Origin of the sequence: Williamsia muralis (assembly GCF_051487485.1) — a bacterium.
In the GTDB taxonomy this organism is placed as follows: Bacteria; Actinomycetota; Actinomycetes; order Mycobacteriales; family Mycobacteriaceae; genus Williamsia; species Williamsia muralis_B.
The window spans coordinates 1-57671 of the sequence record NZ_JAHVCV010000008.1 but is presented as its reverse complement, the minus strand read 5'-3'; the positions used below and the strand labels follow the sequence as shown (position 1 = coordinate 57671).

51 protein-coding genes and 1 riboswitch (1 of these 52 running past the window's edge) are annotated in these 57671 nt (G+C 65.8%); of the genes, 24 read left to right on the top strand and 27 right to left on the bottom strand.

The annotated features are described in order from the left end of the window. A protein-coding gene (locus KXR83_RS20705; RefSeq protein ID WP_437426439.1) for a polyketide synthase crosses the window boundary here: on the bottom strand, positions 1-1311 show its 5' portion. The gene continues 24 nt to the left of window position 1, outside the view; only the first 1311 of its 1335 coding nucleotides appear in the window; its start codon is at positions 1309-1311; its stop codon lies off the left edge, out of view. A gap of 12 nt (positions 1312-1323) precedes the next feature. After that, the gene (locus tag KXR83_RS20700; RefSeq protein WP_437426438.1) at positions 1324-2094 is read right to left on the bottom strand and encodes a thioesterase II family protein; all 771 of its coding nucleotides are present in this window, start codon (positions 2092-2094) and stop codon (positions 1324-1326) included. A 166-nt stretch (positions 2095-2260) separates the two neighbouring features. On the opposite strand from KXR83_RS20700, the gene KXR83_RS20695 reads away from it, so the two are divergent. Further along, positions 2261-2887 carry a GNAT family N-acetyltransferase gene (locus KXR83_RS20695; RefSeq protein WP_437426437.1) on the top strand — a complete coding sequence of 209 codons (627 nt, stop codon included), beginning with the start codon at positions 2261-2263 and terminating at the stop codon, positions 2885-2887. Positions 2888-2914: 27 nt separating this feature from the next. On the opposite strand, the gene KXR83_RS20690 is transcribed toward KXR83_RS20695, so the two are convergent. Genes KXR83_RS20690 through KXR83_RS20680 form a run of 3 tightly spaced genes read right to left on the bottom strand, consistent with a single transcriptional unit; the run spans position 2915 to position 9044 of the window. Continuing rightward, on the bottom strand, positions 2915-4228 hold the full coding sequence (locus KXR83_RS20690; protein ID WP_437426436.1) for a SidA/IucD/PvdA family monooxygenase: 1314 nt from the start codon (positions 4226-4228) through the stop codon (positions 2915-2917). After that, positions 4225-7761 (bottom strand): amino acid adenylation domain-containing protein, encoded by a 3537-nt coding sequence (locus KXR83_RS20685; protein ID WP_437426435.1) that lies wholly within the window; start codon positions 7759-7761, stop codon positions 4225-4227. The genes KXR83_RS20690 and KXR83_RS20685 overlap by 4 nt, the downstream gene beginning before the upstream one ends. Before the next feature lie 8 nt (positions 7762-7769). Beyond that, entirely contained in the window at positions 7770-9044 is a 1275-nt protein-coding gene (locus KXR83_RS20680) for a salicylate synthase (RefSeq protein ID WP_437426605.1), read from the bottom strand. A gap of 312 nt (positions 9045-9356) precedes the next feature. Here KXR83_RS20680 and KXR83_RS20675 point away from each other — a divergent pair, with 312 nt between their 5' ends. From KXR83_RS20675 to thiD, 3 genes are all read left to right on the top strand, one after another. Continuing rightward, positions 9357-10979 carry a (2,3-dihydroxybenzoyl)adenylate synthase gene (locus KXR83_RS20675; protein WP_437426434.1) on the top strand — a complete coding sequence of 541 codons (1623 nt, stop codon included), beginning with the start codon at positions 9357-9359 and terminating at the stop codon, positions 10977-10979. 128 nt (positions 10980-11107) lie between these two features. Beyond that, entirely contained in the window at positions 11108-12796 is a 1689-nt protein-coding gene (gene thiC / locus KXR83_RS20670; protein WP_437426433.1) for a phosphomethylpyrimidine synthase ThiC, read from the top strand. Continuing rightward, positions 12793-13647 carry a bifunctional hydroxymethylpyrimidine kinase/phosphomethylpyrimidine kinase gene (gene thiD / locus KXR83_RS20665; protein WP_437426432.1) on the top strand — a complete coding sequence of 285 codons (855 nt, stop codon included), beginning with the start codon at positions 12793-12795 and terminating at the stop codon, positions 13645-13647. Before thiC ends, thiD begins: the two co-directional genes overlap by 4 nt. 21 nt (positions 13648-13668) lie before the next feature. Here the strand turns inward: thiD and KXR83_RS20660 are convergent, their stop codons facing one another. From KXR83_RS20660 to thiO, 5 genes are all read right to left on the bottom strand, one after another. Next, positions 13669-14418, bottom strand: a complete 750-nt coding sequence (locus tag KXR83_RS20660) for an ABC transporter permease (protein WP_437426431.1) — start codon at positions 14416-14418, stop codon at positions 13669-13671. Continuing rightward, positions 14418-15527: an ABC transporter ATP-binding protein gene (locus tag KXR83_RS20655; RefSeq protein ID WP_437426430.1), complete on the bottom strand. Its 1110-nt coding sequence runs from the start codon at positions 15525-15527 to the stop codon at positions 14418-14420. The genes KXR83_RS20660 and KXR83_RS20655 overlap by 1 nt, the downstream gene beginning before the upstream one ends. Before the next feature lie 67 nt (positions 15528-15594). Next, positions 15595-16407, bottom strand: coding sequence for a thiazole synthase (locus tag KXR83_RS20650; RefSeq protein ID WP_437426429.1), 813 nt, complete (start codon positions 16405-16407; stop codon positions 15595-15597). Beyond that, a complete protein-coding gene (gene thiS / locus KXR83_RS20645; RefSeq protein ID WP_023956287.1) occupies positions 16400-16603 on the bottom strand; it encodes a sulfur carrier protein ThiS in 204 nt (67 codons plus the stop codon). The genes KXR83_RS20650 and thiS overlap by 8 nt, the downstream gene beginning before the upstream one ends. Continuing rightward, on the bottom strand, positions 16588-17670 hold the full coding sequence (gene thiO / locus KXR83_RS20640) for a glycine oxidase ThiO (protein ID WP_437426428.1): 1083 nt from the start codon (positions 17668-17670) through the stop codon (positions 16588-16590). Before thiO ends, thiS begins: the two co-directional genes overlap by 16 nt. Beyond that, a riboswitch (TPP riboswitch) is annotated at positions 17661-17780 on the bottom strand. It overlaps the preceding gene by 10 nt. A 72-nt stretch (positions 17781-17852) precedes the next feature. Here thiO and thiE point away from each other — a divergent pair. Both thiE and KXR83_RS20630 read left to right on the top strand, forming a co-directional pair. Further along, a complete protein-coding gene (gene thiE / locus KXR83_RS20635) occupies positions 17853-18530 on the top strand; it encodes a thiamine phosphate synthase (protein WP_437426427.1) in 678 nt (225 codons plus the stop codon). Between the two features lie 129 nt (positions 18531-18659). Then, positions 18660-19148: a 2-isopropylmalate synthase gene (locus KXR83_RS20630; RefSeq protein ID WP_437426426.1), complete on the top strand. Its 489-nt coding sequence runs from the start codon at positions 18660-18662 to the stop codon at positions 19146-19148. A gap of 38 nt (positions 19149-19186) precedes the next feature. Here KXR83_RS20630 and KXR83_RS20625 read toward each other — a convergent pair whose 3' ends face one another. Next, positions 19187-19651: a VOC family protein gene (locus tag KXR83_RS20625; RefSeq protein WP_437426425.1), complete on the bottom strand. Its 465-nt coding sequence runs from the start codon at positions 19649-19651 to the stop codon at positions 19187-19189. Positions 19652-19751: 100 nt separating this feature from the next. On the opposite strand from KXR83_RS20625, the gene KXR83_RS20620 reads away from it, so the two are divergent. Then, a complete protein-coding gene (locus tag KXR83_RS20620; RefSeq protein WP_437426424.1) occupies positions 19752-20753 on the top strand; it encodes a helix-turn-helix transcriptional regulator in 1002 nt (333 codons plus the stop codon). A 10-nt stretch (positions 20754-20763) separates the two neighbouring features. Here the strand turns inward: KXR83_RS20620 and KXR83_RS20615 are convergent, their stop codons facing one another. Then, complete coding sequence (locus KXR83_RS20615) at positions 20764-21249, bottom strand: NUDIX hydrolase (RefSeq protein WP_437426423.1); 486 nt, start codon at positions 21247-21249, stop codon at positions 20764-20766. A gap of 217 nt (positions 21250-21466) precedes the next feature. On the opposite strand from KXR83_RS20615, the gene KXR83_RS20610 reads away from it, so the two are divergent. Genes KXR83_RS20610 through KXR83_RS20600 form a run of 3 tightly spaced genes read left to right on the top strand, consistent with a single transcriptional unit; the run spans position 21467 to position 26175 of the window. Next, a complete protein-coding gene (locus KXR83_RS20610; protein ID WP_437426604.1) occupies positions 21467-22849 on the top strand; it encodes a hypothetical protein in 1383 nt (460 codons plus the stop codon). After that, complete coding sequence (locus KXR83_RS20605) at positions 22846-23838, top strand: glutamate ABC transporter substrate-binding protein (protein WP_437426422.1); 993 nt, start codon at positions 22846-22848, stop codon at positions 23836-23838. Before KXR83_RS20610 ends, KXR83_RS20605 begins: the two co-directional genes overlap by 4 nt. Before the next feature lie 9 nt (positions 23839-23847). Continuing rightward, on the top strand, positions 23848-26175 hold the full coding sequence (locus KXR83_RS20600; protein WP_437426421.1) for a tetratricopeptide repeat protein: 2328 nt from the start codon (positions 23848-23850) through the stop codon (positions 26173-26175). 129 nt (positions 26176-26304) lie between these two features. Here KXR83_RS20600 and KXR83_RS20595 read toward each other — a convergent pair whose 3' ends face one another. The 4 genes from KXR83_RS20595 to KXR83_RS20580 all read right to left on the bottom strand — a co-directional run bounded on the left by KXR83_RS20595 (position 26305) and on the right by KXR83_RS20580 (position 31276). Further along, complete coding sequence (locus tag KXR83_RS20595) at positions 26305-27516, bottom strand: acetate kinase (RefSeq protein WP_437426420.1); 1212 nt, start codon at positions 27514-27516, stop codon at positions 26305-26307. A gap of 1 nt (position 27517) precedes the next feature. Next, positions 27518-29614 carry a phosphate acetyltransferase gene (gene pta, locus KXR83_RS20590; RefSeq protein WP_437426419.1) on the bottom strand — a complete coding sequence of 699 codons (2097 nt, stop codon included), beginning with the start codon at positions 29612-29614 and terminating at the stop codon, positions 27518-27520. A 174-nt stretch (positions 29615-29788) separates the two neighbouring features. Beyond that, positions 29789-30349: a TetR/AcrR family transcriptional regulator gene (locus KXR83_RS20585; RefSeq protein WP_437426418.1), complete on the bottom strand. Its 561-nt coding sequence runs from the start codon at positions 30347-30349 to the stop codon at positions 29789-29791. Positions 30350-30358: 9 nt separating this feature from the next. Further along, positions 30359-31276, bottom strand: coding sequence for a DMT family transporter (locus KXR83_RS20580; RefSeq protein ID WP_437426417.1), 918 nt, complete (start codon positions 31274-31276; stop codon positions 30359-30361). Positions 31277-31349: 73 nt separating this feature from the next. Between KXR83_RS20580 and KXR83_RS20575 the strand changes: the two genes are divergently transcribed. Together KXR83_RS20575 and KXR83_RS20570 are read left to right on the top strand one after the other, a co-directional pair. After that, on the top strand, positions 31350-32246 hold the full coding sequence (locus KXR83_RS20575; RefSeq protein WP_437426416.1) for a LysR family transcriptional regulator: 897 nt from the start codon (positions 31350-31352) through the stop codon (positions 32244-32246). 351 nt (positions 32247-32597) lie between these two features. Then, a complete protein-coding gene (locus KXR83_RS20570) occupies positions 32598-33431 on the top strand; it encodes a DUF1206 domain-containing protein (RefSeq protein ID WP_437426415.1) in 834 nt (277 codons plus the stop codon). Between the two features lie 81 nt (positions 33432-33512). Here the strand turns inward: KXR83_RS20570 and fgd are convergent, their stop codons facing one another. Further along, a complete protein-coding gene (fgd, locus tag KXR83_RS20565) occupies positions 33513-34520 on the bottom strand; it encodes a glucose-6-phosphate dehydrogenase (coenzyme-F420) (protein ID WP_437426603.1) in 1008 nt (335 codons plus the stop codon). A gap of 142 nt (positions 34521-34662) precedes the next feature. Here fgd and KXR83_RS20560 point away from each other — a divergent pair, with 142 nt between their 5' ends. Then, complete coding sequence (locus KXR83_RS20560) at positions 34663-36606, top strand: ABC transporter ATP-binding protein (RefSeq protein ID WP_437426414.1); 1944 nt, start codon at positions 34663-34665, stop codon at positions 36604-36606. Here KXR83_RS20560 and KXR83_RS20555 read toward each other — a convergent pair. The 5 genes from KXR83_RS20555 to KXR83_RS20535 form a co-directional block, all read right to left on the bottom strand. Continuing rightward, positions 36561-36920: a hypothetical protein gene (locus KXR83_RS20555; protein WP_437426413.1), complete on the bottom strand. Its 360-nt coding sequence runs from the start codon at positions 36918-36920 to the stop codon at positions 36561-36563. The two genes, KXR83_RS20560 and KXR83_RS20555, sit on opposite strands and share 46 nt — an antisense overlap. A gap of 24 nt (positions 36921-36944) precedes the next feature. Further along, on the bottom strand, positions 36945-37856 hold the full coding sequence (locus KXR83_RS20550; protein WP_437426412.1) for an oxygenase MpaB family protein: 912 nt from the start codon (positions 37854-37856) through the stop codon (positions 36945-36947). Positions 37857-37951: 95 nt separating this feature from the next. Continuing rightward, positions 37952-38881 (bottom strand): TauD/TfdA dioxygenase family protein, encoded by a 930-nt coding sequence (locus KXR83_RS20545; RefSeq protein ID WP_437426411.1) that lies wholly within the window; start codon positions 38879-38881, stop codon positions 37952-37954. 136 nt (positions 38882-39017) lie between these two features. Next, a complete protein-coding gene (locus KXR83_RS20540; protein WP_437426410.1) occupies positions 39018-40205 on the bottom strand; it encodes an acyl-CoA dehydrogenase family protein in 1188 nt (395 codons plus the stop codon). Positions 40206-40209: 4 nt separating this feature from the next. Beyond that, entirely contained in the window at positions 40210-41187 is a 978-nt protein-coding gene (locus KXR83_RS20535) for an alpha/beta hydrolase fold domain-containing protein (RefSeq protein WP_437426409.1), read from the bottom strand. 225 nt (positions 41188-41412) lie between these two features. Between KXR83_RS20535 and KXR83_RS20530 the strand changes: the two genes are divergently transcribed. Continuing rightward, positions 41413-45291, top strand: a complete 3879-nt coding sequence (locus tag KXR83_RS20530; protein ID WP_437426408.1) for a Pls/PosA family non-ribosomal peptide synthetase — start codon at positions 41413-41415, stop codon at positions 45289-45291. A 38-nt stretch (positions 45292-45329) separates the two neighbouring features. Here the strand turns inward: KXR83_RS20530 and KXR83_RS20525 are convergent, their stop codons facing one another. Further along, positions 45330-45776 (bottom strand): DoxX family protein, encoded by a 447-nt coding sequence (locus KXR83_RS20525; RefSeq protein ID WP_437426407.1) that lies wholly within the window; start codon positions 45774-45776, stop codon positions 45330-45332. A gap of 133 nt (positions 45777-45909) precedes the next feature. Between KXR83_RS20525 and KXR83_RS20520 the strand changes: the two genes are divergently transcribed. Further along, a complete protein-coding gene (locus KXR83_RS20520) occupies positions 45910-47274 on the top strand; it encodes a M1 family metallopeptidase (protein ID WP_437426406.1) in 1365 nt (454 codons plus the stop codon). Then, positions 47274-48560, top strand: coding sequence for a lipopolysaccharide biosynthesis protein (locus tag KXR83_RS20515; protein ID WP_437426405.1), 1287 nt, complete (start codon positions 47274-47276; stop codon positions 48558-48560). The genes KXR83_RS20520 and KXR83_RS20515 overlap by 1 nt, the downstream gene beginning before the upstream one ends. On the opposite strand, the gene KXR83_RS20510 is transcribed toward KXR83_RS20515, so the two are convergent. Next, positions 48504-49379, bottom strand: coding sequence for a glycosyltransferase family 2 protein (locus KXR83_RS20510; protein WP_437426404.1), 876 nt, complete (start codon positions 49377-49379; stop codon positions 48504-48506). The genes KXR83_RS20515 and KXR83_RS20510 overlap by 57 nt on opposite strands. Positions 49380-49458: 79 nt before the next feature. Here KXR83_RS20510 and KXR83_RS20505 point away from each other — a divergent pair, with 79 nt between their 5' ends. After that, on the top strand, positions 49459-50169 hold the full coding sequence (locus KXR83_RS20505; protein ID WP_437426602.1) for a glycosyltransferase family 2 protein: 711 nt from the start codon (positions 49459-49461) through the stop codon (positions 50167-50169). A 2-nt stretch (positions 50170-50171) separates the two neighbouring features. Beyond that, positions 50172-50537 carry a DUF2304 domain-containing protein gene (locus KXR83_RS20500; RefSeq protein ID WP_023956351.1) on the top strand — a complete coding sequence of 122 codons (366 nt, stop codon included), beginning with the start codon at positions 50172-50174 and terminating at the stop codon, positions 50535-50537. On the opposite strand, the gene KXR83_RS20495 is transcribed toward KXR83_RS20500, so the two are convergent. Next, positions 50534-50830, bottom strand: a complete 297-nt coding sequence (locus tag KXR83_RS20495) for an ArsR/SmtB family transcription factor (protein ID WP_437426403.1) — start codon at positions 50828-50830, stop codon at positions 50534-50536. The two genes, KXR83_RS20500 and KXR83_RS20495, sit on opposite strands and share 4 nt — an antisense overlap. A 122-nt stretch (positions 50831-50952) precedes the next feature. On the opposite strand from KXR83_RS20495, the gene KXR83_RS20490 reads away from it, so the two are divergent. The 5 genes from KXR83_RS20490 to KXR83_RS20470 are packed head-to-tail and all read left to right on the top strand — an operon-like array spanning position 50953 to position 55715. Continuing rightward, entirely contained in the window at positions 50953-52524 is a 1572-nt protein-coding gene (locus KXR83_RS20490) for an ABC transporter substrate-binding protein (RefSeq protein ID WP_437426601.1), read from the top strand. Next, positions 52521-53516 (top strand): ABC transporter permease, encoded by a 996-nt coding sequence (locus tag KXR83_RS20485; RefSeq protein ID WP_437426402.1) that lies wholly within the window; start codon positions 52521-52523, stop codon positions 53514-53516. Before KXR83_RS20490 ends, KXR83_RS20485 begins: the two co-directional genes overlap by 4 nt. Positions 53517-53518: 2 nt before the next feature. Then, on the top strand, positions 53519-54340 hold the full coding sequence (locus tag KXR83_RS20480; RefSeq protein WP_437426600.1) for an ABC transporter permease: 822 nt from the start codon (positions 53519-53521) through the stop codon (positions 54338-54340). Further along, positions 54334-55104: an ATP-binding cassette domain-containing protein gene (locus KXR83_RS20475; protein ID WP_437426401.1), complete on the top strand. Its 771-nt coding sequence runs from the start codon at positions 54334-54336 to the stop codon at positions 55102-55104. Before KXR83_RS20480 ends, KXR83_RS20475 begins: the two co-directional genes overlap by 7 nt. Beyond that, the gene (locus KXR83_RS20470) at positions 55101-55715 is read left to right on the top strand and encodes an ABC transporter ATP-binding protein (protein WP_437426400.1); all 615 of its coding nucleotides are present in this window, start codon (positions 55101-55103) and stop codon (positions 55713-55715) included. The genes KXR83_RS20475 and KXR83_RS20470 overlap by 4 nt, the downstream gene beginning before the upstream one ends. Positions 55716-55720: 5 nt before the next feature. Here the strand turns inward: KXR83_RS20470 and KXR83_RS20465 are convergent, their stop codons facing one another. Both KXR83_RS20465 and rfbA read right to left on the bottom strand, forming a co-directional pair. Continuing rightward, positions 55721-56338, bottom strand: a complete 618-nt coding sequence (locus tag KXR83_RS20465; protein WP_437426399.1) for a dTDP-4-dehydrorhamnose 3,5-epimerase family protein — start codon at positions 56336-56338, stop codon at positions 55721-55723. Positions 56339-56343: 5 nt separating this feature from the next. Next, positions 56344-57219 carry a glucose-1-phosphate thymidylyltransferase RfbA gene (rfbA, locus tag KXR83_RS20460; protein WP_437426398.1) on the bottom strand — a complete coding sequence of 292 codons (876 nt, stop codon included), beginning with the start codon at positions 57217-57219 and terminating at the stop codon, positions 56344-56346. An 84-nt stretch (positions 57220-57303) separates the two neighbouring features. On the opposite strand from rfbA, the gene KXR83_RS20455 reads away from it, so the two are divergent. Further along, positions 57304-57671, top strand: a 368-nt coding sequence (locus tag KXR83_RS20455; RefSeq protein ID WP_437426397.1) for a GDP-mannose 4,6-dehydratase, incomplete at its 3' end; no start/stop codon positions are given.

Below are 57671 nucleotides of genomic sequence, written 5' to 3'. Positions count from 1 at the left end.
CTCGACGGCCACGGCGCTGTCCGGCATCGCGACGATGGCATGCGCGTTGGTGCCCGAGACCCCGAACGACGACACGGCGCCGTAGCGCACACCATCTTTCGGCTCCCAGTATTCGAGGCCGTCGGCCAATCGGAGCGCCGAACTGTCCCAGTCGACCTTCGTGGTGGGCCGATCGGCGTGCAGTGTCGGCGCGATGTGCCCGTTGCCGCCGCAGAGCAGCATCTTGATCAGACCGAGCATCCCCGAGGCAGCCTGGGCGTGGCCGGCGTTCGACTTCACCGATCCCAGCTTCACCGTCCCGGCGCTCCCCTGCCCGTAGGTGTTCTGCAACGCCGTCAGCTCCATCGGGTCACCGAGCGGTGTGCCGGTGCCATGTCCCTCGATCAGGCCGATGTCGCCGGCGTCCACCTCCGCTGCTGCCAGTGTCTTCTCGATCAGGCGAACCTGCGCCGCCGCACTCGGCACGACGATAGGCATTCCCTTGCCGTTGTGGTTGATACGTGTTGCCAATACGCGACCGTGGATTCGGTGTCCGAGAGCCCGCGCCCTGGATTCGCGCTCGACGACAACCACGCCGGCCCCTTCACCCCACAGAGTTCCGGTGGCATCGGCCGCATAAGACCGGCAATGGCCGTCCGATGCCAGCCCGTTGTTCTTGGAGAACTCGTAAAACGCAGCGGGAGAACCCATCACGCAAACGCCACCGGCGAGCGCCCAATCACATTCGTCGTCGCGGACCGCCCCGGCAGCCAGGTGCAGTGCCGTCAGCGACGAAGCACAGGCCGTGTCCACGCTGATCGATGGACCGACGAGTCCGAGACTGTGTGAGATCCTGCCGGCAACCGCGCCGAGCGCGGTTCCGGTGATGCGGTGACCGCTGAACTCGTTGACAGCGGCCGCTCGCGGGCCGTACTCACTGATCGACACACCCATGTAGCAACCGACCTCCGCATCCTCCAGCGAACCGGGGTTGATCCCGGCGTCCTCGAGTGCGCGCCAGGCAACTCGCATGGCGACCCGCTGCTGAGGGTCCATCGCGATCGCTTCGCGTGGACTGATCCCGAAGAAGCCCGGGTCGAAATGCGATGCGCCGTCGAGGAATCCTCCGGCATCGGCGACGGCACTCCAGCCGTCGAGCCGGTGCAGAGCGAACAGCTCCTCGATCGGCCAGTCGCGGTCTCTGGGAAAAGGACAGATCAGCTCACGCCCGGCGACGAGTGCCTCCCAGAAGGTTCCCGTGTCCTCGATTCCTCCCGGCGCTTCCACGGCCATCCCGGAGATGACGATCGGATCGTTCGTGTTGGCTGACATTCGCGGACTCCGCTACCGCTGGATCGATTGTTGTGCTGCAGCGGGTTCGGCGACGAGCAACTCGGCGACATCGTCACGGTTCTCGTCGAGATAGAAGTGCCCGCCGTCGAAGACGGTCACATCCACCGAACCGGTGGTGTGTCTGCCCCAGCCGTGCAGTTGGCCGGGGGTGATGAAGGGGTCCTCCGCACCCCCCATGGCGCGGATCGGGGCCGCGACCGTCACCTCGGTGCCGCAGGAGTAGGCATCGAAGGCGCGGTAGTCGATCTTCATGACAGGCAACGCCATCCGCATCACATCCGCACTCGCCAGCACGTCACCACCGGTGCCGTTCAGCGCCGAGAGGTGCTCGAGCAATTCCTCGTCTCCCGTCGGGTGGGGAGGCAGGTCCGCAACCTGTGATGGCGCCACCGCCGCCGACACCCCGAGCAATCGCACGTCGATGCCGCCGGCTTCGGCCAAACGGACGAACTCGAACGCGGTGACAGCACCCATGCTGTGGCCGAACACGGTGATCGCTGCCTGCCGGTTCCATCTCGATCCGACGAACTCAGCAAAGGCACCCGCAGCCAGATCGGGCAATGTCTCGGCCGGTGCCTCCCGTGCGCGGTCCTGCCGTCCCGGATATTGGAAGACGATCACGTCGAAGGAGGCACTGAGTTCTTTGGAGAACGCCCGGTAGGTCGATGCCCCGCTGCCCGCGTGAGGGAAGATCAACAGAGGGGGATTCGCCGGGGACGTGGGCTGATGGAACTGCCGGATCCATCCGAGGTCGCGTGACATCTACGTGCTGCTCCTTCATTCTGGGCGGCCATGGGCCGACACCCCAAGCGGCCAGAAACGCTGCTTTTCCGGCGGCCAGAGGCCGGTTCCCGGTACCCGAAGGCCGGAACTCCTTGGTTAGGCTACCCTACTTGCGTCCGGCTGAACTGAACGGAGCACGACCGACGTGACCTCGCATGTCCTCAAACGTGAACTCACCGACGTCGGTGACGATGTCCGGGCAGCTCCGCCGCCGGTGGTGCCCGACTTCGATCCGCCGTTCGCGTTGCGCCTCGTCGACCCCGACGGCTCCGACCCGGAGATGCTCGCCGCGTGGATGTCGCTGCCGCACCTGGTGGAGACCTGGGAACAGCCGTGGTCGGCTGCGCAGTGGCGAGCAGACTCGGCGGCACGCCTTGCCGGCGACTACTCGCGCCCGTGCATCGTGAGTGCCGATCTCGCCGCATTCGGGGTCTCCGGTGAGGCGATGACCGAGGTGGCGTACGTGGAGCTGTACCGCCCGGCCCGCGACGAGAACGCCAAGGTGTATCCAGCTGCGCCCCGCGACATGGGCTTTCACATCGCAACTGCACGGACAGACCTCCTCGGCCGAGGTGTGATGTCGACCTGGATGGAGCAGCTCGCGGAGGCGATCTGGGCGGCAGATCCGTTGTGTCACAGTATTTTTGTGGACCCCGATCATCGGAACGCCCACATGCGGCGGGCTCTGGCGAAGAAGGGCTACCGCGATCTCGGCGAGTTCGACGTGCGGCCCGGCCGCCGGATTGCGCTGCACTCGCTCAGCCGGCCCTGAACCCGCTCCCCAAAGTCGGCCGGTCGGTCACCTACGCCCGTAACCCGCCTGTGCCCGCCGGCCCGGTGACACCTTCTCGGGGGCGCGCAGCAATCGATTGGACAGCTCTCCCAGGCAACTGAGATTCGGAAAGCCGGGGCCCTGGGCGAATCCGGCCAGATTCGGCAGATACAGCTTGGGAAGCAGACCGGTGACCGAGAGGTCGTAACCGATGGACAGTTCCAGCCGTTCTTGATCGATCGGCCAGCCGATCGCGAGTTCGATGAGGTCTGTGGTCGCCGGATCGAACAGCTCCATGAACCACAGGGGCTGCCCACCCGTGGCGTCCACCACGAGGTCGAAGGTGTGCGCCTGGTCCGAACGCAGTTCGTTGTGCAGTGTCACCGCCACCGACGGCCCCTGCTCCACCACCCGCACCACTCTTCCCTGCAGGTGATGGACTCGGGCGTCGCTGATCAGGTTCTCCTGCACGCGAACCGAGAACACACCGCGGTCGGTGCGGCGGATCACGTCGCGTCTCTCGGCAGTGCTGAGCGCCGCCCACTTCGACGGGTCGCTGAACAACGCGTTCTCGAAGAAGCTCTCTCCGCGGGTGTAGATCGTGGCCATCGGCGAGATGACGGAGATCGTCATCGCGTCATGCCGAACCAGTTCGTCCAGTGCAGACCCGGCGGTCTCGCCACCGCCGATCACGGCGGCCCGAGACGATGCGGGGATCTCCCTGCGGCCGGCCAGGTTCCAGAACTCGGCGATGCTCAGTACCCGTGGGTGCCGGGCCAGGGCTCGATCGCTGCGGCCCGGGCCGGAGATCATCAGCGCGTCGGCCGAGATCTCCTGTATCGAGCCGTCAACTCCCGACACCTCGACATTCCAGCCGGGACCATCGGCCGAGATCTTGCGCGCCGTCCCGAGCACCACCTCCAGGTCGATCTTGCTCGCCACCCACTGCAGGTATTTAGCCCATGTGCTGTGCGGAGGTGCCGGTCTGCCCCGATCGATCCATTCCGAGTAGGTGCCGCGATCGATGAGATACGACGTCCAGCTGTATGCCATCATCCGCGTGTTGATCTCGTGGTTGTGCCCGCGAGCGATATTGGAACGGTATGGGAATCCGATGTCCTTTTCCGGGCTCGTGCCCAGTCGATGCCGACCGTCGGTCCACCCACCCCCGGCTTGCCAATTGGCGCCGACGGCATGCGATTCCACCGCCAAGACGCGCGGCGCCGGCAGGCCGAGCTCCCGCATCACCGTCGCCTTGGCCGCGACAGCAAGCGCTTTCGGTCCGGCACCGATGACCACGAGCGTCTGCACCGGCGCCGCCGGCTGGTTCGCACCGCTCATTCGGTCACCAGGTCCGCGAGTTCGTCGTCACCCATGGCGATGACCTCGAGGTACATGTCCGCAACCTGCTCGAGGCGGCCGACGACAGGGTCCGAGGCCATCAGTCGCTCGGCGATCGACGCAACCGATCGTCCCGAGAACACATCGCCGACAACCGCATTCGGAGCATCAAGCCACTCACGGATCCGGGCGACCAGCGTGGTTGCGAGCACCGAGTCCCCACCGAGAGCGAAGAAGTCGTCGTCTCGCCCGACCCGGTCGGCCCCGATCAGCTCGCCTACGATGTTGGCGAGCGCCCGCTCGAGTGCGGACCGAGCCGGCTCGAACTCCGAGTTGGTGTCCTCGATGTCGAACATCGTGTGCACGGCACGGCGATCGAGCTTCCCGACGCCGGTGATCGGCATCGTTTCCAGGATGAGCAACTGTACGGGGATCATGTACCCGGGCAGCAACTCCCGAAGACCGTCCAGCACGGCGTCACGATCGAGCGAGGCACCGAGCTCCGGCGACACCGCGGCCACCAACGTGGGAGCTGCGCCCGTGAGCACCGACGCCACCGCACGGTGCACCCCTGGCAACAACCGGAGCGCGCCCTCGACCTCACCCAGTTCCACTCGGTAGCCGCGGATCTTCACCTGATGGTCAGCACGCCCGAGGAACTCCAGGCAGCCGTCTGGCCAATAGCGGGCCAGATCGCCGGTGCGATACCAGCTCTGACCGTGGTGGCGCACGAAGCGGTCGGCGGTGCGTTCGGGGTCGCCGCGGTATCCGTGCGCGACCCCGGCTCCACCGATCCACAGTTCACCGGCCACCCAGTCCGGGCAGTCGTTGCCCGTGGCGTCGACAACCCGGCACTGCACGTTGTTCAGCGGTGTTCCGTACGGCACTGCGGCCCAATGATCAGGCGGGTCCACCGTCTCGCAGATCGTGGCGTGGATGGCCGTCTCGGTGGTGCCACCGAGACCGGCCACCCGTACGCCCGGTGCCAGCGCCGCCATGCGGCGGGGAAGGTCGACGCCGACCCAGTCACCACCGAGGAACACCGCGCGCACCGACGCGAGCGCGGTGCTGCCGGTGGGTGTGGCGTTGAGCAGCATGTCGAGCAGGCTGGGTACGCATGCGAGCAGCGTGATCGAATGACGCTCGATCAGTGCTTTCCAGACGTCGGGATCGGTGCGCTCGGCGTCGGTCATCGTGACAACTGTGCCGCCGACTCCCCACAGTCCGAAGATGTCGTAGATCGACAGATCGAACTCGAGGTTGGAGACCAGCAGGGCACTGTCGGCGGCAGTCACGCCGAAGCGGTGATGCAGGTCGTCGATGGTGTTCATCACCGCGCGGTGCGGCACCTCGACCCCTTTGGGGATCCCGGTGGACCCGGATGTGAACAACACGTACGCGACGGACTCGCGGTCCGGGATCACTGCCTCTGCAAGAGGGGCGGGACACTGTGCGGCGTCGGTGTAGGTGAGAGCCGTGAGGCCGGTCGGCAGGTGCGGATCGGCAGTGGCACCCACCCAGGCGACAACCTGTCCGGCCGCAAGGATGTGCGCTCGCCGCGCCGCGGGTTGATCGTGACCCACCGGTACGTACGAGGCACCTGCCGCGAGGATTCCCAGGGTGGCGATGATCTGTTCGGGGCCTTTCGGAAGCTGTACCGCGACAGCCTGGCCCGGCTTCACACCCGCCTGGTGCAGCGCCCCCGCGACAGCGAGAGCTGCTGCGCCGACCTCACGATAGGTCAACAGGCCCTCGGTACCGAACCGGATGGCTGCAGCCTCCGGAGTCCTCGCCGCCCACGAGAAGAAGCCCTCGTGCAGCACCTGTCCGCTGGTCGGGAAGTCGGTCGCGTTGACCCGGTCGCGCACCGCACGCTGATCGAGGGGAAGCTGCGGGGTGGTGTCGGCCTCCCAGGCCGCCTTCGAGAGGGTGAGCCTGTCGACCGCCACACGGTACTGGTTGAACATCGCGTCGATGACCCCTGGGGAGAAGGCCGATTCACGCACGTCCCAGTTCAGCAGCAGCCCACCCCGCACCTCGGTGACCTGCGCATCGAGCAGGACCTGCGGGCCCTGCGAGACGATCCATTCGGGATCGCCGAAGGTGTGGACCACGTCGTCGTCGAACAGCTCACCGAGATTGAGTGCGCTGGTGTACACCACCGGCGCGAGCACCTGTTCTCCGCGATGGCGACCGAGGTCACGCAGTACCTCGAGTCCGCTGTACGAGGCATGAGAGCCGTTCGCGTGCATCACTTTCTGCAATGCGCGGGCGCGGTCGAGAATGGATGAGTGGGCTGAGGCGTCGACGTCGAGCAGGACCGAGGTGGTGAAGTCGCCGATCATCCGATCGGTGTCGGGATGTACGGCCTCGCGCTGGAACAGGGGAAGATTCAGCAGGAATCGGGGCGCACTCGACCATCGCGCGATCGACTCGGCGAACACCGACGCCAAAGCCATGGCCACCGTCACGCCACGCTGATGCGCTGCCGCGATGAGGGTCTCCTTGGCCGCCGCATCGATCCAGTGGTGGTGACGCTCCACGCGGTGTTCGTCGGTTCGCTGCGACCGCGGCACCAGCGGAAGCGCTGGAGCCGAGGGTAATTCGTCGAGCCGATTGGCCCACCACTGCTGATCGCGATCACGATTGACGTCCGGATGTTCGCCGCGCCAGGCGAGGTAGTCCCGGTAGGTGAACTCGGCGGCAGGTAGTGAACGGCCGTGATAGGCCGCGGCCAGGTCGGCCAGCATCGTCCGGTAGCTCATCGCGTCACCGGCGATCATGTCGACATCGACGTGAAGTCGCGTCCTGCCGTCCGGCAACAGGGTCAGGGTGATGTCGAGGACCTGACCTTCTTCGATCGGCAACATCTGGTGAGACTTGTTCTGCCGCAGCTCGTTCAGGGTTTGCTCGACCTGCGCATCGCCGGCCGATCTGAGATCCACGACGCCGAACACCTCGCGGCCGGGTTCGGCCAACACGCGCTGCGTACCGTCGGACAGGATCTGTACCCGAAGCATCGGATGCGCCGCGACCAGATGTGCAACGGCTTCTCGGAGCCGTGACGGGTCCACATCGGCTCCGTCGAACTCGACGTAGAGGTGGGCCGCGACACCGCCGAGGTCCTGACCTTCGGAGCGGCCGATCCAGTAGGCATGCTGCATCGGCGCCAGCGGGAAGGGCCCCGACTCGGCGAGCACCTCGTGCGGGGCGTCCGAGGATGGCGAATGTTCTTGCGTTGACCGAGGAATCGACACCTCGTCGGCTTGTGACCGCACCGATTCCGGGTGCCCACCGATGAGGTTCGCCCAGGCGGCCACCGATGGGGCCTCGGCCAGCTGCGCGAAGTTCACGTTGTGGCCCCGTTTGCGCCAGCCACCGGCGATCTTCATCATCCGGATCGAGTCGAGACCCAGTCCGATCAGGTCGGCGTCGTCGTCGATGGTGTCGGGAGAGCACCCGAGTTGCTCGGCGATCTGCCGGCGGATCTCATCGAGGCCGACCTTGTCCGTGGGCTCGGTACGGTCATTCATCACACGTCTCAGCGGTCGTCGGATGTGCGTTCGACGAGATAGGGCGCGATACTCCCCAACTTCTCACACGTCTCGGTGAATTCCCGCTCAGGAGACGACTGGCCGACGATGCCGGCACCGGCGCGCACCCAGGAGCGGCCACCTTCCCGGAAGACCGTACGCAGAGCCAGTGCGGCCTCGAGCTCGCCCTCGGACGAGGCGGTCAGCACCGCTCCGGAGTACAGTCCGCGCCTGGTGTCCTCCAGGCGGTAGATCGCATCCACCGCAGCAGGTTTCGGGATACCAGAGGCGGTGACCGACGGAAAGAGGACCTCGAGCGCGTCCCAGGGTCCGAACTCGGGCGCCAGCGTTCCCTGCACGGTGGAAGCGAGGTGCTGAACACTGCCCCGTTCGCGGACCACCATGAACTCGGTCACCGCAGTGGTGCCGGGCAGCGCCACCGACTGCACCTCGGTGAACGAGGTACGGACCGAAACTGCGTGCTCCACAATTTCTTTCGAGTCCGACACCAGCTCGGCACGAGCGGCTGCGTCGAGTTCGGCCGATCGGCCGAATGCGCGTGTGCCCGCCAGTGGTTCGGTGACGATCCGGCGATTGGCATCAACCGATCCGACGAGCTCCGGGCTGAAACCCGCGGCTTCGAGACCACCGAGCCGAAGCAGGAACGAACGAGCGGGGTTGTTCTTCTTCCGGCCTTCGCTGTAGGTGGCGGCGATGTCGACGTCGAAGGGGACATCGACCCCTCGCGAGATGATCACCTTCTCGTAGTCACCGCGATGGATTTCCGCCACCGCCTTCGCCACGCGACCCCGGTAGTCCGACGGGTCGTCGTCGACCGGCAAGGGACTGGGCGAGACCGGGTGAGAATGCGGCGCACGGGCCGCCATCTCGCGCAGTTTCTCGGCGAGTTCGCCGCCGCCACCCTCCACCCGGATGCCGTCGGGTTCCACCCATGCCTCGAACTCGGGCACCACGAGGTGGGCGAGCACGCTGCCTGCGGTGAGGTGATCGCCGGCACCGAGACCCGGCGCGCAGAAGTCGAACGCGATCCATCCGTAGACACGCCAGTGTGGGAAGGGCAGCCCGGCGAGCGCTGCGGAGATCGCGCCGGCAGGTAGGCCCGACCAGGCTTGTGACGTCGACTCGGTCCCGATCGTCGTGACCACCTCGTCGGTGGTGAGCACCACGCTGGCCCGCTGTCCCCCGGCGAAGACCCAGCGATTCTCGCGTTCGTACACGACGTAGTCGTCGGCGACATCCGCCTGCGCCCATGCCGCACAGATCTGTGCGGCACCGAGGCCCCCGAGGAGCGCCCCGGACTCATCGCCGCCGTTGTCGCCGCCCTTGTTGTCACTGTTGGTGTCGATGGTCGCGGTCACGCGATCGCCCCGGCAAATGCTCTGCTGCTCATGGCATCCTCTACTCACCCGCACCACGTGTGGACCCCAATGGCCCACGGACTTGTCAGGCGTCTTGTCGATCGAAAGTTCGTCCGTGCCCCCATGATCCCAGCAACCGCGGACTTAGGATGGGCTAACTCTCGCGCTTGAGGCTAGCCTAACCAACTGATCTGGGCCAAGTCTACGATCACCACCATGTCTGTGATGCACGACGGCAGCGACCTCACGAGCGGTTTCACACCCCACCCCCCGGCGGCCGCGGCGCGGTACCGGGAACTGGGTCTGTGGCGAGAGACACCCCTCTGGCGGGTGTTGTGGGATCAGGCCGATGCCACACCGGATGCGCCAGCCGTCTCCGACATCACCCGCACGCTGAGCTATCGCGACCTCGCGGAGTCGTCGGCCCGGCGTGCGGCCGGGTTCGTCGAGGCGGGGCTGCGCCCCGGCGAACGCGTGGTGCTGCAGAACCAGAACTCGGTGGACTTTGCGGTGAACTTCTTCGGCCTTCTGCGGGCGGGTGTTGCCCCCGTGATGACTCTGCCCGCCCACCGCATCAACGAGATCGACCACCTGGCTCAGACCGCCGGGGCGATTGCCTACGTCTGCCACGGCCACGCAGGCGGGTACGACTACCGCGACCTGGCCCGACAGCTGCGCGGGCGCGTCAACACCGTCCGCGCGGTCTTCGTCGACGGTGACCGGGGTTCCGAGGCGGCCCCGCCACAGGGCGACCCGATCCGCCTCGACGCCGTCCCCACCCCCGATCCCGACGGCCCCGCGCTCTTCCTGGTGTCCGGTGGCACCACAGGTCTGCCCAAGCTCATCCCACGCACCCACAACGACTACCGGTACAACGCCGAACGCAGCGCCGAGGTGGCCGGGTGGACCTCCTCCGACACCTACCTCGTGGCGCTTCCCGCCGCGCACAACTTCCCGCTTGCCTGCCCAGGGTTGCTCGGCATCATCTCCGTCGGTGGGCACGCGGTGTTCACCGACAACCCCTCTCCCGACCACACCTTCGACCTGATCGAGAAGTACCGGGTCACCGCGGTGGCACTCGTACCCGCCTTGGCCCAGGTCTGGACCGCCGCAACCGAATGGGAACCCGCCGACGTCTCGTCACTGCGGCTGCTGCAGGTGGGCGGAGCCAAGCTCGCCGAATCCGACGCCATCGCGGCAAACGCGGCGTTCGGCGGCGCGGTGCAGCAGGTGTTCGGGATGGCCGAGGGGCTGATCTGTTACACCCGGTCCACCGACGACGAACAGACGGTCACCCGCACCCAGGGCCGCCCGATGAGCGACCACGACGAGGTGCGGGTGGTCGACGAGAACGGTGACGACGTGCCCGACGGCACGGAAGGGGAACTACTGGTACGCGGTCCGTACACCATCCGCGGCTACTACCGCGCCGGCGAGCAGGGCCGGCTGTCGTTCACCGACGACGGCTTCTACTGCAGCGGTGATCGTGTGCGGCGATCGGCCTCGGGCCATCTCATCGTCACCGGTCGCATCAAGGACACCATCGTCCGCGGCGGCGAGAACGTGGCGGCCGACGATGTGGAAGAGAACCTTGTGGCCCACAACAACATTCGACAGGCAGCGGTTGTCGGGGTGCCCGACGACTCGCTGGGCGAACGCATCTGCGCCGTCATCGTCGCCGACGGCCCGGCGCCTGACCTCCCGACCATCCGGCAGTTCCTCGCCGACCGTGGGCTCGCGACGTTCAAGCAACCCGACCAGCTCGAGGTGGTCGCCGGTCTGCCCGTGACCGCCGTCGGGAAGATCGACAAACGCGCATTGCTGCTGCAGTTGACTTGACGAGCGGCGTAAGCTGCCCTTGGACAATAGAAAAGCACGGGGGCTCTCGCGATCCGAGGGCTGAGATGACGGCAGGCGGCCGTCGACCGGATGAACCTGACCGGGTAATGCCGGCGTAGGGAGAAAAAATGGTTGACGCCGTAAATTCTGTGACCACGGGCCCGATCCGCGGAAGCTCGAAGACCTATCAGCAGATCGATCATCTGCGTGTTCCCGGCCGTCGGGTACACCTGTCGAACGGTGAACACCTCGACCTGTACGACACCTCAGGCCCGTACACCGAGCACAACCCCGAGTTCGATCTGGAGGTCGGCCTGCCCAAGATCCGCGACAACTGGAACCGGCCCGGGCCGGTGGATGGCGCGAGCACCCAACTTGCTTGGGCAAGAGCCGGTTTGATCACCGACGAGATGCGCTTCATCGCCGCCCGTGAGCAGATGGACCCGGAGTTCGTGCGGTCCGAGGTGGCGATCGGCCGAGCCGTCATCCCGGCCAACCATCGCCACCCGGAGTGCGAGCCGATGATCATCGGCAAGGCATTCACCGTCAAGGTCAACGCGAACATCGGCAACTCGGCGGTCAGCTCGTCGATCGCCGAAGAGGTGGAGAAGATGGTCTGGGCCACCCGTTGGGGTGCCGACACCATCATGGACCTGTCCACCGGCAAGGACATCCATGCCACCCGCGAGTGGATCATGCGCAACTCGCCGGTTCCGGTGGGCACCGTGCCGATCTACCAGGCGCTCGAGAAGGTGAACGGCGATCCGGTCAAGTTGACGTGGGAAGCCTACCGCGACACCGTGATCGAGCAGGCCGAGCAGGGCGTGGACTACATGACAGTTCACGCAGGCGTGTTGCTGCGGTACGTGCCGCTCGCCGCGAACCGGGTCACCGGCATCGTGTCGCGCGGCGGGTCCATCATGGCTGCCTGGTGTCTGGCCCATCATGAGGAGTCGTTCCTCTACACCCACTTCGAAGAGCTGTGCGAGATCTTCGCCCGCTACGACATCACGTTCTCCCTGGGAGACGGTCTGCGACCGGGCTCGATCGCCGACGCCAACGATGCCGCTCAGTTCGCCGAACTGCGCACGCTGGGTGAACTCACCAAGATCGCGAAATCACATGGCGTGCAGGTGATGATCGAGGGTCCCGGACACATCCCCATGCACAAGATCGTCGAGAACGTCCGCCTCGAGGAAGAGTTGTGCGAGGAGGCGCCGTTCTACACGCTGGGCCCACTCGCCACCGACATCGCCCCGGCATACGACCACATCACGTCGGCGATCGGCGCGGCGATGATCGCGCAGGCAGGTACCGCGATGCTCTGCTACGTGACCCCGAAAGAGCATCTGGGACTTCCCAATCGCGACGATGTGAAGGTCGGTGTGATCACCTACAAGATCGCCGCGCACGCAGCCGATCTGGCAAAGGCTCACCCGCGCGCGCAGGAACGAGACGACGCTCTGTCTCGGGCACGATTCGAGTTCCGCTGGAACGACCAGTTCAACCTCGCCCTCGACCCCGACACTGCCGTCGAATACCACGACGAGACGATGCCCGCCGAGCCTGCCAAGACGGCCCACTTCTGTTCGATGTGCGGCCCGAAGTTCTGCTCGATGCGGATCTCCGCGGATGTCCGCGCATACGCCGAAGAGCACAACCTGGTGACCCAGGACGACATCGACCGCAAGCTGGCAGCGGACATGGCGGCCAAATCGGCCGAGTTCATGGATAAAGGTGCGGCCGTGTACCTGCCGCTCACCGAGGCCGGCTCGGCACCCGCAACCGGTGTGGGTCCCGTACTTTCGACACCATGACCGACGCCGTGCAGCTCCTACCCCGGGTACCGCTGGGGCAGACACCCGTTCGAGTGATGACCATCGCCGGCACCGACTCCGGTGGTGGCGCAGGCATCAACGCCGACCTGCGGACGATGGCCCTGTGCGGAGTCCATGCCACGGTGGCCGTCGCCGCTGTGACGGTTCAGAATTCGCTGGGCGTCAGCGGTTTCCATCCGATTCCGCCAACTGTCGTGGCCGACCAGATGCGGTCGGTGATCACCGACATCGGGATAGGGGCGGCCAAGACCGGCATGCTCGCTTCGGGCGAGATCATCGATGCGGTGGTGGGCGCGGCCGATGAGCTGGATCTGGGCCACGGACGGGCCATCCCCCTGGTGGTCGACCCGGTCTGCGCGTCCATGCACGGTGACCAGCTCCTGGCCGATGAGGCGATGGATTCGCTTCGCGGCAAACTGATCCCGATCGCCACGCTGATCACGCCCAATCTGGACGAGGTGCGGCTCATCACCGGAATCGACGTCACCGACCGGGTCTCCCAGGAGAAGGCCGCCCGCGCGCTACATTCGCTGGGTACCCAGTGGGCCCTGGTCAAAGGCGGTCATCTGCGGGCGGACCCGAACAGTCCGGATCTGCTCTTCGACGGCACGGACTTCATCGAACTCACCGCTCCGAGAATCGACACCGGCCACGACCACGGGGCCGGAGACACGTTGGCGGCGGCCATCACCTGCGCACTGGCGCACGGCTATTCGGTACCCGATGCCGTCCGTTTCGCGAAGTCATGGGTGACCAAGTCGCTGTCCGTGGCCTACCCCTTGGGGGCAGGCCACGGACCGGTCAACCCGCTCTGGCGGCTCGAAGTTTAACGAGACCTCGGCGTCGTCTGGTCAGGCGTCGCGGCGGTCGGTCACGTAGATCGCCGCACCGAAGACCAATGCGGTGATCACGATGAAGTAGAACAGCGACCCGTATTCGTTCCAGTACCAATCGAATCCGAGTTCCCGGCCATCGATGAAGTGGTTGGCGTTCAGGAACGGCATGAGGGGTCCGGCAACGTCCTGGACCTTCGGGATCGCCGACAGCACGTTCTCGAGCACCAGGCTCCAGACCAGTAGGACAACGATCGCACCGGCCGTCTGGCGGATCAGTGCACCGATACCCAAACCGATCAGGACCGCCAGGAATGCGTACAGCGGAACGCCCCAATACAGCCGGATGGCGTGGGAACCGAGCAGGTCGACGTCGGAACCCGACATCGCCTTGCCGATCGGAACCGAGATCAGGGTGAGCACAAACGTGACTGCCGCAGCCAGCCCGCCGTATACGGCCGCCTTCGCCAGCAGGACGTTGTAACGCTGCGGAACCGCCTGGAACGACGTCCGGATGGTGCCGAAACGGAACTCACTGGTGACCGCCAGCACGGCCATGATCATGAGGACCGTGACACCGAATCCGGTGGTACCGACAACGAAGTCGGAAACGTTGACCTCGCTGTCCGAGGTGTTGTCGGCATTGGTGGCCCACCCCAGGAGGATTGCCAGTCCCAGTCCGAGAACGATGACGATGCCGACACACCAGTACGGCGACTTGGTGGTGACGAGTTTGATGCGCTCTGCCGCTACGGCGTTGGTGAGCATCAGGCTTTACCCCCGAATTGATTCTGACCCGATTCGTCCCAACCTGATTGCGTCTGACCCGGTTGGGCGTAACCCGGTTGGCCCGCAGGCGGTTGCCCACCTGGTTGCGGACCCCACCCCGGCGGCGGTGGGGCGAATTGACCTTGCTGAGCGGGATAGGAGGCCACCGACTGTTGTTGTCCAGGAAAGGCCATCGCGTCGTTGCCGTGATACTCGACAGCGCCCGCGGTCATCGACATGAACACTTCTTCGAGTGAAGCCGTCTTGCCCGAGAGCTCGTGCAGGCCGATGCCGTTGGCCGCAGCGATGTCGCCGACCTGGTCGGTGGTGACGTTCTCCAGGCGCAACGACGGGCCTGCCCCGTCATCGGCCACCGGCACCGAACGGAGTCCGGCCGCGGCGAGCGCGGACTGCAGTTCGCCGAGCTTGGGACTGCGCACACGGACGGTCACCTGCGCGCTGCTGGTGAAGTCCTTGACCGACGCATCGGCGATCAGCTGACCGCGGCCGATCACCACCAGATGCTCTGCGGTGAGCGACATCTCGGTGAGCAGGTGACTCGACACCAACACGGTGCGACCCTGGTCGGCCAGAGCCCGCATGAACTTTCGGATCCAGACGATACCTTCGGGATCGAGGCCGTTGACCGGCTCGTCGAAGAGCAGGACACCCGGGTCGCCGAGCAGTGCACCCGCCAACCCGAGACGCTGTGACATACCGAGCGAGAAGCCTCCGGCTTTCTTGCCCGCCACCTCGGTGAGTCCGACATCGGCCAGCACCTGGTCGACGCGGTGGTTCGGGATCCCGTTGGACGCCGCCATCCAGCGCAGGTGGCTACGGGCGGTGCGGTTCGGATGTACCCACTTGGCGTCGAGCAGGGCGCCCACCTGCGTCAGCGGCCTCTTGAGCTCGCGGTACGGCAACCCGTTGATGGTCGCGGTACCCGACGTGGGACGGTCCAGTCCCAGGATCATCCGCATGGTGGTGGATTTGCCTGCACCGTTGGGACCCAGAAAACCGGTCACCACACCTGGTTTCACGTCAAACGTGAGGTTGCTGACCACCTGGTTCTTGCCATAGACCTTCGTCAGGCCCTGAACTCTGATCATGGCCCTCAGTGTGCCAGAGCAGCACCGCCGCCCACCTCATCCTTGTGACTGATCTTCACCGGTGGTCTCAGCTGTCGAGCTGCGGCGACGACGCCTGGGCCCAGAACCGCTTGGGGATCCGGCCGGCACCGCGGGCCAGCCTGCCCGCGGTCACCGCCGAACGCATCGCGGCAGCCATCCGGGCCGGGTCGGCGGCCCTGGTCACCGCAGAAGCCAGCAAGACCGCGTCACAGCCGAGCTCCATGGCCAGGGCCGCGTCACTCGCGGTGCCGATGCCCGCATCCAGGATCACCGGCACGCCCACAGTCGCGACGATCATCTCGATGTTGTGTGGGTTGCTGATGCCCAGCCCTGTTCCGATCGGTGAGCCCAGAGGCATCACGGCGGCGGCTCCGGCGTCTTCGAGTCGTCGCGCGAGGATCGGGTCGTCGTTGGTGTACGGCAACACCACGAACCCGTCCTGGACCAGACGATCGACCGCTTCGATCAACTCGGGCCCGTCCGGGAGAAGAGTTCGCTCGTCGCCGACCACCTCGACCTTGACCCAGTTCGTGTCGAGTGCCTCCCGGGCCAGCTGGGCCGTGAGCACGGCCTCGGCGGCGGTCCGGCAGCCGGCGGTGTTGGGCAACACCTCGATCTGCAAGCGGCGCAACAGGTCCAGCACTCCGGTGCGTCCGCCGGCATCGACCCTGCGCATGGCCACCGTCGTCATCTCGGTGCCGGAGGCGACCAGGGCGTCTTCGAGAACCGCCAGGTTTGCGGCGCCACCGGTGCCCGTGATGAGTCGGGACGTGAACTCGCGGCCCGCAATCACCAGGGAGTCGTCGGCAGCGGTACCCACCTGAGTCGATTCGTCAGGTGCCGTGAGCTGTTCAGCCACCCTGCACCGCCGTGAGGATCTCGATCCGCTCACACGGCCCCAGCTCTTGCGCCCAACGGGACTGCGGATGCACCACGCCGTCGACGGCAACAGCGACCCCGGTACGGGGGAGGTCGAGTTGGTCGAGCAACGTCAGCACCGTCGCCCCATCGGGTAGCCGAACGTCGTCGCCGTTGACGTTTACATCGGTTGCCATGCGAATCTCCCTGGTTCTGTAGCCGGCTGGTCGATCTCCTTGCCGGAGAGGATGTCTGTCACCAGATCTGCGGTGAGCGGGCACATCAGGATTCCGTTGCGGCCGTGACCCGTCGCCACGATCGTCCGCTCGTCGAGTCGGCCGATGAGTGGCATTCCGTCGGGTGTGGCGGGGCGCAGTCCCGCCTCGGCGCTGAGCAGGTGGTACTCGCGCAATGACGGCATGAGCTCGATGGCGTCGGTGAGCAGGTCCGCCACCCCACCGGCCACGGGACGCCGGTCGAACCCGCTGTCGTACTGGGTGGCCCCGACGACAACACCGTCGGGCCGAGGCACCACGTACACCGCCCGTCCGTTGACCCGGCCGCGCACAACGTGTTTCGGCGGCGGCAGTGCGCCGGGCGTGGATCCGAGTCGCAGGACTTCGCCCTTGGACGGATAGACCGGAAGCCCGGTCCAGAGCGCGGCCGACCCGACACCTGCGGTGAGCAGCACCTGGTCGGCGGAGACCTCCGCGAGGTCGTGCACTGTTGTGGTCTCGACCCGTACTCCCGACGCCTCCGCGCGGTCGGCCAGCACGGCCAGCAGGCGGCGATTGTCCACCGCCATCTCTCGCCGGGCCAGGTAACCACTGCGCACCCGCCCCGACACCGCCGGTTCGAGTGCGCGGATCTCCCTGCCGGTCAACGGTTCTATCGGATGACCGCGTCGGGTCAGCCATTCGGCGACCATGGCCAACTCGCCGACGTCCGCGCTGTCGACACCCACCATCAGGCTCGAGGAGGCAGCGACCACCTGATCGTCGCCCAGCCTGTCGACGAACTCGGGCCAGCGCGACATCGCTTGCTCGGCAAACGCGAGGTAGACGTCGTCACCGGTGCGGCTCTCCCCCGCAATGCCCAACATCCCGGCCGCCACCCGAGATGCCGCGGCGGAAACGAGTCCCCCGCCGGGCTGCGACTCGAGGTGGCCCGGATCGTAAACGGTTACCTGCCAGCCTGATTCGGCGGCACGGACCGCACATGCCAAACCGATGACGGCGCCACCGACGATTGCGAGAGAGTTCATCCCACCTTCTTCCTTCGCCGGCATTACCCGGATCAGGTGTAACGGTCATGGGCAGGTTCGCGACCCAGATCTCAGCCCGACGCATCCCTCGGGCACCCGTGTGTGTACTGACCGACAGACTACTCCGTCAGTTCGGCCAGGAGGTCGGGCCATGGTTCCGGCAGAAGGTAGATTCGGCGATCGTGAATGCCCGCGATCGCCTGACCACCGCCCAGCTCTACCTCTGCACCGACGCCCGGCGTGAACGCGGCGATCTCGTCGAGTTCGCGAACGCCGCGCTGGCCGGCGGCGTGGACGTCATCCAGTTGCGTGACAAGGGATCGGCTGGTGAACGCGAGTTCGGGCCACTCGAAGCCGCGCAAGAACTCGATCTCCTCGGTGCGCTCGCCGAGCTGACCGCACGCCACGGCGCGCTGCTGGCCGTGAACGATCGAGCGGACATCGCCGCGTTGAGCGGCGCCGATGTACTGCACTTGGGGCAGGACGACCTGCCGGTGGATCTGGCCCGGCGCATCGTGGGCGACGACGTGGTGATCGGCCGTTCGACACACGATGTCCAGCAGGCGACGGCCGCCGCCGAGCAGCCTGGGGTCGACTACTTCTGCACCGGACCCTGCTGGCCCACCCCGACCAAACCCGGCCGATTCGCACCGGGTCTCGGCCTCGTGCGTGCCACCGCCGAACTGGCATCGCCTCGGCCCTGGTTCGCCATCGGCGGCATCGACGAACAGCGACTCGCGGAGGTACTCGACGCCGGAGCCGAGCGCATCGTGGTGGTGCGCGCGATCACCGCATCGGACGATCCCTGTAACGCAGCCCGCCGTTTGAAGGACAAACTGGTTGCAAGGACAAAATCCTGAGGACTATGGTTGGCGAATCATGAAGCGCATTCTCGTAGTTCACCGCAGCGGGGTATGATCCGACCGGCCCCCCGTTGCGGGCCGTGAGCGCTACCTGCTGGTCATCCTTTTCTCCGGAAGACCATTTCGATGAACACTCTCACCACACCAGATACACCGATCTCCCCACGTTCGAAGGCCACCGCGCCCGATCCTTTTGCCTCCCGCTACGGCAGATCACTGCCATCGCCGCTACGGGCCGAGGCCGCCGGCATGACGTGGACGGCCTTCGCCGACACCTACGCGCCCACGACCGGACCGATTCGGCTCGGCAACTGGACCGCCTCGGCCGCCCCACAAGACCTCCTGCACTGTAGGGCGACCATCGCCACCGGCGACGTCATCCGATCGCTCTCGGCGACCGCGACCGGACCGATCAGCGCGCTCACCGACATGCTGTACCGCTTGGGCGCCGGCGTCGAGATCGTCAGCCTCCACCAATACGACTTCGCCGGCGGCGTGGCCACCTTCCTGTTGTGTGAGCGCGACGACCGGCGCACCTGGGCGATGGGGAACGGCCGCACCGGCCAGGAATCGGCACTGAGTGCTCTGATCGCGGCGGCCAACCGGCTCTACTGAGCTGCAGGCACCGGCTGATCGGCGTCGGCCGGCGCAGGTCAGTACTGCGCGGCCACGTCGATGATCCACGTGACACCGAAACGATCGGTGAGCATGCCGAACGCCGGCGCCCACGGGGCGGGGCCGAACTCTTCGACGATGTCGGCGCCGTCGGCGAGCCCGTCCCACAGGGCGCGGACCTCATCGACGCTCTCGCCCCGCACCGATACGAAGAAGGGCGAGTTCGTGAGTGTCATCCCGTTCTCGCGCCTGGTGACCGGCGTGGGCGCAGCCGCGCGTGACGGCTCGGCCGCTGCGGGCGCGTCGTAAGCCATCACACCGAATCCGGACTTCGCCGCAATCTGTCCGAACACAACCCGATCGGCGCCGGGGGCATCTTTCGGCATACCGAAGTCGCCGTACGTCGCAACGGTCATCTCGCCCCCGAAGATCGATCGGTAGAACTCGAGGGCCGCCCGGGCTTCGCCGTCGAAGTTGAGGTGGGTGACTGCGTTGTAGGTCATATCTGCTCCTTTGAGGCACGGAGCCGGTTTTCCGGCCCGATACCCACTGTGCGCACCTAATAGGTCAGTATTTGTCCGCTTATCCCGCAGAATTGACATCATGCCGCTGACCCCCGCCACGAGTACCTCGCGCCGACTGCTGTCGCTGCTGTCACTGCTGCAGGCGCCACGCGATTGGCCGGGGTGGCTCCTGGCCGACCGCCTCGACATCAGCGAGCGCACGCTGCGTCGCGATGTGGACCGGCTGCGTGAGCTCGGCTACGAGATCCGCGCAACCAAGGGACGCGACGGCGGCTATCGGCTCGATGCCGGCGCGATTGTTCCCCCGATGCTGTTCGACGACGATCAGGTCGTCGCGATTGCGATCGCGCTGCAGGCCGCACCCAACACCGGCGCGGACATCGGGGAATCCGCGGCTCGGGCACTGACCACCGTGCGGCAGGTTCTGCCGAGCCGACTGCGGCCACGAGTCGACGCGGTCGAACTCACGCCCCTCGCGGGAAACAATCAGCCGACGGCCGAGACCGACGTGCTGCTCGCCATCGGCGATGCGATCCGACGCGGCGAAGAACTCCGTTTCGACTACCGCCGTGTCGACGACACGGACACCGATCGTGAGGACGCCGGCCTGTTCCCTCCGCCCCGCCGGGTGCAGCCACACCACCTCGTGTCACGGCTGGGCCGGTGGTACGTGGTGGGCTGGGATCCCGACAACGATGACTGGCGGGTCTTCCGGGCCGACCGGATGTCTCCGAGGACACCGACAGGACCCCGGTTCGTTCGTCGCGACATCCCCGGGGGTGACGTGGGCACGTTCCTCGAAAGCCGGTTCAAGGGTTCGACCGACAACACCGATCGCTGGCCGTGCATCGGCGATGTGATCCTTCATGCCGACGCCACGGACGTACATCCATTCGCCCGCGACGGGGTTGTCGAGTCACTCGGAGCCTCGCGGTGCCGACTGCGGTCGGGGTCGTGGTCATGGGCTGCGCTGGCGGCCGCACTGTGCCGATTCGACGTCGACGTCGAGGTGGTGGGGCCACCCGAACTCCGAGTCGCCTTCGCCGACTTGGCGCGACGGGCATCGCTCGCTGCGCAGTGACCCGCCGCGGTCAGGTGTCGGACTGGGAGAACGCGCTGAGCTTGCTGCGCAGCTCGGGCCAGCTCACGGCGAATGCGGGATGGAGTGCCAGGTCGTCGACCTCGTCGGCGCTGACCCACCGCAGCTCCACCGACTCGCGGTTGGCGGTGGTGGCCAGTGGGGCGGCCACCTCGGCGATCACCGTGGTGTACGTCCAGCCGCTCGGCGCCCGGTGCGTCACCAGTTCGTCACGCACCGTGAGCTCGGCGTCGGCGATCCCTGCTTCTTCGTCGGCCTCACGGACGGCCGTGTCCACCGCGCTCTCGTGTGAATCGCGGGCTCCGCCAGGCAGTGCCCACGTGCCCCCCTGGTGACTCCACACAGCGCGATGCTGCAGCAGAACGAGGACCGCACTGGTCTCGCTCGGGGTGTACAGCAACAGGCCCGCAGCGCCGTGCCGTCCCCAATATCGCGATCCGTCCGCGTCGAAAACCCAACCGTCGCCGTCGCCCCGCACGCGACACCTCCTCGCCCAGCCGACCTACCTCGGTGCAACGCTACTTGCCCCGGCGGGGTGACACAGGGCCGCACTGTCGCAACGGGCTCGGTGATTCGCAGTAATGTCGGTTTCACATCCACTCATCTGCGATCAGGACCTGGCCCTGCGAGGCGGGCCTGGAGGAAGAAGGGATCGCGTGACCGGCGGCAACGCAAGTTCTTTGCGTACCCGGCTCATGCATGCGGAGAAGCCGTACAGCGGCCGCTTCCGACGGCCGCTGTTCGATCGGCCCGCACCCCTGACCCGGCGCGAAGTACTGAGTCTCACCCGTGAGCGCACCCAGAATCCGCTCACCAACATGCGCGAGCTGGCCTGGACCAGCCCCGGCAAACTGATGATCATCTCGCTGGTGCTGCTGATCTCGTCTGTGGTCGTCGGGTGGTATTCGTCCGACACGCTCGACGACCGCACCACCACGCTCGAGAACATGATCGTTCAGACCGAGCCGCTCGCCGAGGCGTCGCAGGTGCTCTACAGCTCGTTGTCCATCGCGGACGCCGCCGCCAATTCGGCGTTCATCTCCGGCGGCCTCGAACCGCCCGAACTCCGCGAGCGTTACAACGATGCGATCGCCACCGCGGCGCACGCCCTCATCCAGTCGGTCAGCGGCGCGGCGATGGACAACACCGAGATCCGGCAGGATCTCACCACACTCTCCGCCCAGATCCCCGTGTACACCGGTCTGATCGAGTCGGCCCGGATCAACAACCGACTCGGCAATCCGGTGGGCTCGGCGTATCTCGGCGAGGCGTCGAACATGATGCAGGAGATGATCCTGCCCGCTGCCGAGCGGCTGTACGCCGAGCGCGCCGACGCCATCGGCGATTCGAGGACCAACTTCACCAGCCCGCCGTGGGGCGTCTACACGGCTCTGATGTTGCTGTTGGCGGCGATGATTGCCGCGCACCTGTACGTCGCCAGGCGCAGTCGCCGACGCTTCAACATCGGATTGCTGGTGGGCATCGGGTGCGTACTGATCGGCTTGCTGTGGTTGCTCGTCGGCGGCTTGCTGTCAGTCAACGCCACCGCCAACGCCGAGAACCGCGGCGCAGTTCCGCTCCGCGAGCTGACCCAGGCCCGCATCCTGACCCAGCAGGCGCGGTCCGATGAAACCCTCTCGCTCGTCCGGCGAGGCGATCAGCAGGAGCTCGAGTCGGGGTACGCCACAGCGGTGGCGCAGATCGACACCGTGCTGACCGACTACCGCGAGGACGATCGCAAGGACGTCGCCGAGGACTCGGTGGCCGACGCGATCGACGCTCTCGCCCTGTGGCGTGAGGCCCATGCCGCCATCCTCGAACGCACCAACGCCGGCGACTTCAACGGGGCCACCGCCATCGCGGTGGGCGACAACCCCGACGGGTCGGCCGCGGCATACAGCCGCCTCGATACCGCCCTTGTCGACGGCATCACCGACACCCGCAACACGTTTCGCGACGACATCAACACCGCACGGGTGGTCATCGCGTACGCCGGACTCGGGATCATGCTCCTGGGCATCGCGGCCGGCTTTGCCGCCTTCGTCGGGATCTTCCCTAGGATCCGGGAGTACCGATGACCACGCGACAGAGAGTCCGCGGCCTGGTGGCGGCCGGCGCGCTGGTGCTTGCCACAACCATGGTGGCCGGCTGCGTCAATGCCGAAGCCCCCGAGAGTCTTCCGCCCTCGGCGGCGGCGGCCTGGCCACAGCCGGCAGGGGTGAGTCTCGACGTGCCGGTCGAGCCGCCCCCGGCCACCGAGTCGTGTGACGCGACGGCGAGTCTGACGCCGGGGCCCCTACCCGAACCCGGCAAGATGCCACCGGGCACCACCATGGAGACGATCTACAAACGGGGCTGGCTCAAGGTGGGCCTGGACATCGGGTCGAACCTGCTCTCGTTCCGTGACCCGATCAGCGGCACCATCGAGGGCTTCGACGTCGACGTCGCCAAAGAGCTGGCCCGGGCGATCTTCGGTGACCCCGAGAGGATCGAGTTCCGCATCCTCAACTCCGACGACCGGATGAACGCACTGAAAGACAGTACGGTCGATGTTGTGGTCAAGACGATGAGCATTACCTGCCAGAGAATGCGGGACATCGCGTTCTCCACCGTGTATTACGAAGCGTCACAACGCATCCTGACCATGCGCAGCTCTTACATCAACGGTGTCGCCGACCTGGCCGGCAAACGCGTGTGCGCGGCCCGCGGCACCACGTCCATCGCACGGATCCAGCAGCGGGTACCCGACGCCATCGTCGACACCGTCTCCACCTGGGCCGATTGTCTGGTGATGGTGCAGCAGGGCCAGGTGGATGCGGTCTCCACCGACGACGCGATCCTGGCGGGCATGGCGGCGCAAGATCCGTACGTGCACGTCGTCGGGCAGAGCCTCGGCGAGGAGCCCTACGGCATCGGCCTCAACAAGAACGACGAAGACCTCGTCCGCTTCACCAATGGCGTCCTGCAGAAGATGCGTGAAGACGGCACCTGGTTCGACATCTACGACCGCTGGCTGTCGATCCTGGGGCCGAAATACTATCCACCACAACCGTCGTACCGGGACTAGAGGTGATTCGTGAACAGCGATGAACCCGCCGATGGCGACACCGAGGTCGGGACGCAGGCGGTGTCGATAGAGGACCTCGACATCGGAACGCAAGCCGTTCCGATGGAGATGGCCTTCACCGAACAGACCGAACGAACCCCGCACGATGACCGGCCCGGCCGGCCGACCAACCCGGTGATGTCCGCTCAGACGCCCATGGTCCCCACCAGCCGCAGCTCGCGCAGCCGCCGAAGGATGGGCGGCGGTCTGGTCGATGTTCCACGCGTGTACGACATCGAGCCAGCCGATGCGGTCATGGATCACGCGGTGGTGGCCGAGGGCAAGCGCAACTGCTGGAAGTGTGGACGGCCCGTCGGCCGCCAGTCGGGGCCGGGAGCCGGACCACTCACCGGAGTCTGCAGCTACTGCGGGGCACGTTATTCGTTTGTACCCGGCCTGGCCAAGGGCACGATGGTCGCCGACCAGTACGAGATCTCCGGCGCGATCGCCTACGGCGGCCTGGGCTGGATCTACCTCGCCATCGACCGCAATGTGTCAGATCGCCCCGTGGTGCTCAAGGGCCTGCTGAACTCGAAAGACGCTCAGGCACAAGCGGTTGCACTGGCCGAGCGGCAGTTCCTCGCGTCGGTGTCACACCCGGGCATTGTCAAAATCTACAACTTCGTCGAGCACGTCGAACCCGCGGGCAACACCTTCGGGTACATCGTGATGGAGTATGTGGGCGGCAGCACGCTCAAGGACATCACGGCCGTGGACGGCGAATGTGGTCCCGGCCGAAAGCTTCTCACTCCTGAACAGGCCATCGCGTACCTTCTCGAGGTCTTGCCGGCGGTGAACTATCTCCACTCGGTGGGGCTGGTGTACAACGACATCAAGCCCGAGAACATCATGGTCGGCAGCGAAGACGTGAAACTGATCGACCTCGGGGCCGTCTCCCCTATCAACGGTTATGGCCATCTCTACGGAACACCTGGTTTCCAGGCCCCGGAGATCGTCAAGACCGGCCCCCAGATAGCCACCGACATCTACAGCCTGGGCCGCACCCTGGCCGTCCTGACTGTCGACATGCCGATGGAGAAGGGCCGCTACCTCGATGGTCTGCCGGATCCCTCCGAGGCGAAGGTGTTCGCCGACAACCCCTCGTTCCATCGGTTGCTGCAGCGCGCAACCCATCCCGACCCCGCCAAGCGGTTCGCTAGCGCCGACGAGATGGCAGGCCAGCTGCTCAACGTGTTGCGGGAGTTGGTCGCGGCGCATTCCGGTGTGCCACGACCAGGTCTGTCGACCGTCTTCAGTCCACAGCGCACCACGTTCGGCACCGAGATGATGCTCGCGCCGGTGGACGGAATTCTCGAGCCCGTCCGTGCGCAGATCAAACTCGACACCACCGATGTTGTCGCCGCCCTACCCGTGCCGCTGGTCGACCAGTCGGATCCGGCTGCCGGACTGCTCAACTCGACTGCTCTGTCCGAACCCACCCAGACGCTCGACTCGATCCGCAGCGCTCGCGAGGGTGGACTGTCGTCGGTGATCGGCACCGACCCCTCCGACGACCACCCGTCCCGCGAGATCGACTTGATCGAAGCACGCGCCTATCTCGAACTCGGCGATGCGCAGACCGCCCTCGATCTGCTCAACCAGGCCACCGAACACCACGGAAAGTCCTGGCGCACAGAGTGGTTCCTGGGACTGTGCGCGTTGCTGATGAACGATGTCGAGGTGGCGCACGCACGGTTCAACGACGTGCTGGCCGCCATGCCCGGCGAAGTGGCACCCAAGCTCGCGGTGGCGGCTACAGCGGAACTGATGAACAACCATGACGTTGCGCTGCAGCACTATCGGACGCTGTGGCAGACCGATCGCGCGATCGTCACCGCGGCTTTCGGCCTTGCTCGCATGCGGTTCGCCGGCGGCGACATCGACGGCGCGGTCAAAGCACTCGACGACGTCCCGCCCACGAGTCGCCACTACAACGCCGCGAGTTGCACGGCAATCCTCACCCTTGTCCACGGCCGAGATCCCGCTGAGGTCACCGAGGAACAGCTACGTGAGGCCGCCCGGCGACTGGATGCGATGTCCGACACCGAGCCTCGCAAACAGCGGTTGGTGATCCTCGTTCTCGGCATCGCGATCGGCTGGATCCATCGCCGACCCGACCAGTCACCCACGGATGCATCGGCACGCGGCGACATCCTGGGCTACCCGTTCAACGACCACGGCTTGCGAGTGGGCTGCGAGCAATCACTGCGGCGACTGGCGCGGGGAACGATGAACCGAACCCAACGCTTCTTGCTGGTGGATCTGGCCAACTTCATCCGGCCGCATACGTTGTTCTGAGGTCGACGTCGGCGCGGAGGTCCCATTCCCTCCGACTCCAGCCACATCCTCCGGTTGCAACCGGAGGAACTCAACACAATCGGAGGGACTGGCCAGACCCGGGTTGGCTCCCGGCAGAACCGGATGCGGCTAACCCTGCAGCGCCGCCACCGACTGCCTCGCAATCGCGAGTTCCTCGTTGGTCGGCACCACAAGAACGGTGACGGCCGAATCGTCCGACGAGATGACCCGAGCCTCACGACTTTTGGCCGCATTGCGCTCGGGGTCGATCTGGATGCCGAAACTCTCCAGACCCGCGAGGCTGTCAGCCCTCAACTTCGGGGCGTTCTCGCCGACCCCGGCTGTGAAGACGATCGCGTCGGTACGGGCCAGAGTCACCATGTAGGCGCCGATGTACTTGCGCAGCCGGTGAACATACACGTTGTAGGCCAGTGTGGCATCGGCGTCACCTGCCTCGACCTTCTCGGTGAGCGTACGGAAGTCGTTCTCCCCGCTGAGACCTTTGAGCCCGGCCTTGCGGTTCAGCATGGTGTCGATCTGGTCGACGTCCATGTCCGCCGCGCGCCGCAGATACATCACCACACCTGGGTCCACATCACCGCTACGTGTGCCCATCACCAAGCCCTCGAGCGGGGTCAGGCCCATCGACGTCTCCACCGGGCGACCCCCCTCGATGGCCGACGCCGACGCGCCGTTACCGAGATGCAGCACAATCTGATTCAGGCTCTCGCGATCAGCACCGAGGAACTCGGCGGTCACGCCCGACACGTACTCGTGGGAGGTGCCGTGGAAGCCGTATCGCCGGATGTGATGCTTCTCCGCCAACTCGCGGTCGATCGCGTACGTGGCGACATGGTCGGGTAGGCCGTGGAAGAACGCGGTGTCGAACACCGCGACAGACGGCACATCGGGCAACAACTCCCGTACCGCTTCGATGCCGACGAGGTTGACCGGATTGTGGAGCGGGGCAAGGTCTTCGAGATCCCTGATCGCAGCCATCACGTCGTCGTCGATCACGGTGGGGCGATAGAACTTCGGTCCGCCGTGGACGACCCGATGGCCCACCGCGACGATACCTTCGGACCCCAGATCATGCCCGGCCTCGGAGAAAAGCTCAATCGCTTTCGCGAGACCGGCCTGATGATCCGCGATCTCGCCGACGAACTCGTTCTCCTCGTCGCCTCGCACGTGCTTGACCCGAGCCTGCGGCTCCCCGATCCGCTCCACCAGGCCCTGCGCGACAATCTCTCCCGAATCTGGCTGCACCAGCTGATATTTCAGCGACGACGAGCCTGCGTTGATCACCAGGACGGTGTTGTCGGAATTGCTCTGGGGTGTCATGTCATTGCTCCGCGTCGTCTGGTTGACCCTGGGCCTGGATGGCGGTGATCGCCACGGTGTTGACGATGTCCGAGACCAGCGCACCGCGCGACAGGTCGTTGATGGGTTTGCGCAGGCCCTGCAAGACGGGACCGACGGCCACCGCATCGGCACTGCGCTGCACGGCTTTGTAGGTATTGTTGCCGGTGTTCAGATCGGGGAAAATCAGCACCGTCGCCTTGCCGGCGACCGGCGAATCGGGCATCTTCGACTTGGCCACAGAGGGATCCACGGCGGCGTCGTACTGAATCGGCCCTTCCACCAACAACTCCGGCGCCCGTTCCCGGACGAGTCCGGCGGCTGTCCGCACCTTGTCCACGTCTGCACCGCTTCCCGATTCGCCGGTGGAGTACGACAACAAAGCCACCCGTGGCTCGATGCCGAACTGAGCCGATGTGGCGGCGGAGGAGATGGCGATGTCGGCCAGCTGCTCGGCGGTGGGATCGGGGACGATGGCGCAATCGCCGTACGCCAGAACATGATCGGCGAGGCACATGAAGAACACGCTGGACACCGTCGACACACCCGGCGCCGTCTTGATGATCTCGAACGCGGGCCGGATCGTGTGCGCGGTGGTGTGCACCGCGCCCGACACCATGCCGTCGGCGTAACCCAGTTGCACCATCAGGGTTCCGAAGTACGAGACGTCCTGCACGGTGCTGCGGGCACGCTGCAGGTCCATTCCCTTGTGCTTACGCAACTCGGTGTAGACCTCGGCGAACTCGTCGAGCAGATCCGAGGACGTCGGGTCGATCACGTCCACACCGGTCAGGTCGACATCGAGTTCGGCGGCCCGATCCCGCACTGCCCGTTCGTCTCCCAGAATGGTGAGGTCGGCAACCTGGCGTCGGAGCAGTCGTCCGGCAGCACGCAGGATGCGGTCGTCGCCGCCCTCGGGGAGCACGATGCGCTTGCGGATCTTGCGTGCCCGCTCGATCAGCTGATACTCGAACATCTGGGGGGTCACGACCTCGGGGATTCGCAACTTCAGCTTCTCGAGCATCGCCACGGAGTCGACGTGCTCCTCCATCAGGTTCAGCGCCACGTCGATCTTGCGGACCGAGTTGATGTTCATCCTCGCGCGCGCATGGGCTGCGGCCCTTGCCGTTTCATATGTTCCCTGTTCACAGCAGATGAGCGGCAGAGGCGACTGCAAGCCCTCCATCAACGCCGCGATCTTCGGGTGGGGTTTGATGCCTCCGTTGAGGATGATCCCGGAGAGCTTGGGGAACCCCTCCGCGGCATTGGCTGCCACCAGCGAAACCAGCACATCGGAGCGGTCGGCCGGCGCGATCACGGCAACGCCTTCGGTGAGCCGTTCCAGGATGTGCTCGATGGTCATCCCGCCGACCATCACATGCATGGCCTCCCGGCTGAGCAGCTCGGGATCGCCGCTGTACAACTCGCCGCCGAGTTCTTCCATCAGTTCCCCGACCGTCGGCGCGATCAGCACCGGGTCTTCCGGCAACGTCCACGTCGGCAGTCCGGTGGCCTCCTGCAAGGCGTCCTTCACCGAGTCCAGGCGATCCGGGTCACAGCGGTTGGCGATCAGCGCGACCGCCTGAGCATGGTTCTGCTCCAGCTCGTGCAGGCACAACTCGGCAAGACCGACGACTTCGGCGTCGCTGCGATCCGCCGCCTTGAGCGCCAACAGCATCGGCGTCTGCAGGTTCGCGGCGATCCGGGCATTGAAGCTGAGTTCGGACGGACTGGCGATGTCGGTGTAATCCGACCCGATCACCAGTACGGAATCGCATCGCTCCTCCACCGCATGGAATCGGGTGACGATCTCCCCGAGCGCTGCTTCCGGGTCGGCATGGACCTGCTCGTAGGTGACCCCGATGCAGTCCTCGTAACTCAGGTCCGTCGAATCGTGTTCGATCAGCAACTCCAGGATGTAGTCGCGCCGGTCGGACTTGGTTCTGGAAATCGGCCGGAACACCCCGACCCGGCCGCCCGAGGCGGCCAGCAGGTGCAGCACCCCCAACGCCACTGTCGACTTGCCGGTGTCGCCTTCAGGTGAGGCCAGGTAGATGCTGCTCGATGACGAAGCGCCCATACCGCCCACCCTAATGTGGGCGCAATGGGCCGGCCGTGCGACCGGCCTCATCAGGCAGATCTGCGGACGGACCGGGTACACGGCGGCCGTTCAGCAGAGCTGCCGTGTCCGCCCCGTGCGGGGCAATCGATGGTCCGGCCCGCGCACGGCCTTTGAGGTTGCCCGCTGCCGAGCTCACCGGATCGTCGAACGCACCACCATGTCCGCGATGTCGTCGTCGGACAGCGCGCTCCGCGGGATGAGCATGTACGAGTAGATGATTCGGATCATCATCTCGGTGGCGCGGCGAGCATCCGGCACCAGCGCCGCCTCGAGTTCCGGTTCGTTCGCGAAATTGCCGACACTGTTCGCCACGATGAGGTCCACGATGGTGACGTCGGAGGTGCGGTCGGGACCACGCGCGACGATCGTCGCAATGATCTCTTCCGGCTCGTTCGTCAGGATGTACTGCAGCGCTTCATGATTGCGGATGTAGTCGAGCACGTTGAGGATGAGGATACGAACCTTGTCCGCCGGCTCGGGTTCGGACGCGGTCCACTCGGCGATCAGGGTGCCGAGCCTCTTCACCTCACGTTCGACGATCGCCTGCACCAATTGGTCGCGGCCACCGAACATCCGGTAAGCGGTCGCCCGGCCCACTCCCGCGTGCCTCGCCACCGACGTCAGGCTCAGTGCGCGAGCACCGAACCGTTCGACGACAGCGATGGCAGCGTCGACCATCCGCTCTCGATCCATGCAAGAAGGTTAAGAGGTGGCAACCGGTTCTGGTACATCGGCCGTCGCTCGGGACCGGCGCCGACTGATCGCGACACCTGTGAGGGCCATCGCGCCACCGACCAGGCCGAGTGGGGTGGGCACCTCACCGAGGAAGAGCCAGGACAGGCCGATGGCAATCGCCGGTACGGCCAGTGTCGTGGCCGCCATCTTGCCCGCGTCGGTGCGGGTCAGCGCATACGCCCATGTCAGGAACGCGATCGCGGTGGGGCCCACACCCAGGAAGATGACCCCCGTGATCGCTCCTGCGGAGGCGTCGGCGAGTTCGTCGATCGCCTGCGGCGCGAACGGCACCGTGGCCAGCAGACCGGCGAGGCAGCCAACCCACGTTGCGGTGATGGCGTCAACGGTGCGCAGCGCCACCTTCTGCATCAAGACGCCGGCCGCGTACAGCACGGCGGTGATGAGTCCCAGGATGATGCCGAGTTTGTCGTTGTGGCTGCCGCCCGAGCCGCCGAGGGCGATGAGCAACACCCCCGCGAAGGCGATGAGGATTCCGATCACCAGTGGTTTCGGAAAGCCTTCTCCCATGAAGAAACCCGCGAACACAGCCACCAGGATGGGCGCGAAATTGACCAGCAGCGCGGCCGTTCCGGCATCGAGGTGTTGCTCGGCCCAGTTCAGCAGCACGGTGTACGCGGCAAACCAGAGCAGGCCGTAACCGATCACCAGTCCCAGCGCCCGGCCGCGAGGAATCGGACGGCGATAACAGAGCGCGATGACTACCAGCACCACGGCGCCGGCAGCGAGGCGGGCGAATGCCATCGCACCAGGCGACAGCGTCTCACCAACAAATCGGATGACCACAAACGACGACGACCACAGCAGCACCGTCACGATCGCGGCCACCACCGCGAGATTGTTCGACAAGACCTTCACAGCGACCACTCTGATTCATCCGACACGTAAGCACAAGCGATTTCTCCTTGAGAACACTTCAGTGCAGCTGTACAGTTCGACCATGCTCGACGCCCACCGCCTCCGCCTGTTCCGCGCCGTGGTCGCCGCCGGGTCCATCAACGGCGCAGCTGCCGCACTGGGCTACACGCCGTCTGCCGTCAGCCAGCATCTGGCCGCCCTCCAGAAGGAGACCGGACTGGTGCTGGTCGAAAAACGTGGCCGCGGAATCGAACCGACCATGGTGGGCCGCACGATCGCCGCGGAGGCCGGCCACGTGCTCGAACGTCTGGCCGACCTGGAATCGCTTGTCGCAGACCTGCGGTCGGGGCGGGTCGGGAGTCTGTCGGTGAGCTACTTCGCCTCCGCCGGGGCTGCCTGGATTCCCCCGGTCATCGCCGCGATCACCAACGAGTTCCCCCGCCTCCGCATCGACCTGCGCCTCATCGAGCTGGTCCACGACAGCTCCGGCGAGCCCGATGTGGAGATCTTCGTGGAGGGCGCCGCATCCACGTCGCTGCGCGGATACGACGTCGAGCCGCTGCTCACCGAGCCCTACGTGGTGGTGCTCCCGGAGAACCACCCGTTGGCGGCACGTGACGAGGTCGAGCTGTCGGCGTTGCGCAACGAGCGCTGGGTGGACAACGACGTATCACGCGGCCCGTGTCGACAGGCGATTCTGGATGCCTGCTCGGTGGCGGGCTTCAGCCCCGGGTTCCACATCGAGACACACGACTACCCGACGGCGATCAGCTTCGTCGCGGCAGGCGTGGGCGTCACGGTGCTGCCCGAGTTGGGCACCGGGAACCTGCCGCCCACGGTGGTGGCGCGGCCGCTGCGGAATCCGACGCCCACACGCACGATCTCGGTGCGTACCCGCGACGCCGTCCGCGACAACCCAGCCGTGCACCGCATCATGGAACTGCTGCGCGAGCGGGTGGCGTTTCCTCAGGCGGCCTGAGGCCCGGCGTCCGCGACGCGCACGATGATGCTGGCCATGCCGTAGATGGCCCACGCCGAGGTGACGATGGATTGTGTGATCACGATCAGGGGAAAGAACTGCACGGTGGAACTCCTCAAGTAAGCGGGTGACGGGCCGGCACATCTGAGTCGGCGGTGACTCACTTCTTGGATGCCTTCGTTCGGGCGGGCCGTGACATCCGGCGACCGAACAAGTTCACCAACGTAGACAAACGCCCGGGAGCTGTCGACCGAATCGGCCGCTTTGTGATCGAGACAACCATTCGCACTAGGGTTGAGTGGATCTCAGGTCGAACATCGTGCCTGCGTTTCTGCAGCTGAAGGGTTCACCATGACCGACAAATCAGTCTCCGGCGCCGTCGATCGGGCCACGGACAGTTCCGCCTTCGAACGCCTGGCGCGAGCCGGGCACGTCGTCAGCGGACTGCTGCACCTGCTGATCGCCTACATCATCTTCCGGCTGGCATTCGGTTCCGGTGGCAGCGCCGATCAGTCCGGCGCACTCGGAACCCTCGCAAAGAACTCGGGCGGCAAGTTCGTGTTGTGGCTCGCGGCGGTGGCCTTCGTGGCCATGGCGCTGTGGCGTCTGGCGGAGACCATCGTCGGACCACATGCCACCGAGCCGGGTGATGGGAGCAATTCCGAGGGAAAGAAGGACGCGTCCGCGCTCTTCGACCGGCTGAAGGCCTTGAGCCTGGCGGTCGTCTACTTTGCCTTTGCGTTCTCGGCGGTTCAATTCGCCCGTGGCACAGGCCAATCGAGCGGTAAGCAGAACTCCGGCCTGTCAGCTCGCCTGATGGAGAACGGGGCGGGCAAGACGCTGCTTGTTGTCATCGGGCTGATCATCATCGCCGTCGGCGCGTACCACGTCTACAAGGGCGTGACGAAGAACTTCCTCGACGACCTGAAGGTTTCCGACGGCAAGGTCGTGACTCCCCTCGGTGTGGTCGGGTACACCGCCAAGGGCCTAGTGCTGGCCGGCGCAGGGATCCTGGTGATCGTGGCATCGGTGAAGTCGGATCCGTCCAAGGCCACCGGCATCGACGGTGCAGTCAAGACGCTCGGAGAAGCACCGTTCGGCCAGTTCTTGCTGGTGCTCGCCGCCATCGGCATCGCAGCCTACGGCGTCTACAGCTTCGCGATGGCTCGCTACTCACGCATGTAAACCCCGATGATGTGCCCTTTTGGCGTCCCCCACCTGGGAGTTCGCTCGCCAAAAGGGCACACTTCGGGGAAGGGCAGGCGGTCAGCCCAGCTTGCGTAGGCGGGGTTCGAGGTCTTTCTGGAAGTTGGTCAGGAACCGCTGCTGGTCGTGTCCAGGGGCGTGGAAGACCAGATGGTTGAGGCCGGCGTCGGTGTACTGCTTGACCTTCTCGACAGCCTCATCAGGATCGGAGGCGACGATCCAGCGTTTGGCGACCTGCTCGATCGGGAGTTCGTCGGCCAGACGTTCCATCTCGGTGGAGGAATTGACGCTGTGCTTTTGCTCCGGGGTCAGCGACAACGGCGCCCAGAAACGGCAGTTCTCCAACGCCAGCTCAGGATCGGGATCGTAGGAGATCTTGATCTCGATCATCCGGTCGATGTCCTCAAAATTCCGCTCCGCCTTCTCCGCGCCTTCCTTGACCGACGGGATCAGCTTCTCGGTGTAGAGGTCCATCCCCTTGCCCGAGGTACAGATGAAACCATCACCGGCACGGCCTGCGTAGCGGGCGACCACCGGACCACCGGCAGCGATGTACACCGGCACCGGCTGCTCGGGAATGTCATACATGTAGGCGCCCTGGGTGTGGTAGTAGTCGCCCTCGAACGACACTTCCTCCCCGGTCCACAACTCCCGCATCAACCGGACCGCTTCCCGCAGCCGCGCGAAGCGTTCCTTGAACTCGGGCCACTCCCCCTGAAAACCGGTCGCGTACTCGTTGAGTGCCTCACCCGTACCCACCCCGAGCATGATCCGACCCGGGTACATGCACGCCATCGACGCGAACGCCTGCGCGATGACCGCCGGGTTGTACCGGAACGTCGGTGTCATCACCGAGGTACCGATCTGCACCCGCTCGGTGCGCTCACCCACCGCGGCCATCCACGCCAACGAAAACGGGGCATGCCCACCGTTGTGACGCCACGGCTGAAAATGATCGGACACCGCAACCGAATCCATACCGTGGGCCTCAGCCGCCACCGCGATCTCGACAAGCTCACGCGGATTGAACTGCTCTGCCGAAGCCTTGTATCCGAGTCGCAATGCCACAGTGATCTCCTCATCGTCCAGCTCTGTCCAGCACAGGTCTTTCCAGTTCACCACAAACCCGCACCGCAAAGGAGGCCGGGCGGATTCAGCTGTGGGCATATTCGATTGACTTCAAGTTAACTTGAACTCCTACAGTGGTTGTATGAGTATGGAGTCGGTTGCCAGGAACACGCTGTACCGGTCGATGAACGCACCCGACCTCAGCAAGGAACGCAGACGCGAGAACCGCCGGGAATCGATGCGCCGGATCGCCGAGTTCGCTCGGCCGCACCGCGGCAAGCTCGCAGTGTTCATGGTGCTCAGCGTGGTGGTGGCCGTGCTCACCGTCCTCACTCCCGTCTTGGCCGGCCGCGTGGTCAACAACATCGTCGACGGCGGCGCCGCTTCCACCGTGGTCTGGCTGTCCATCCTCATCGCCGTCATCGCGGTCGCCGAGGCAGGCACCGGCCTGGTGGTCAGCTGGCTCTCGTCGACCATCGGCGAGGGCCTGATCTACGACCTGCGCCGCTCGGTGTTCGACCACGTGCAAAAGATGCCCGTCGCCTTCTTCACCCGCACCCGCACCGGCGCACTGGTCAGCAGGCTCAACAATGACGTCATCGGCGCACAGCGCGCGTTCTCCGACACGCTCTCGGGAGTGGTGTCGAACATCGTCACCTTGTCCCTGACGCTGGCCGTGATGATCTCGATCAGCTGGCAGGTCACCCTTCTCGCGCTTGTCCTGCTACCGCTGTTCGTGATCCCGGCCAGACGGATGGGCAAGCGCATGGCCGCGCTGTCGAGGGAAGCGGCGGAATACAACTCACTGATGTCGACCCAGATGACCGAACGCTTCTCCGCCCCCGGCGCCACCCTGATCAAGCTGTTCGGGCGACCGCATCAGGAGTCGAACGAATTCGCTTGGCGCGCAGACAAAGTACGCGACATCGGAGTGCGTCGGTCGGTGGCGCAGAGCATCTTCGTCACCTCCCTCACCCTCGTGTCCGCGCTGGCATTGGCCCTCGTCTACGGTCTGGGCGGCTACCTGGCGGTGAACGGACATCTCAACGCCGGCGCCGTGGTGTCGTTGGCGCTGCTCCTCACCCGCATGTACGCACCGCTGACGGCGCTGGCCAACGCCCGGGTCGAGATCATGAGCGCTCTGGTGAGTTTCGAGCGTGTCTTCGAGGTGCTCGATCTCAAGCCGCTCATCGCCGACAAACCCGATCCCACCCCCGTGCCCGAGGGCCCACTGTCGCTGAGCTTCGATCACGTCAGCTTCAGCTACCCGTCGGCGGAGAAAGTGTCGCTGGCGTCGCTCGAAGAGGTTGCGGTGCTGGACAAGCGGGGCGGCGAAGAGGTCATCCACGACGTGTCGTTCACCGTGCCGCCCGGCCAGATGGTTGCGCTGGTGGGCAGTTCCGGAGCCGGCAAATCGACCATCGCCCAGCTGGCCACCAGGCTCTACGACGTGGACTCGGGCGCGGTTCGCCTCGGCGGCAACGACGTCCGGGATCTCGAGAGCGGAGAACTACATCGGGCCATCGGATTGGTCACCCAGGACGGTCACCTGTTCCACGACACCGTGCGCTCGAACCTGTTGCTGGCCAATCCCACTGCCGATGAACAGGACATCTGGGACGCACTGCGGCGGGCACGGCTCGACGGCCTGGTGGCGAGTCTGGCCGACGGCCTCGACACCGTGGTCGGCGAACGCGGCTACCGCCTGTCCGGTGGTGAGCGCCAGCGGCTGACCATCGCCCGACTGCTGCTCGCCCATCCTGCCGTGGTGATCCTCGACGAGGCCACCGCCCACCTCGACTCCACTTCGGAGGCAGCAGTGCAGGAAGCGCTGGCCGAAGCGCTCGCCGGCCGCACATCGGTGGTGATCGCCCACCGCCTGTCGACCATCCGAGCGGCCGACCAGATCCTGGTGCTCGAAGACGGTCACGTCATCGAACGCGGCACCCACCTCGACCTTCTGTCGCGTGGCGGCCGATACTCAGAGCTGTATCGAACGCAGTTCGCCGACCAGACCGATCAACCTGCCGATTCGTCGGTTCAGACCGCGCCGTCTCTGCCGCCATTGGGCTCGGACCGGGCCTGACGCACGAGTGAAGCAGCCTTCTCCAAGCTCAGGCCGCGGTCGGCCCGGCGGAGTTTGCGGATGGCGTTGACCTCGTTGTCGATGCCGTCGGTGACCTCGCGGACCTCGGACAGGGTCCATGGCAGCGGCTTGGGCTTGGGCCGCAATTCGGTGACGATCAGGCCGATGTTGACCGCGATGATCGCCATCCCGAGTGCAAACCAGCCCCATCTGCCGTCATTTGCCCAGCTCACGGACAGCAGCGCAACACAGACCATCAGGACCAGCGAACCGATCACCGTCAGACTGGTGCCGAATTTCTTCAGAGCATGCATGGGTCAAGTGAACACGGCCACCCCTCAGGGCCGCACCCCGGCCTTTGCAAAGCCTTTGAGGGCGTACTTGTTGTAGCGGGTCGTGGCAGGCAACCGTCGGTAGATCGGATCGAGTGCGCGTACCGCGGCACAGAACCGTTCGTAGTTGCGCTGTTTGCGGTCGCTCCAGGGCAGGCCGAGTTGCTCGCGGGAGCGAGCCGGCAGGCCGCCGGTGGTGATGAATGCCGCCACCGGGTTGACGATCGGGGAGATCAGTATCCAGACGATCGGCTTCATCCCGGGAGGCAACGGATAGCCCTTGGTCACGTAGCCGACGCCGTACCGCGCGGTCTTGTGCGGGATCAGCACCTCATCGACCATGTGATCCCAGTACTTCACGAAGTCGGCGTAGTTGGCAGGCATCGGCCGATCACTCACGCCATAGCGGCGATACCAGGTAACCGACTCTGCGTAGATCTGCTCTTTCTCCGCGTCCGTCAGCTTCTTGATGAAGCGATCGGTGGCGGTGAGCACGATGTCGAGGAAGGTGGCGTGGGCCCAGTAGTAGGTCTCGGGGTTCAGCGCGTGGTAGCGGTCGCCGCCCGGCATCGTGCCCTTGATGTCGGTGTGGAAATCGCGAACCGTGGGGCCCGCGCTGTCGCCTTCAGGGGCGTAGACCGTCCCGTAGATGCCTGGCAGCGACCGCTTGATGCGCGCGAACGGGTCATCGAAGAACACCGAGTGTTCCAGTACGGCCTGCCCGAGTTCAGGGAGCATGTTCTCGAGCACCCCGGGGCGCGGACCCAGCAGCGAAGCCCGATTGTCGCCGAAATACTTCCAGGTCAGCGAGTCGGGGCCGAGCGGCGCGCCGACGACCTCCGGCCGTGCGTAGTTCTCGTCGGGTGCGGCTTTGCCCTCGGTTGCGTCAGAGGTCGATGTTTCGATTGCCTCGGTCATGTGGGTGACGGTAGCACCAATGGAACACATTTCACAGACCGTTCCATTGATTGGTTCGCGCCGTCGCACCCCGCTCGGGCGAGCGTCACATTCGTTCAGACCGCCAGCGCACGGTCCGATTCGCGGGGATCGACGATGTCGGAATAGTGCGCTGCGTCGCCGGCCACCACCTTGCTGCGTTCGCCGCCCACGCTCACGGGCACGTCGCCCGCGAGGGTGATGCGGTTCAGCCGGCGGTACTGGTCGTCGTAGTCGGCCACGGCGTAGTGCTGGGTGGCCCGGTTGTCCCAGATGGCCAGATCGCCCGGCTGCCAGTTCCAGCGAACAGTGTTCTCCAGCTTGATGATCCGCGCTTGCAGCACGTTGTACAGCTCGGCCGACTCGGCGCTGCCCAGGTCGACAAATCGTTTCACGAAGTGACCCAGCAGCAGCGCCCGCTCACCCGTCTCCGGATGTACCCGCACCACTGGGTGTTCGGTCTCGTAGTAGGTGGACTGGAACTCGGCCCGGTACTCCTCGGTGTGCCGGGACACCACCGACTGAGCCGAGCTCGCCGCGTAGTCGTACACGTTGCTGTGCACCGCCCACAGGTTCTCGGTGAGCGCCCGGAGCGATGCCGGCAGCTGTTCGTAGGCGGCAACCGTGTTCGCCCACACCGTCGAACCGCCGTAACTCGGCAGTTCGACCGCACGAAGGATGGACGCCTTGGGGATGCGGTCAACAAAGGTGACGTCGGTGTGCCAACTGTTGGCCCGGCCGTAGTCGGAGTCGATCGGCAAGATGGTGTCACCCCGCGACGTCACCGTCGGATGGGCGGTGGTCGGGATACCGAGGGCTCGGGCGAACGCCAGTTGACCGTCGTCGTCGAGGTGGTCCTGCCCCCGGAAGAAGATCACCTTGTGCTCGAGCAGGGCGGCGTTGATTGCCGAAACCGACTCGGGGGCAAGGTCTCCCGACAGTTTCACCCCATCGATACGCGCGCCGACATTCGATCCGAGCTTGACCACGTCGAGCTGTGCAGACATTGGGTAGCCGCCTTCCGGGAACTTCGCTGTGAGTGTCTTCGCAGTGAAGTTATTCGGGGCAAGCCGATTCGGTAACCGTTCAGCGCGTCCTGAACGAAAGGTCGAACCCGAACGAAACAGCGCCGATCACAACGGATTACCGGAAGGCATCGTGGCCGGTGAGCGCCTTGCCGATCACGAGTTGATGCATCTCGGACGTGCCCTCATAGGTGAGTACGGACTCGAGGTTGTTGGCGTGCCGGATGATCGGATACTCCAGCGTGATCCCGTTGGCCCCCAATATCGTCCGGCAGGTTCGGGCGATCTCGATGGATTCGCGGACGTTGTTGAGTTTGCCGAGACTGATCTGTTCCGGTCGCAACGTTCCCGCATCCTTGAGCCGGCCGAGATGCAGCGCCAGCAGCATGCCCTTGCCCCATTCGAGCGACATGTCGGCGATCTTGGCCTGCGTCAACTGATATCCCGACAGCGCCTTGTCGAACACCTCGCGGTCCCCGGCGTAGGCGATCGCCGTCTCCAGGCAGTCCCGAGCTGCTCCAAGCGCGCCGAACACGATGCCGAATCGCGCCTCGTTCAAACAACTGAGTGGCCCCTTGAGACCTTCGACGCCCGGCAACATCGCCGACTCGGGCAGTCGCACGTCTTCCAGGACGAGTTCGGAGGTGACCGACGCCCGTAGCGACATCTTGTGTTTGATCTCCAGTGCGCTGAACCCGGGAGTGTCGGTGGGAACGACAAACCCACGGATCCCCTTCGAACCCGTCGCGAGATCGGTGCGGGCCCAGACCACCGCGACATCGGCCACGGATCCGTTGGTGATCCACATCTTGGTGCCGTTGAGCACCCAGTCGTCGCCGTCACGCTTGGCGTTGGTGCGCATGCCCGCCGGATTGGACCCGAAGTCGGGCTCGGTCAGGCCGAAACAGCCCAGCGCACGTCCGGCCGACATCTCCGGTAGCCACCGTTGCTTCTGTTCATCGGAACCGAAGGCGTGGATCGCGAACATCGACAGCGACCCCTGCACCGAGACAAAGCTGCGCAAACCGCTGTCGACGGCCTCGAGTTCGGTACACACCAGGCCGTATGTGGTCGCCGACATGCCCGCACAGCCGTAGCCGTCCAGGTGCATGCCGAGAACACCGAGCTCACCCAGTTCGGTGGCGAGCTCCCGTACCGGCAACTGGCCGGCCTCGAACCATTCGGCCATGTGTGGACGCAAGCGGGACGATCCGAATGCCCGGACAGTGTCCCGGATCTCGCGCTCGTCGTCGCTGATCAGCGAGTCGGTTGCGAAGAGTTCCGGTAGTTGCTGAGAATTGTTCACCGGGCTATCCCACTCCTTGTAGTGATCGTCCGCGGCCTTTTCGGCCGGATCCGGTCGCGGCTGCGGTTGCGAATGCGGCGGTCCTCGCGATTGCTTTCAAGGCATCGGGCAGACGACCGGCGAGAACAGGGAACGCGTGCACCTGCCATGAATGGCTGTGCAGATCGGCCTGCACGCCGTCGGCCATCAACTTCTCCACCAAAGCCACCGCATCGGGTTCGAGCATCTCATCCTCGGCGGTCACCACGATCGTCGGCGGGAAGGCCTCGCTGTCGATGTCCGTCACCGAACGAGCACCGGTCAGGGCGATCGGCCCCTTGTCGAACTTCGGGGCCAGCTTGGCGAACTTGCTCATCGGCAGGTACGCATCCGACCGGCTGGTGCGGTCGGGATTGCTCGCCATGTCGAGGTCGAGGAGCGGCGAGTAGGCGACGTACGCCACCGGCCGCGGCAAGCCGTCGCGGTGGGCGAACTCGATCACCTTGGCGGCCAGGAACCCGCCTGCCGAATCCCCCGCCACGATGACGCGGTCGAAACCACGCTCGAGCACCAGTTCGCGATAGGCCTGATAGGCGTCGGTGACCGAGGTGCCCACCCCTGCCTCCGGGAGCTGTCGGTAGGCCACCGAGTAGAGCGGCAGGTCGATGTCGAGGCACAGGCGGGCCGCGACTGCGCGATGCGTGGCCAGCCCACACACCACCAGAGCCCCGCCGTGCAGGTAGAGCACGGCGGTCGCGTCATCGCGTTTGCTGGGTCCGGCCGGCACCATGAGTTCGACCGGGCGACCGGCGAGGGTCATCTGCTCGCGGACGACGCCGCGGGGGCCCGGGGCCAGTGCAAAAAGTTCATCGATCATGAACAGCGGCCGGAGCCCGAACACGCTGATCGGCCACAGGGCGAGGGCCGGTTTGACGAACAGCCGGGAGCCCAGCCAGATCGGGTACGAGCGCAGACTCGGGTGTCTTTGTGCGGTGATGGTCATGACGAACCTCCATGCGTCCAGTCGTGCGGCGCGGCGGTTTCGGCGACCACGGCGGCTACCCCGGATGGGTGAACCCAAGGCGAACCGTTGGTGAAGTTCATCCCATCATGCGCCCTCCCGACCTGCACGCGCACGAATGAACACGGTGATTTGTGATCTGGTTGGCTTCGCGGGGCCGGTACCTGCTGCGACAATGAGCATTCTTTGACTTGAGAAAGGACCTCGGTGACAGCTCCGACCCTGGCGCAGTTCAGCAGATCAGCGCAGGCGCCGACCGCACGCACCCTGATCGACATCCTGACCGAAACCGCGTCAGCTCATCCGGATGCACCCGCCATCGACGACGGGGAGTTGGTTCTCACCTACTCCGAGGTCATCGACCTGATAGACGAGGGCGCGGCGTGGCTCGGCAGCCGCGGCATCGGCCGGGGCGACCGCATCGGGATCCGCATGCCCTCGGGCTCACGCGAGCTGTACCTGGCCATTCTCTCGACGCTGGCGGCCGGCGCCGCCTACGTTCCGGTGGACGCCGACGATCCACCCGAGCGGGCGACACTCGTCTTCGGCGAGGCCCAGGTGGCGGCGGTACTCGGCGCCGACGGTCTGCGGTGGCCATCCGACCTCGGTCTTTCTCGTTCGAGCGACAGCGACGTCGACCGGCCGGCGGACGCCCAGCGACCGACCGTCGAGGACGACGCGTGGATCATCTTCACCTCCGGTTCCACGGGGACGCCGAAGGGTGTGGCGGTGACCCACCGCAACGCCGCCGCGTTCGTCGACGCCGAGGCCGAGATGTTCCTGCAGGACGAGCCGCTGGGTCCGGGCGACCGGGTCCTGGCCGGTCTGTCGGTCGCGTTCGACGCGTCCTGCGAAGAGATGTGGCTGGCCTGGCGCTACGGCGCATGCCTGGTGCCTGCACCACGCGCCCTCGTGAGGTCGGGTATGGACCTCGGGCCGTGGCTGGTGCAGCGTGACATCACTGTTGTCTCGACGGTTCCGACCCTGGCGTCGCTGTGGCCACCGGAGGCCCTCGAAGCGGTGCGACTGCTGATCTTCGGCGGCGAGGCCTGCCCGCCCGAGCTCGGTGCCCGTCTTGCCGTCGACGGCCGCGAGGTGTGGAACACCTACGGCCCCACCGAGGCGACCGTGGTGGCGTGCGCCGCGCAGCTCGACGGCACCATGCCGGTCCGCATCGGTTTGCCGCTGGCCGGCTGGGATCTCGCGGTGGTCGATGGCGACGGGCAGCCCGTTGCGCCCGGCGAGATCGGCGAGCTGGTGATCGGCGGAGTGGGTCTGGCCCGGTATCTCGACCCGGCCAAAGATGCCGAGAAGTACTCCCCCATGGACACACTCGGCTGGGACCGCGCGTACCGCAGTGGCGACCTGGTGCGTTTTGAACCCGAAGGCCTGGTCTTCATGGGTCGCGCCGACGACCAGGTGAAGGTCGGTGGCCGGCGGATCGAGCTCGGCGAGGTCGACAACGCGCTGCAGCATCTGCCGGGTGTCGGTGGCGCCGCCGCGGCGGTGCGCAAGTCCGCCGCGGGCAACTCGGTTCTCGTGGGTTATCTCGTGTCCACCGATCCCGACTTCGACATCGCACTCGCCCGCGACCGGCTCTCCGACCAATTGCCCGCCGCGCTGATACCCCGGCTCGTCCTGGTGGACGAACTGCCGACCCGCACGTCGGGCAAGGTCGACCGCAACGCGCTGCCCTGGCCCCTGCCGTCGTCCGGGGACGACGAGACGCCCGGCGACCTGAACTCCACCGAGGCGTGGGTGGCCGAGCGCTGGACCGCGGTACTCGGGGTGTCGATCACCGACGCCGAGACCGATTTCTTCTCCGAGGGAGGCGGTTCGCTGGCGGCGGCCCAGTTGGTCACCGCGCTGCGCGAACGTTTCCCGACGGTGACGGTCGCCGATCTCTACGACCATCCCCGACTCGGCTCGCTGGCGCAGATGCTCGACGACATCAACCCCGGGGCGGTCACCGAAAAACGCATCGTTCGCCCCACCCCCCGCCGAACCGGTCTTGCGCAGGTGGCGTTGTCGGTGCCGCTGACAACGCTCACGGGACTGCAGTGGGTCACCTGGCTCGCGGTGATCAACAACGTGCTCGCATGGTTCACCGACGCACCGTGGATCCATCCGGTGAACTGGTGGGTGGTGTTGGCGGCGTTCATCGTCTTCATCACCCCGCTGGGCCGGATGGCCATCGCCGCGGGCGGGATCCGCTTGTTGCTCGCCGGGGTGGAGCCGGGTGACTATCCACGCGGCGGGTCGGTGCACGTGCGATTGTGGATCGCCGAGCGGCTCACCGAGGCCAGCGGCGCAGCCAACCTCGCCGGTGCCCCCTGGATGATCTACTTCGCCCGATCGCTGGGCGCTCAGATCGGCCACGGCGTGGACATGCACAGCCTCCCGCCCGTCACCGGCCTGATCACCCTCGGCGACGGTTGCTCCGTCGAGCCGGAGGTGGACCTGGCCGGCTGGTGGATCGACGGCGACGTGGTCCACATCGGCGACATCGAGATCGGTGCCGGCGCGAGCGTGGGATCGCGCTCGACCTTGTTGCCCGGCACCACCATCGGAGCCAACGCCGAGATCGCCCCCGGTTCGGCGGTGATGGGCCGGATCAAGGGCGGCCAGCACTGGGCCGGGTCACCCGCGGTGAAAACCGGTAAGGCCCAGCGCCCCTGGCCCCACCACCGGCCGCCGCGGCGCAGCTACTGGGTGCCGATCTTCGGTCTGTCGTCCATCGCACTGGCCGGCGTTCCGCTCATCTCTCTGTGCGCGGGGCTCGCCGTGATCGGCGCGTGGGCCGGCAGCGCGGACCGGCTGCGGTCGGTCGCACTGCGCGCGCTGGCGCTCCTGCCGGTCGCGACCTTGGTGAGCCTTCTGGTGTTCGCATTCATCACGGTGGTGCTGGTGCGCCTGCTCTCCCTCGGGATGCGCGAGGGCTATCACCCGGTACGGTCGCGGACCGGCTGGCAGGTGTGGGCCACCGAACGGTTGATGGATTCTGCCCGCACCTTCCTGTTCCCGCTCTACGCGTCACTGCTGACGCCGTTTTGGTTCCGGTTGCTCGGCGCCGACATCGGCAAGGGCACCGAGATCTCGACCGCACTGGTGATCCCGAAGTTCACCACCGTCGGTGATGGGGCATTTCTGGCCGACGACACCATGGTCGCCTCGTACGAACTGGGCGGCGGATGGATGCACATCGACGAGGCGAAGGTGGGCAAGCGCGCTTTCCTCGGCAACTCCGGGATGACCGGCCCGGGACGAAAAGTCCCGAAGAACTCGCTGGTGGCGGTGCTCTCGGCCACCCCGAGCAAGGCCAAGTCGGGGTCGAGCTGGCTCGGCAGCCCACCGGTACGACTGCGCCGGGCGGCCGCACAATCGGACACCTCGCGGACCTTCGATCCGCCGATGAAGTTGAAGGTGGCCCGCGCTTCGGTAGAGACGTTGCGTCTGATCCCGGTGATGATCACCTTCGGCCTGGGATTGTTCGTGCTGATCGGCCTGCAGTACATCTCGCAGGAATCGAACATCTACGTTGCAGCAGCCGTCAGCGGGCTGGTGCTGTTGGTGGCCGGAGCCGCCGCCTGCTGCATCGCGGCCGCCGCCAAATGGGCTGTCGTGGGACGTATCCGGGCCACCGAGTACCCGCTGTGGAGCTCGTTCGTCTGGCGCAACGAGTTGTCGGACGCGTTCGTCGAGACGGTCGCGGCCCCGTGGTTCGCCAACGCCGCCACCGGAACACCCATCCTCAACCTGTGGCTGAGAATGCTCGGCGCCCACATCGGCAAGGGCGTCTGGTGCGAAACGTACTGGCTGCCCGAGGCCGACCTGGTTCGCCTCGGTGACGGCGCCACCGTCGCTCGGGGCTGCGTGGTGCAGACCCATCTGTTCCACGATCGGGTGATGGCCATGGACGAAGTCGTCCTGGGCGCCGGCGCCACCCTGGGACCGCACTGCGTCGCGCTGCCTGCCTCAGGACTCGGCGACGGGGCGACCGTCGGCCCGGCATCGCTGGTGATGCGCGGCGACGTGGTGCCCGATTCGACCCGCTGGCAAGGCAATCCGATCGCGCCCTGGAATTGAGGGCCCGGGATCAATTCGGGCGGGTGACGGGCCGGTTGTCAGTACGCGACGTCGCGGTCGCGATTGAGGTCGCGGCGGCGGCGCCGGCGATTCATCAGGTATCCGTCGCCACCGATCCGGCCGGTGTCGGCGAACCCGACGGCGACGAGGCCTGCGATCAGCGCCAACGGCAGTTCGTAGCCCTGATCGGCGTTCCAGAATCCGTTGTCGATGTGCGCGTAGAAGATCGCCCCGATCATGTCGGCGATCAGCAGCAAGGACACCAGCGGCGTGAGAACTCCGAGGATGAGCAGGATTCCACCACCGAACTCGACCAGCGCCGAGTACCACGCAGCGGCCGCAGGCAGGGGGATGTCCAACGACTTGAAGTAGGCCTCGGTGGCGTCGATCCCGTCTTTGTTCAGCTTCTGCCAGCCATGGAAGATGAAGATGATGCCGAGAATCACTCGGGCGACAAACGATGCGAGATTCCTCGTGGTACCCATGACTTCCGTCCTTCAGGTCGTTTGGCACATAGGTGTGTTTCCGGGCAGCGGCCCCACGGGTCTCAGAGCGCCATCGCCCTAGGAGCCATGTAACGTCATGAAAGACCAAACGTGGGGCCGAATAGGAGGATTAGTGCCAGGTAAAGCGGGCCGACGTTCCTCCGGGACAGGTCAACCGCTCCTCGGCGATCCCTCGGACGGCATCGATCCGTATCTGCCCGCCAACGGCAACCTCGGTTATCGCGTGTCCCGCTACGACCTCGACCTCGAATACCGGGTGGCGACGAACCGGCTTGCCGGGACCGCGACCATCACGGCCACCACGATCATCACACTGAACCGGTTCGCCCTGGATCTCTCTGGCGCCCTCAAGGTCGACCGGGTGACGGTCAACGGCACCCGCGCGCGGCGATTCAGTCACCGCAGCAACAAATTGACGGTCACGATGGAAGACGAGCTGCCACCGGGCGGCGTGATGACCGTCGTGGTGAAGTACTCGGGCAATCCGCGTCCGATCCGCGGTCGGTGGGGTGAAGTCGGCTGGGAAGAGCTCACCGAGGGCTCGCTCGTGGCGAGCCAGCCCAACGGCGCGGCATCGTGGTTTCCGTGTGATGACCACCCGATCTCCAAAGCGGCATACGGTATCTCGATCACCACCGATAGCCCGTTCATGGCGGTGGCCAACGGGTCGCTGCAGCGCAAACGGACCAAAGCCGCCCAGACCACCTGGGTGTACGAGCAGGTGGAGCCGATGGCGTCCTACCTCGCCACCATCCAGATCGGTCAGTACACGCGGCAGACCTTGACGACCAAGCCGGTGCCGATCCACGCGGTGATCCCGCCGAGACTGCGCAGGGACTTCGATGCCGAGTTCGTCAACCAGGCACGCATCATGGAAGCGTTCATCGAGTGGTTCGGGCCCTACCCGTTTCCTGAATACTCCGTGGTGGTCACCGACGACGAACTCGAGATCCCCATCGAGGCACAGGGTCTGTCGATCTTCGGGGCCAACCACTGCGACGGCTCAGGTTCTTCCGAGCGGCTCATCGCGCACGAGCTCGCTCATCAATGGTTCGGCAATTCCCTGACCCTGTCGCGCTGGAAGGACATCTGGCTGCACGAGGGTTTCGCCTGTTACAGCGAATGGCTGTGGTCCGAACGCTCGGGAGGGCTCACGGCCGAAGCGCAGTCGCGTAAGTACTACGACCGTCTCGCGTCGTCGTCGCAGGATCTTGCGATCGGTGATCCCGGACCCGCGCGCATGTTCGACGACGTCGTGTACAAGCGGGGCGCACTCACCCTTCACGCGCTGCGGAAGTCTCTGGGCGACAACAACTTCTTCGCCTTGTTGCGCGAATGGACCCGCGAGTACCGCTACAGCTCGGTCAGTACCGAGGACTTCACCGGACTCGCCGCCCGGTACAGCCCACAGCCGCTGCACGATCTGTGGCACCAGTGGCTCGAGCAGAAGGCGCTGCCGCCCTACCCGGGCCCCTGATGAGCGAAGGCCCGGCGAGCAATGTGGCCCCGAGTACTCGTGACTCCCTGAGCCGCGTGGCAGTGGCCACCGTGGTGGCCGCAGCGTCGGGTTACCTCGTGCTGTTGCTGGCGGCACGTGCCTTGGGCGCCGACGGGTATGCGGCGTTCGCCGTCTTTTGGGCCGCGTACGGATTGGTGACCGGCACCCAGAACGGACAGCTGCAGGAGACCACCCGAGCGGTTCGGCGCGCGCGTGAACGAGGGCACAACACCGGTGCCCGGCCGATGCCGATGAACGCGATCCTCGGGCTCGCCCTGGCTGCCGTGGTCGCCGTCACCTCCCTTGCCTGGGCCGGGGTTGTATTCGAGTCGGATCGTGTCGAATCGGTGCTGCTGCTGACGGCAGGAGTCGCGGCGTTCAGTCTCTACGCGGGGCTGGGCGGCGTGCTGTCGGGGCTGGGTCGATGGGGCGTTTTCTCGGCCCTTCTCGTCGTCGATGCGTTGATCCGCCTGCTGCTGACCGTGGTCGCGGTGGCTGCCGGATGGGGCCTACAGGCCTTCTTGGTCATCACGGTGGCGGGCACGGTCTCCACTGCGGTCGTCCTGGCCATCTTTGCCGGCGCACGGGGAGCGCTCGGCGCACGCGGTGATGTGCCGTCCGGCGATCTGGCGCGCAACATGCTCACGGCGATGGCAGCCGCGATGGCCAGCGCTGTTCTCGTGATGGGGTTCCCCGTGCTCATCTCGATCTCCAGCGACGGCCTCGACGCGTCTGCCGGCGCGGTGATCCTTGCGGTCACGCTCACCCGTGCGCCACTCCTCGTCCCGCTGAACAGCTTTCAGGGCGTCCTGATCAGCCGCTTCGTCGACAACCGTGATCACATCCTGCGGTCGGTGGCGTCACCGGCCGCTGTCGTTCTCGGGGTCGGTCTGGTGGGGATCCTGGCTGCGTGGCTGACCGGTCCGTGGCTCCTCGAGACCGTCTTCGGCGCCGACTACCAGCTGTCGGGCGCCGTCGTCGCGGCACTGACCGCCGGGGCCGTGGCGATGGCGATGCTGACCCTGACCGGGGCGATGGCCCTGGCCGCCGGCCGACATCGGCTTTATGCGGCCGGATGGTGGCTGGCGACGGCGGTGAGCGTGGGACTGCTGTTCATTCCGGCCGACCTGACGGTCCGCGTCCCGATCGCCCTGATGATCGGACCGCTGGTGGGCATCGCCGTACACCTGCTGGCAGCGCGCGGCGGATCAGCGCACGACGTGCCGGCCCAGGGCCCGGGCGACGCTCCATTGTCGGCCGACTAACGCGCTCGGCAAGAGCGTCGCCGCGTTGAGCCTCGAGGTGACGTGGCGTCGGGCGGCCCGTTCGGCCTTGGACCATCCCTGCTCGCGGCAGCGTGATGCCTCGGTCTCGAAGAAGGCGCGTTCCTCCTCGAACCGGCGGCCGTCGACCGCACGTACCGAGCTGACGGACTGCTGATGGCGCCGATAGAAAAAGGTGACATGGGGGTCGAACACCATCGATCCGCCTGCACGGGCGATGTCGGTGAGCAGCCCCAGGTCGAGGGCAACCTCGAGACCGGACCGGAAGCCGATGGGCGCCGCGATCTCGGTGCGCCACACCAGTGACGGGAAGTACGTCCAGTTCCCGCGGTAGAGGCTCTGCGCCATCGACTCGCCGCTCAGCGTGGTGGGCGAGGTGGGAGCCATCGAGGCCTTGACCCGATCTCCCAGCGGACGGACGACCTCACCTGCGGAATCGATGACGTCCACCCCGGGCTGCACCACCGCTGCCTCGTGGTGGCTCCCGAGTGCGGCGACCGCTCGCGCCAGGTGGTCGGGGGCCATCACGTCATCGCATCCCATGATGGTGAACGCGGGCGCCTCCACCAGATCCACACACCGACGGAAGTTGCCGTTGACCCCGAGATTCTCCTTGTTACGCAGGTAGTGCACCCGGGGGTCCGTCAGTTCCTGCAGCCAGCGTGCCGGTTCGGGGTCCGGATATTGGTCGTCGACCATCACCAGGCGGAAGTCGCCGTGGGTCTGGGCGAGGACGCTGCGCACGGCGGTCTTGAAGAGGGCGACGTCCCCGTAGAACGGCAACATGACATCGACCAGCACGGTGGAAGAATACGCTGCGGCGAACCGATAGACTCCCAGGCGGCCGGTTTGCAGTCGAGGTGGGCGTGGAGGTGGAACGATCACTGAGCCAGGTACTGCCGTGGGCAATTCAGATGTGTGGCTGATCGTTCCCGTCTTCAACGAAGCTCCGGTCATCCGATCGGTGGCCGGCGCGGCAAAACGGACCTTTCCGAACATCGTCTGTGTCGATGACGGCAGCAAAGACGGCTCTGCCGACGAAATACTGGCTGCCGGAGTACATCTGGTGCGACATCCGGTGAATCTCGGTCAGGGCGCGGCCATTCAGACCGGCGTGGAGTACGCGCGTTCCCAGCGTGGCGCCGAGTATTTTGTGACCTTCGATGCCGATGGCCAACATCAGGTGGACGACGTGGTGGCCATGCTGGACCGCCTGCGGTCCGAGCCCCTGGACATGGTCATCGGTACCCGATTCGCCGACGACCGGAGCAAGAGCGTTCCGGTGGTCAAACGGATGGCGCTGCGCACCATAGTGTTTCTCAGCCCGCGTACCCGCCGACTGGGTCTGACCGACGCTCACAACGGTCTTCGGGTCTTCAACGCCACGGTGGCCGCACAACTCGACCTGATCATGAACGGGATGAGCCACGCGTCGGAGTTCGTCGCACTCATCGACCATCATCAGTGGCGGGTTGCCGAACAACCGGTCACCATCCTCTACACCGAATACTCCATGGCCAAAGGTCAGTCGCTGCTCAACGGTGTGAACATCTTGACCGATGGCCTGCTTCACGGCCGGATGAGGCGGTAATCATGCTGGCCATTCAGATCATCCTGATCCTGTTTGTCATCGCGTTGGTCGGATACTTCATCACCCAGCGCGGCAACGCCAAGGCCTCGGCCTGGGTGAAGATCGCGTTTGTCGGCTTCCTGGCCTTCGGTGTGTATGCCTTGCTGCGGCCCGACGACCTCACCGTCATCGCCGGATGGGTGGGTGTCGGCCGTGGCACCGACCTCGTGCTCTATTGCCTGGTGGTGGCTTTCGCGTTCACCACCATCGGAACCTATCTGCGGTTTCGCGAACTGGAAGTGAAGTACGCGCGCCTCGCCCGGGCCATCGCTTTGCAGAATGCCGCGCTGGAGAACCGGAAAGCCGAACCCGGCGACGATCCGTTCTAGTGATGGTGCGCGCCCATCACGTCGTGCAGGATCCGGTGGACGATGGCGTCGGCGACCACACGGTAGTGCACCGTCCGACCTGTTTTGGTGGTGGTCACCCAGCCCTGTGCACGTAGGGCGCGCAGCGACTGGGAGGCCGCGTTCTCGGTGATCCGGGCGGCCGCGGCGAGTTCACTGACCGTTGCGTCCGGGTGTTCGTGCATGTGCGTGATCAGGCGCAATCGCGTGGAATCGGACAGCAGCGCAAAGCGTTTGGCCCAACCGTCGATATCGGTGTGCTCGTGGTCGCCCATGTCCGCCCCCACGCTCTCGTGCTGCTGCCCCGTCTCGTCGGTGTTAGGCTACGGCACGTAAATGTGTCTGTGCAGACACATGTTGTGGGCGAGGGAGTCGATCGGTGCCACGCATTCGTCGAATGCCTCTGTTCCTGGCTCTCGTCTGCGTGGCAGTGGCCGCCGCGGCAGGATGTGCGTCGCCGAGCGTGGATCGCACAGACCGCATCGTTCTGGCCGAAAGCCAGGAACTCGGTGGATACAACCCTGTCGCAGGCTACGGCGAACTCGGTGTGTCCCCTCTGTACGACGGCCTGCTGCGCCCAGCGTCCGACACCGACACCACGCTGCCCGATCTGGTTCCGGCACTGGCGGTCGCGGCGCCGGCACCCCTCGGCGAGCGGCAATGGCGAATGCAGCTGCGGCCAGGCGTCACATTCTCCGACGGATCGTCGCTGGACTCCGCCGATGTTGTCGCAACGTACAAAGCAGTGGCCAGCCCAATGGTCGCCTCCGACATCGCGACCCACTTCCGCCCCATCACCGACATCCGCGCCGACGGCACCGACGCCGTGGTCGTCACGATGGCCAACGACGCCGATCCGTCACCTCACCTGCTGCTGGGGATCGCGCCGTCCGAACGGATCGAGCAGGCACCCGTTGCCGACTGGACGTTGAACACCGAACCTGTCGGTACCGGCCCCTACGAACTGACGAGCCTGCGTCCGGACCAAGCCGCCTTCACCGCCCGCGACGACTACTGGGGCCCTAGTCCACAGGTGCGTTCGCTGGTGTTCACCCATACTCCCGACGACAACACCCGCGCCCAGCGCATCGTCGCCGGTGAGGTCGATGGCGCAAGCCTGCCGCCCGGGTTGCTCGGCGCGGTCGCCGGTCGCACAGGAATCACGACCATCGGGGTCGCATCGGCGGACTGGCGCGGAGTGTCGCTGCCGCGCAACAACTCTTTCACCGCCGACCCAATTGCGCGGACGGCGATGAATGTCGGCCTCGACCGGCAGACCATGATCGAGGACGTACTGGCAGGCCACGGTCGGCCCGCGAGCACACCCGTCGCCGAAGTCTACGGCGACGCCTACGATCCCAAAGCCCAGTTCCCCCACGATGTCGACAGTGCCGCGGCCATGCTCGACCGCGCGGGCTGGCGGATGGGCACCGAGGGTGTGCGGCAGAAAGACGGCAGCACAGCCCGATTCGAACTGCTCTACAACGCGCAGGACAGCCTGCGCCGTGACCTCTCCACCGCCTTCGCCGCGGCAATGGCACCGCTCGGCGTCGAGGTGCGGACACGAGGCACGAGCTGGGACGAGATCGACACCAGATTGGACACCGCGGCGGTACTCCTGGGCGGAGGCGAAACCCCCTACAGCATCGAGTCTCAGGTGTACGACACGCTGCACACCCGGGTTCCGGACTCGTCCCCGTACGCGAACCCGGGCAACCTCACTCCCCCTGGTGTAGATCAATTGCTCGACGAGGCACGGTCTGCCGGACCGTCGCCCACCACCGACGCGAGATATCGAGAAGTGCAGCAGCGGTACATCTCTGAGCCGTCGTATGTGTTCCTGGCCTTCCTCGACCACACCTACGCCTACCGCGATCTCGGTTGGAACCAGACCGCACCGATCCTCGAGCCACATTCACACGGGGTCTCCTGGGGCCCCTGGTGGAATGTCGCCGGGTGGACCCGATGAACGCTGTCACCCGATCGAGAGTCGTACCGGCAGTTCGACTTCTGGGCGTACGGGCGGTGGTCGCCGTGCCCGTGACACTGGCCGTGTCGGCAGCGATCTTCTTCATCGCGTCGCTCTCACCCCTGGACCCGCTGACCGTCTACCTCGGTGATGGATATCAATCTTCCACCCTGTCACAGCGGGCCGCAGTGCGGGAGGCATACAACACCGACGGCTCCTGGTACACCGCATGGTGGCGGTGGTTCTCCGAGCTGTGTCAGGGCAACCTCGGATGGTCGTCCACCCAATCATTGCCGGTGTCAACCGTTCTCACCGAGCGACTGCCGTTCACCGTCGCATTGTCACTCGCCGCGATGGTTGCTTCCGCGCTGATAGGGATCCTGCTGGGCACTCTGGCCGGGATGCGCCGCGGCGGACCACTTGACCAGACGTGTTCAGCTGTGTCTGCGGCGTTGGCCGCTGTACCCCCCTTTGTGGTGTCGCTGGTACTGGTGTCGGTGGTCGCGGTGTCGTTGGGGTGGTTCCCCACGTCGGGGGCAGCCGCTCCCGGCGACCCGTACACCGCACGGGGAATTCTCACCCACGGCCTCCTCCCCTTTGTGGCACTGACCATCTCGCAGATCCCATGGCTGCTGCTGACCACGCGTACGGCCGTGGTCGAGGCATCGTCGTCGGACGCGGTGCGCGCGGCGAGGGCTCGGGGTCTGCACGGCTGGGCACTGCTGCGCGGCCACCTTCTGCCGACATCCGTGGCACCTACCCTGGCCCTGCTCGGGACCCGGCTACCGGAGGTGATCGCCGGAGCCGCCATCGTGGAAACCGTCTTCGGCTGGCCGGGGCTGGCATCGGTGCTCGTGGACTCCGCGGTTGCGCTGGACTTCTCGCTGCTGGCGGCGTTGACGGTCGGGGCGGCGTTTGCCGTGTTGCTGGGTTCGGCAGCGGCCGACGCCGCGGCGGTGGCCATCGACCCACGGATCGGTGCGACGTCGTGAGCATGGCTTCATACGCGACACCGATACGCCGACAGTGGCCGTGGTTGTTGCTGATCCTCATCGCGACATCGGCCGTGGTGGTTCCCCTGCTCTCCGGTTCACCGGTCGCCGACTTCGGTGAAGCGTTGCGGGCGCCGGGCATCGGCCATCTGGGCGGTACCGACCACTCGGGATACGACCTGCTGACCCGCACAGCCGAGGGCCTGCGCATCTCGCTGACGCTGGCCGCGGTATGTGCGGTGGTGGCCACCGGGCTCGGAGTGCTGATCGGGGTGGGTTCGGTGGCAGCCGGCGGCTGGATCGATGCCGTCGTGATGCGCGTGGTCGACGGGGTGAACGCCCTGCCGCATCTGGTGATCGGCATCGTGATCGCAGCGATGTGGCGCGGCGAACCACTGGCGATCATTGCCTCGATCGGCTTGACGCACTGGCCCGCGGTCGCGCGGGTGGTTCGGGCGGAATTGCGGTCGGGAGCCGAGGCCGGCTGGGTACGGTCAGCTCGCCTTGCCGGGGCGTCTCGCTGGTTCGTGGGACGACACCACCTTCTGCCCGCCGTCGGCGGGCAAGCACTTGTGGCGATGGTGATGCTGTTACCCCATGCCGTGTGGCACGAGTCCACGCTTTCCTTTCTCGGCGTGGGACTCTCGCCCGATCGTGCCAGCCTGGGCACGCTGCTCGGCCAGTCCCGCGGTGACGTGATGCTGGGCGCGTGGTGGACGTTGGTGGTTCCCGCATCGGCACTCCTTGTCACCGCCCTCGCCGTCGCGGCCGGAGGTTCCGGATTGCGTCGACGACTCCAGCCACCAGGAGGTCAGGTGTGGTGACCGACATGGCTGCCCGGCTGGATGGATTCGGCGTTCGCATAGCGACCCGTGAGCGGGAGACTGCGACGGTCACCGGCCTCGACGGTGTCGACCTCGACGTCGCGGCTGGCGCGGTGACCGCTCTGGTCGGCGAGTCGGGATGCGGCAAATCGCTGGTGGCGCTGGCACTCTGCGGGCTGCTGCCACCAGGGTCCACAACTCGGGGACGGTTGCACGTGGCCGGCCATGAGGTGACCGACGCGGACGAGAAGACGTGGCGGGGGCTCCGAGGACATGCCGTCGGCCTGGTCCCGCAGTCTCCGGCGACGTCGTTCACCCCCGTCCGCGCCATCGGATCGCAGATTGCCGAAGTGGTCCAGGCCCTCGACAGTGACCGCAGTGCAATCGAATTGGCTGCGCTGGCGGGGCTGCCCGGCGACGCCCTCGGGCTGTTCCCACACCAGTTGTCGGGTGGGATGGTGCAGCGCGCCGCGATCGCAGCCGCGCTCGCCGGCCGACCGTCCGTACTGATCGCCGACGAACCGACATCCGCACTCGACACCGATCTCGCCGAGATGGTGTGGAAGTTGTTGCGCAGCATCGCCGATGACGGCGCCGCCGTCCTGGTCATCACGCACGACATCGCATCGCTGATCGCGTCGGACGTCTGCGACTCCCTCGCCGTGATGCGACGGGGTCGGATCATCGCGCAGGACTCCCCCCATCGGGTCCGGCAAGCAGCCGATGAACACACGCAGAAACTCTTCTCGGGGGTACCCGGGTGATCACCGCCCGTGCCATCGGGGTGCGGTTCGGCCGCACCACGGTGTTGCGCGACATCGACTTCGACGTTGCGCCCGGCCGTGTCAGCGGGATCATCGGTCGCTCGGGCAGCGGGAAGACCACGCTGCTGCAGGTTCTCGCCGACATCCGCACACCCGATGCAGGCGAGATGCGGTTCGACGGGACAGCCCGTGCGTCTCGCGGGTCGGTCGCGATGATCGATCAGCACCCGCGATTGGTCTGCAATCCCCGATGGACGTTGTCGCAGATCATTCGCGAACCCGGCGACATCATGCGGCGTCCGGTCGACCCGGACAGCTACGCCGCACGCACCGGGCTCGACCCGGAGTTACTGGACCGCTTCCCATCACAGGTCAGTGACGGCCAGCTTCAGCGTGCCTGCCTTGCCAGGGTGCTTGTCCAGGAGCCGACGTACCTGCTCTGCGACGAGCCCACCGCCATGCTCGACCCCATCGCCGCCGCCGACGTGGCGTCGCTGTTGAGATCGATTGCCGCAGAAGGGGTGGGCATGGCTTTGGTCAGCCACGACAGCGGGCTGGTCGAGCAGATGTGCTCGACGATCACCACGTTGCCCGGTCCCGGTGTTTCCTGAACCACTCAGGTGGTGAGGCTGCGGATGTAACCGATGACGTCGGTGTACTCGGGAAGCAGGCCACTCGCTTCGGCTTCGGCGAGCGTCGGCGCGGCAGTGTCCTTGTCCGACAGGGTGAAGGCGAGATCCGAGCCGTCGCGGGCCGTGGTGGGGAATTCGATTCCGATGGCCGGGTCCAACGGATTGATGCCGTGTTCACCGGTGGGGTTGTATCCGGTCGAGCACAGATAGGTGACGACGGAGTTGTCCTCGAGCGCCACAAACGCGTGCCCGAGTCCTTCACCGATGTAGAGCGCCCTGCGGTCGACGTCGTCGAGCAACGCCCCGTCCCAGGCACCGAACGTCGGTGACCCGACGCGGATGTCCACCACCACGTCGAAGATCGCACCTTTGGGACAACTGACGTACTTCGCCTGTCCCGGTGGCACATCAGCGAAATGCACCCCGCGCAGCACGCCGGCGGCCGACACCGAGAGATTGGCCTGCTGGAGGTCGAAGGGATGCCCGATCACCTCCGCCAGCAGGTCACCGCGGAATGCCTCCATGAAAAGGCCACGCGGATCACCGAACTTCTTCGGGGTGATCTCCCAGGCGCCGTCGATGGACAGGGGTTCGATCAGCATGTTCTCTATAGTTCCTTGCCGCGTTCGAGGAGGTCGATCAGGTAGGTCCCGTATCCCGACTTGAGCAAAGTCTGGGCGCGAGCCCGCAACTGGTCGTCGTCGATGAAGCCGCGTCGCCAGGCAACCTCTTCCGGCACAGCGATTTTCAGGCCTTGACGTTCTTCGACGGTCCGGACGAAGTTGCCCGCGTCCAGCAGTGAGTCGAAGGTTCCGGTGTCGAGCCACGCGGTGCCACGGGGCAGCACCTCGACGTGCAGTAGGCCCTTGTCGAGGTAAGCCCGGTTGACGTCGGTGATCTCGTACTCGCCGCGGGCACTCGGCTGCAATCCCGCTGCGATCCCCACGACATTGTTGTCGTAGAAGTACAGGCCCGGGATCGCGAAGTTGGACCGAGGATGCTCCGGCTTTTCCTGCAAGTCGATGGCCTTGCCGTCGCTGTTGAAATCCACCACCCCGTACGCCTCGGGATTGCGGACCCAGTAGGCGAACACCGCGCCACCCTCGATGTTGTGAAACCGGTTGAGCTGTGAGCCCAGCCCAGGTCCGTAGAAGATGTTGTCTCCGAGGACCAGCGCCACCGACTCCGACCCGATGTGATCAGCACCCAGAACAAACGCCTGTGCCAACCCGTCCGGACTCTCCTGCACCTTGTACGTCAGCGAGATCCCGAACTGACTGCCATCCCCCAGGAGGTTCTGAAAGGCAGACGAGTCGTGCGGCGTGGTGATCACCAGGATCTCGCGGATACCCGCCAGCATCAACGTGGTCAGCGGATAGTAGATCATCGGCTTGTCATAAACGGGGACGAGTTGTTTGCTCACACCTTGCGTGATGGGATGCAGCCGACTGCCGGTGCCCCCCGCCAGGATGATTCCGCGCATACGTGACACCTTAGGCCCCAGGCACTGGCGCCTACCCGATGAGCTGTCGATCGGTAGGGTTGCTGCAGTGAACGGAGGATTGACATGCGGGTACTGATCACCGGTGGCGCCGGTTTCATCGGCGCCAACTTCGTGCACCGAACCCTCGCGACCAGGCCGGATGCCCGGGTGAGGGTTCTGGACGCGATGACGTACGCCGCGAACAGGCAATCGCTGGCTTCGGTGTCCGATCAGATCGAATTGATCGAAGGAGACGTCGCCGACACCGCTGTGGTGAACCAATTGGTCGGCGACAGTGATCTTGTCGTCCATTTCGCCGCCGAATCGCACAATGACAATTCATTGGCCGACCCCTCGAGTTTTGTTCACACCAATCTCGTCGGCACATTCTCGATACTCGAAGCGGTACGTGCGCATGACGTGCGCTACCACCACATCAGCACCGACGAGGT

Excerpts from the sequence above, each read along its gene's own strand:
- KXR83_RS20700 (WP_437426438.1), bottom strand. The coding sequence starts at position 2,094 with ATGTCACGCGACCTCGGATGGATCCGGCAGTTCCATCAGCCCACGTCC.
- KXR83_RS20690 (WP_437426436.1), bottom strand. The coding sequence starts at position 4,228 with ATGAGCGGTGCGAACCAGCCGGCGGCGCCGGTGCAGACGCTCGTGGTC.
- KXR83_RS20685 (WP_437426435.1), bottom strand. The coding sequence starts at position 7,761 with ATGAATGACCGTACCGAGCCCACGGACAAGGTCGGCCTCGATGAGATC.
- KXR83_RS20675 (WP_437426434.1), top strand. The coding sequence starts at position 9,357 with ATGTCTGTGATGCACGACGGCAGCGACCTCACGAGCGGTTTCACACCC.
- thiC (WP_437426433.1), top strand. The coding sequence starts at position 11,108 with ATGGTTGACGCCGTAAATTCTGTGACCACGGGCCCGATCCGCGGAAGC.
- thiD (WP_437426432.1), top strand. The coding sequence starts at position 12,793 with ATGACCGACGCCGTGCAGCTCCTACCCCGGGTACCGCTGGGGCAGACA.
- KXR83_RS20660 (WP_437426431.1), bottom strand. The coding sequence starts at position 14,418 with ATGCTCACCAACGCCGTAGCGGCAGAGCGCATCAAACTCGTCACCACC.
- KXR83_RS20655 (WP_437426430.1), bottom strand. The coding sequence starts at position 15,527 with ATGATCAGAGTTCAGGGCCTGACGAAGGTCTATGGCAAGAACCAGGTG.
- thiS (WP_023956287.1), bottom strand. The coding sequence starts at position 16,603 with ATGGCAACCGATGTAAACGTCAACGGCGACGACGTTCGGCTACCCGAT.
- thiO (WP_437426428.1), bottom strand. The coding sequence starts at position 17,670 with ATGAACTCTCTCGCAATCGTCGGTGGCGCCGTCATCGGTTTGGCATGT.
- KXR83_RS20630 (WP_437426426.1), top strand. The coding sequence starts at position 18,660 with ATGAACACTCTCACCACACCAGATACACCGATCTCCCCACGTTCGAAG.
- KXR83_RS20625 (WP_437426425.1), bottom strand. The coding sequence starts at position 19,651 with ATGACCTACAACGCAGTCACCCACCTCAACTTCGACGGCGAAGCCCGG.
- KXR83_RS20620 (WP_437426424.1), top strand. The coding sequence starts at position 19,752 with ATGCCGCTGACCCCCGCCACGAGTACCTCGCGCCGACTGCTGTCGCTG.
- KXR83_RS20610 (WP_437426604.1), top strand. The coding sequence starts at position 21,467 with ATGCATGCGGAGAAGCCGTACAGCGGCCGCTTCCGACGGCCGCTGTTC.
- KXR83_RS20605 (WP_437426422.1), top strand. The coding sequence starts at position 22,846 with ATGACCACGCGACAGAGAGTCCGCGGCCTGGTGGCGGCCGGCGCGCTG.
- KXR83_RS20595 (WP_437426420.1), bottom strand. The coding sequence starts at position 27,516 with ATGACACCCCAGAGCAATTCCGACAACACCGTCCTGGTGATCAACGCA.
- pta (WP_437426419.1), bottom strand. The coding sequence starts at position 29,614 with ATGGGCGCTTCGTCATCGAGCAGCATCTACCTGGCCTCACCTGAAGGC.
- KXR83_RS20585 (WP_437426418.1), bottom strand. The coding sequence starts at position 30,349 with ATGGATCGAGAGCGGATGGTCGACGCTGCCATCGCTGTCGTCGAACGG.
- KXR83_RS20575 (WP_437426416.1), top strand. The coding sequence starts at position 31,350 with ATGCTCGACGCCCACCGCCTCCGCCTGTTCCGCGCCGTGGTCGCCGCC.
- KXR83_RS20570 (WP_437426415.1), top strand. The coding sequence starts at position 32,598 with ATGACCGACAAATCAGTCTCCGGCGCCGTCGATCGGGCCACGGACAGT.
- KXR83_RS20560 (WP_437426414.1), top strand. The coding sequence starts at position 34,663 with ATGAGTATGGAGTCGGTTGCCAGGAACACGCTGTACCGGTCGATGAAC.
- KXR83_RS20555 (WP_437426413.1), bottom strand. The coding sequence starts at position 36,920 with ATGCATGCTCTGAAGAAATTCGGCACCAGTCTGACGGTGATCGGTTCG.
- KXR83_RS20550 (WP_437426412.1), bottom strand. The coding sequence starts at position 37,856 with ATGACCGAGGCAATCGAAACATCGACCTCTGACGCAACCGAGGGCAAA.
- KXR83_RS20545 (WP_437426411.1), bottom strand. The coding sequence starts at position 38,881 with ATGTCTGCACAGCTCGACGTGGTCAAGCTCGGATCGAATGTCGGCGCG.
- KXR83_RS20535 (WP_437426409.1), bottom strand. The coding sequence starts at position 41,187 with ATGACCATCACCGCACAAAGACACCCGAGTCTGCGCTCGTACCCGATC.
- KXR83_RS20525 (WP_437426407.1), bottom strand. The coding sequence starts at position 45,776 with ATGGGTACCACGAGGAATCTCGCATCGTTTGTCGCCCGAGTGATTCTC.
- KXR83_RS20515 (WP_437426405.1), top strand. The coding sequence starts at position 47,274 with ATGAGCGAAGGCCCGGCGAGCAATGTGGCCCCGAGTACTCGTGACTCC.
- KXR83_RS20500 (WP_023956351.1), top strand. The coding sequence starts at position 50,172 with ATGCTGGCCATTCAGATCATCCTGATCCTGTTTGTCATCGCGTTGGTC.
- KXR83_RS20495 (WP_437426403.1), bottom strand. The coding sequence starts at position 50,830 with ATGGGCGACCACGAGCACACCGATATCGACGGTTGGGCCAAACGCTTT.
- KXR83_RS20490 (WP_437426601.1), top strand. The coding sequence starts at position 50,953 with ATGCCTCTGTTCCTGGCTCTCGTCTGCGTGGCAGTGGCCGCCGCGGCA.
- KXR83_RS20485 (WP_437426402.1), top strand. The coding sequence starts at position 52,521 with ATGAACGCTGTCACCCGATCGAGAGTCGTACCGGCAGTTCGACTTCTG.
- KXR83_RS20480 (WP_437426600.1), top strand. The coding sequence starts at position 53,519 with ATGGCTTCATACGCGACACCGATACGCCGACAGTGGCCGTGGTTGTTG.
- KXR83_RS20465 (WP_437426399.1), bottom strand. The coding sequence starts at position 56,338 with ATGCTGATCGAACCCCTGTCCATCGACGGCGCCTGGGAGATCACCCCG.
- rfbA (WP_437426398.1), bottom strand. The coding sequence starts at position 57,219 with ATGCGCGGAATCATCCTGGCGGGGGGCACCGGCAGTCGGCTGCATCCC.